The sequence below is a fragment of the Kitasatospora sp. NPDC088264 genome (assembly GCF_040685715.1).
Classification (GTDB): Bacteria; Actinomycetota; Actinomycetes; order Streptomycetales; family Streptomycetaceae; genus Kitasatospora.
Genome location: NZ_JBFBIR010000033.1, coordinates 1 through 56,724, shown reverse-complemented (window position 1 = coordinate 56,724; position 56,724 = coordinate 1). Strand labels below are relative to the sequence as shown.

The following is a 56,724-nucleotide window of genomic DNA, read 5'->3' as shown; positions in this document are numbered from 1 at the left end:
GGCTCCTTCGACCGGGAGGAGCCGCACCCCTTCGTCGAGGCGATGGTCCGCTCCCTGGACTGGGCGATGAACAAGCTCCTGCGCGACCCGGAACTCGACCACAGCGAGCGCGACGAGGCCGCCCAGGGCGACGCCCGGTACCTGGCCTCGGTGGTGGACGAGGTGATCGCCGCCCGCGCCGGCAGCCCCGAGCAGGGCCCGGCCGAGGACCTGCTGGGCCTGATGCTCGACGCCGTGCACCCCGCCGACGGCGGCAGACTGGACGCCGAGAACATCCGCAACCAGGTGATCACCTTCCTGATCGCCGGCCACGAGACCACCTCGGGCGCGCTCTCCTTCGCCCTGTACTACCTCGTCAAGCACCCCGGCGTGCTCCGCGAGGTCCAGCGCGAGGTGGACGCGCTCTGGGGCGACCAGGCCGACCCGGAGCCCTCGTACGAGGACATCGGCCGGCTCCGGTACACCCGGCAGGTGCTCAACGAGGCGCTACGGCTGTGGCCGACGGCCCCCGCGTTCAGCCGGGAGCCCCGCGCGGACACCCTGCTCGGCGGCCGGATCCCGGTCCGCGCCGGGGAGCCGGTCCTGGTGGCCACGATGATGCTGCACCGCGACCCCGTCTGGGGCGACAACCCCGAGCTGTTCGACCCCTCCCGCTTCGACCCCGAGCCGGAGGCGGCCCGCTCACCGCACGCCTTCAAGCCCTTCGGCACCGGCGAACGCGCCTGCATCGGACGGCAGTTCGCGCTGCACGAGGCGACCATGCTGCTCGGCATGCTGGTCCACCGCTACCGGCTGATCGACCACGCCGACTACCGGCTGACCATCAAGCAGACGCTCACCATCAAGCCCGACGACTTCACCCTCGCCCTCGCCCCGCGCACGCCCACGCCCCCGGCGGTGGTCGACGCGCCGGTCCGCGTCGCCGACCTGCCCGGGCGGGTCCGCCAGGGCACCGGCCTGCTGCTCCTGCACGGCTCCAACTACGGCGCCTGCCGCGAGTTCACCCGGCAGCTGGCCGACGTGGCGGCCGCACTCGGCTGCGACACCGCCGTCGCCCCGCTGGACGCCTACGCGGACGGGCTGCCCACCGACCGACCGGTGGTGATCACCGCCGCCTCGTACAACGGCCAGCCGACGGACGACGCGGCGGAGTTCGTCCGCCGGCTCCGGGCGGCGACCGAACAGGCCGAGGGCACCGCCGGGTTCGCGAAGGACGTCCGGTACGCGGTGCTCGGCATCGGCGACCGGACGTACGCCGCCACGTACCAGCGCGTGCCGACGCTGATCGACGAGGGCCTCGCCGCCCTGGGCGGCACCCGGCTGCTCGCCCGGGGCGCGGCCGACGCCTCCGGCGATCTGGCCGGGAAGGTGGCGGAGTTCACCACGGCGCTGAGCCGGGCCCTGCTGGAACGGTACGGCGACGCCGCTGCACCCGTCGTCGCCCCCGGCTCCGGCACCGCTCCCGCTCCCGCTCCCGCCGAGGCCGCCCCCCTGGAGACGTACACCGTGACGGAGCTGGCCGGCGGTCCGCTGGACGCCCTGGCCGCGAAGCGCCGCGTGATCGGGCTGACCGTCACGGCGGTCGGCAGCCTCACCGACCCCGCCTACCCCCGGGTCAAGCGCCTGGTCCGGCTGGCCCTGCCGGAGGGCGTCGACTACCGCACCGCGGACCACGTCTCGGTGCTGCCGGCCAACGACCCGGCCCTGGTCGAGCGCGCCGCCAAGGTGTTCGGCACCGACCCGGACACCCTGCTCGCCATCGTGGCGAACCGGCGCACCATCCTGGCCGTGGACCGGCCGCTGACGGTTCGCGAACTGCTCACCCACCACGTCGAGTTGCAGGACCGACCGAACGCCGCCCAGCGTGCGACGCTGGCCGACCTCAACCCCTGCCCGCCCGAGCGGGCCGCGCTGCGGGCGCTGCCCGAGGACGACCCCCGGACGCTGCTGGACCTGGTCGAGGACCACCCGGCCCTGCGGGAGGTCCTGACCTGGCCGGTGCTGCTGGAACTGCTGCCGCCGATCCGGCCCCGGATGTACTCCATCTCCACGTCGCCGACCAGCGCCCCGCGCCACGTGGACCTGATGGTCTCCGTGCTCGACGCCCCGGCCCGCTCCGGCCGGGGCTCCTTCCGGGGCGTCGGCTCCGGCTACCTCGACCGGGTGGCCGTCGGGGACACCGTACTGGCGCGCCTCCAGCCGTGCCGCGAGACGTTCCGGATCGGCCACCGCGCCCCGGTGATCATGATCGCGGCCGGCACCGGCCTGGCGCCGTTCCGCGGCGCGGTCGCCGACCGCCGCGCCCTGCTCGCCTCCGCCACCGGCGAGGCCACCGCCACTGACGAGGCCACCGCCGCCGAGGCCACCGACAGGGGCACCGAACTCGCCCCGGCCCTGCTCTACTTCGGCTGCGACGCGCCCGACGCCGACTACCTGCACCGCGACGAACTGCTCGCCGCCGAGCAGGCCGGCGCCGTCTCGATGCGCCCGGTCTTCAGCGAACAGCCCGTCGACGGCCGGCGCTTCGTCCAGGACCGCATCGCCGCCGAGGGCGCGGAGGTCTGGAACCTGCTCGCCGCCGGCGCCGAGGTCTACGTGTGCGGCGACGGCGCCCGGATGGCCCCGGGCGTCCGCGCCGCCTTCCGCGAGCTCTACCTGAGCCGGACCCCCGGCGCCGACGAGGGCCAGGCCCAGGCCTGGCTCCAGGGCCTGATCGACGAGCGCCGCTACGTCGAGGACGTCTACGCGGGCCGCTGAGCCCGCCCGACCGGGAGGCCGGCCGCACCCACCCGGGGCGCGGCCGGCCTCCCGTCGCACACATATCTCCCAACTCCCCTTCCATGCAAGCCTCGACACATTGTCGATCAAGGTGTTCTGATGTTCGCACCATACGTATGACTATCCGACCAACACCTGACGGTGGGTCGGAGAAGCGGAGGAACGGTGCGGCCTGCTCGTGGCGTGGCTGTCCTGCTGGCAACGGGGGTCGTCGTGGCCCTCGGCCTGGGCACGGGAGGCCCCGACTCGAAGGGCAGACCGGCCGCCGCCGACGCCGCTCCGGAGAGCACACCCGACCCGAGCGGCACACCCTCCGACAGCCCCAGCAGCCCCGGTGCCACCCCGACCCCCAGCGCCACGCCGACCTGGGACGGCCAGGTCAAGGTGCTCGGCGACGGCTCCACCTCCGACACCGGCCCGCAGCCCAAACAACCGCGGCCCGAGAAGCTGAAGCCCGGCGAGAAGCCGCCGCAGTTCGTGGTGTTCTCCTGGGACGGGGCACTGGAGGGCGACGACGAACAGTTCTCGCGCTTCCGCAAGCTGGGTACGGAGAACAACGCCCAGATGACGTTCTTCCTGAGCGGCATCTACACCCTGCCCAAGTCCAAACGCACGCTCTACCACCCGCCGCAGCACGACGCCGGCGCCGCCGCCATCGACTTCGCCACCGACGCCCACATCAAGGACACCCTGGAACAACTGCGCCTGGCCTGGCAGGACGGGAACGAGATCGGCACCCACTTCAACGGGCACTTCTGCGGCTCCAAGGGCGGCGGCGACTGGAGCACCGAGGAGTGGAAGAGCGAGCTCGACCAGGCGCTCTCCTTCGTCACCAACTGGAAGACCAACACCGGCTTCAAGAACCTCCCGCCGCTGCCCTTCGACTACACCAAGGAGGCGGTCGGCGGCCGCGCCCCCTGCCTGGAGGGCCAGAAGAACCTGCTCGCGGCCGAGAAGGCGGCCGGCTTCCGGTACGACGCCAGTTCACCGGGCGAGTTCCAGGTCTGGCCCGGCAAGAAGGACGGCATCTGGAACTTCCCGCTCCAACTGCTGCCCTACCCGGGCAAATCGACCCAGGTCCTCTCGATGGACTTCAACTTCCTCGCCAACCAGTCCGGGGACACCACCAAGGGTGATCCGAAGAAGTACGACGCGTGGGAGAAGGAGACCCGGAACGGCTACCTCAACGGCTTCGAACGGGTCTACAACGGCAGCCGGGCGCCGCTCTTCATCGGGAACCACTTCGAGAGCTGGAACGGCGGCATCTACATGCAGGCCATCGAGGACGTGATGAAGAGCGTCTGCACCCGGGAGGGCGTCCGCTGCGTGTCCTTCCGCCAGGTCGCCGACTGGCTGGACGCCCAGGACCCCAAGGTCCTCGACCAGTTGCGCGCGCTGGACCCCGGGCAGCCGGCCGACTGGTCCCGTCTGGTCAAGTGACCCGGCCCGGGCGGCCGCGGGGCCGTGACACCGCGCCCCGCGGCCGCCCGGCCCTACCGGCCTCCCGGACCACCGGCCGCCTTCATGTACGAGGTCCAGATCTGGGTGGGCAGCGCGGAGTCCGGGGTGTCCGGGGCGGCGCCGCCCAGCCCCTCCAGCGAGAGCAGCTTCATGTCCTTCAGGTCCGCCCGGAAGACCGTGACGGCCGTGGACATCCGCGCGTCGTAGCCGACGAACCACCCCGCCGTACGGTCCGGGGTCGTCCCCGGCTTCCCCGCCAGGTCCGGCCCGGCCTCCGCCGCCGCCTTGGCGCTCCCGGTGCGGACCGCGCTCTTCAGTGCCGCGTCCACCTCCCCCGCGACCTGCGGGGTCAGCGCCTGTACGGCGGTCGGCAGGCGCAGCGCGAGCGGCTCGCCGTTCCGGGTGATCCTCAGGACGGAGTACGGGTCCGTGTGGCTGCCTCCCGCGGCGAAGGCGGCGTAGGCGTCGGCGGTCCTGATCGCGCTCGGCGTGGAGTTCCCGACACCGAAGGCCGGCACCAACTCCCCCATGCTGCCCGGGAGCAGGCCCAGGTCGGCGGCGGTCTTCTGCACCCGGTCCAGGCCGACGTCCATGGCGAGCTGCATCATCGGCCCGTTGACGGACTGCTCCACCGCGCTCCTCAGGGTGACCGTCCCCCAGCTCCGCTTGCCGTCGTTGGCGGTCTTCGCTATCCGCCCGTTGCGCCCCCAGTACGGCCCCTCCGGGGTCATCACGTTCACGCCGTCGTCGCCGTCGTAGGTGGTGGTGGGCGTCACCGGGGTGCGGCTACCGCCCCGCTGGCGCTGGACGCCCTCGCTCAGGCCCGAGGCGTAGACCAGCGGGGTGAAGGCCGAACCGACCGGCACCGTGGAGGTGTTGGCGTTGTCGAAGCCCTGTTTCAGGTAGTCGGTTCCGCCGTAGAGCGCGACGATCCTCCCGTCCGGGGCCACCGAGGCGGCGCCGACCTTCAGTAACCGGTCGGCCTCGCGGCTGTCGGGGTCGATCCCCTTGGTGGCGTCCCGCACCGCGGCGGCCAGCGCGGTGACCTTCGGCTTCTCGAAGGTGGTGAAGATCTGGTGGCCGCCGAGGTCGAACTGGGCCTGCGTGATGTCGCTGTGGCCCTCCACGTAGGTCCTGGCCATGTCCACCAGGTACCCGACCTGGCCGCTCAGCCCCGCCGCCTTCGGCTGGGTCCTGGGCTCGGGGAACACCGTGTACCTGGCGCGCTCGGCGGCGGAGAGCTTGCCGACCTTCACCATCCGGTCCAGGATCCAGGACCACCGGTCCTCGGCCCGCCGGTGGTTGTTCGCACTGATCCCCGGATCGAACTGCCCGGCCCCCTTCAACAGGGCGGCGAGGAAGGCCCCTTCGCTCGGGTTGAGCTGCGAGACGTCCTTGCCGTAGTACGCCGCCGCGGCCCGTTCGATGCCGTAGCTGCCGCGCCCGAACCAACTGGTGTTCAGATAGCCGGCCAGGATGTCCGGTTTGCTCATCCGCCGGTCCAGTTTGATCGCGATGACGATCTCACTGAGCTTGCGCGAGACGTCCTGACGCTGGTTCAGGTAGCTGTTCTTGACGTACTGCTGGGTGATGGTCGAGCCGCCCTGGGTCTCACCGCCCGTGGCCATCTGGTAGACCGCGCGGCCGATGCCCGTGAAGGAGATCCCCGGGTCCGAGTAGAAGGTCTCGTTCTCGGCGGCCAGGACGGCCCACTGCACCGACTCCGGCACCCGGTCGAGCGGCACCTCCTGCCGGTTGGTCTCACCGATCCGCGCCATCTCGGTGCCGTCCGCCCAGAAGTACACGTTGTTCTGCTGGGTGGCGAAGGCGTTCAGGTCCTCCGGGACCTGGGTGGTGACGTAGAACCAGGTCAGCCACCCCGTCAGCACCGCCGCCCCGGCCCCCGCCACCAGGAGCAGCTGCCGCCAGGACGGGAGCCAGCGGCGGACTCCGCGCCGCCCTCTGCGCGGGTAGTCGATCCACCGCCGCCCTTCGGGCTCCTCCCCTCCGGGCTTCTCCTTCTCGGCCCCGCCACCTTGGTGAGCACGCACAGTCCGGTCTCCGATTCGCTCGTGGGCACAGACCCCCGAACTCAGACGCGATGAGGGTCGGACCACGGCACAACGGAATTGATGTGATCACGGTCATACCGCGCGGACCGGCGGGGCGGCGCAGACCCGCCCGGCCTGGGGTTTCACAGCGCCGGCCGAGGAGGTGGACCACGGGAAACGACGACGCCGGGGTGCCTTGTGGCACCCCGGCGGGTGGTCGAGGGCGAGGAAAGCGAACGGGCTATGTCAGGTGGAGTGAGAAGGAAGCCCGTTCATGGCCTCGCCGGGGCCAACGGTAGCAGTCAGGCGGGGATCAGGTCGCGCAGGTTTTCCGGGGTGATGACGACGGAGTCCGGGTGCAGGCCGTCCAGGCGCTCCAGGCCGATGTACGTGACCGGGCCGGCCGGGAGCGCCGCGCCGTCCCACAGCGTGGTGGCGGTGGCGCGCTCGTCCATCAGCCCGGTCAGGTGGCGGACCGTCAGGTGGTCGCGCTCGACGATGCCGCGCAGCAGCGTGGCGACCGACACCCGGTTCCCCTCGACCCGGTTGGAGTTCGGGTTGCCCTTCAGGTACAGGTGCAGCCACTTGGCGTGCCAGCGGCCGTCGTCCCCGCGCAGGAAGGCCAGTGGCAGGGCGACCCGGCCCGGGCCGCGCAGGTCCGACTTCATGCGGACGGTGCGCGGTTCGAAGGGGCGGCCCTGCTGTTCGGCATCGCGCAGCATGAAGCCGAAGAAGGACTCCTCGACCTCCTCGAAGCCCTCGCCGGAGAAGATGTTGACCTGCGGGACGATGGAGCTGCCGCGTACGGCGCCCAGGCGCAGGTTGATGAACTCGGAGCCGCCGTCGGTGGCGTCGGTGACGTCGCCCGAGTGCTCGCCCTCGAGCTGGGTGAGCGAGGTGTAGGAGAGCCAGCCGAGCGTCTCGTAGGAGTCGTCGAGCAGCAGGGCGGACAGGTCGAAGTCGGTGCTGTGGCTGGTCTGCTTCCAGTAGACGAAGAAGCGCAGCAGTTCGCCGTCGACCGGGGTGAGGGAGCCGCGGGGCAGCACGCCGAGTCCGGCGGCGGTGGCCCTGCCGCTGAGCGGGAGTGCGACGTCGAGCACGTCGGGGTCGATCAGCAGGTGCCCGGGGTCGGGGAGGCGGCGGCTCGTCTCGGCGTCCAGGGCGGCGAGCAGGCGGTCGCGTTCGGGTGCCGTCAGGGGCGGGCGGGTGTCGCCGGTGACCCAGGCGCGGCCGAGGCGGTTGACGAAGAGGCGGCGCCCGTCCGCTTCCCCGGTGCGGTTGTGGAGGTGTTCGCGGACCGACAGCAGGACCCGACCGGAGACCTGCGGGGCGGCCTGCTCGACGGCGGCCACGACGGTGTCGCGCTCCTCCGGGGTGCGGCCCGTGCGCAGCAGCCGGTCCAGGGACCGGAACAGCATGCCCGGGGCGGCGGCCAGCAGCCGTACCGCGCCGGTGACGTCGTCGGCGCCGAGGAGTTCCTCGACGCGGCTGGTGAGGGAGCGGGCCGCCAACTCGCCGCGGGCGACGGCGAACACCTCGGCGGCGTGCGGCCAGCGCGGGTACTCGTGCGGGTGGAGGCGCTCACCGAGGCGCTTGAACGCCTCGCGGTGCGCGGTGACGTCGGCGAGCTTGGCGGGGCTGGCGGCGACGACCGCGTCGAGGCCGGCCAGCAGGGCGCGGCGGGCCGGCCGTGGCAGCGCCCGGAACCGGGTCGGTTCCGCCAGGGTCACGTCGCCGTCGGACAGTGCGCAGGCCAGCCGGAGCACGTCGGTGACGGTGTCCAGGAGGAGGTCGGCACCGGCCCGGAGGCGGGCGAGGTTGACGACGGCGCGGTTCTCCCGGACCGGGATCGCCTCGGGCTGCGGACCGGCGACGCAGTGCCCGGCGAGCACGCCGAGGTCGCGCAGGCCCTCCTCGCCCAGCGGGGTGGTGCTGCCGGCCAGGGCCAGGTAGAGGGCCGTCACCTCCTCGTCCAGGGCGCCGCCCAGGTGCAGGACCGTCATGCGGTCGCCCGCGGCGGCGATCAGCTCGTCGTGGGCGGCGAGCAGTTCGGCGTAGCTGTGCTGGTACCTGCCGTAGGCCGGGAGGGTCAGCAGGTCGACCACGCCGGTGCGCAGTTGGGCGAGCACGCCGTCCCGTGACGCGTCGTCGGCGAGCGCCCCGGCGATGCAGTGCGTCCAGAACTCGAAGGTGTCCGGCACGTTGAGCGGGAAGTCGATGAAGTAGGCGTTGTGCCCGACGTGGTCGCCCACCAGCTCCCGGACGGTGCCCAGGGTGCGGGCGGCGGTGTCGACGACCGTCGCCCCGGGCAGCCCCGACAGGTGCTCCAGCAGGCCCGCCGAGAGCTTGAAACCCACGGACATCAGTGCGGCGTCGAACTGCCGCGCCGCGACGGCGCCTTGCCCCGCCGGACCGCCCGGCCAGGAGGAGGCGGGGAGGTGGTGGGTGTGCCGGACGACGATGGGTTCGAGACGGTGGACCATGCGGTCATGCTCGCAGAACGGCGCGGGGCGACGCATGCGGGTTTCCGGGCCCGCCACCGGTAGGTCCCGGGAAGTTGGCTAGACAGGAATTGGCTGAAAACTCATGCGGCGTTCGCTGGAGGACCTCGTACGGCCCGGCTGCGGCACCTATGTTCGAACCTTCTTGGCACCCCCCTTACCCCGAGAAGGAAGGACACCACGTGGCCTCCATCGACCGGCGCCGATTCCTCCAGCTGAGCGGCGCGTCCGCAGCCGCCGCAGGCCTCGGCGCGTTCCCGCCCGCGGTCAGCAAGGCCCTGGCACTGCCCGCGATCGGCCGGACCCGCTCGATCGAGGACGTCGAACACGTCGTCGTCCTGATGCAGGAGAACCGTTCCTTCGACCACTACTTCGGCACCCTGCGCGGCGTGCGCGGGTTCGACGACCCGCGCCCCACGCTGCTGCCCGACGGCCGGCCGAACTGGCACCAGCCCGCCGCCGCCGTGAGGACCGACCGCTACCACGACCGCGGTCTGCCCGCCTCCGAGCAGGAGGTTCTGCCCTGGTACATCGACCCCAGGAACACCACCGAGTACCAGGCCGGCACCGACCACGGCTGGAGCAGCGGCCACCTCGCCTGGAACGAGGGGCGCCACGACCAGTGGGTGAACCAGAAGCAGGACGTCATGACGATGGGCCACCTCAAGCGCCAGGACCTGGCGTACCACTTCGCCCTGGCCGACGCCTTCACCCTCTGCGACTCGTACTTCTGCTCCGTCCACGCCGACACCGCGCCCAACCGCATCTACCTGTGGACCGGCACCAGCGACCCGCGCAACGTGTACGGCCGCAAGCCCAACGGCCCCGGCCTGGAGGAGCGCAACAACACCAACGGCTACACCTGGACCACCTACCCCGAGCGCCTGGAGAAGGCCGGCGTCAGCTGGAAGCTGTACCAGGGCGGCTCCGGCGAGCCGGGCACCCCCACGGACAACTACACCGACAACTCGCTGATGTTCTTCGAGCGGTACCAGGTCGCCGAGGGCGCGTCGGGCCCCCTGGTGGACAAGGGCGCCACCGACCACACGCTGAAGGAGTTCCGCGCCGACGTCCAGCAGGGCCGGCTGCCGCAGGTCTCCTGGATCGTCCCGCCGTACAAGTACAGCGAGCACCCGTCCGCGACGCCCACCGACGGCGCGTACTACATCAACCTCGTGCTGGACGCGCTCACCTCCAACCCCGAGGTCTGGGGCAGGACGGTCTTCCTCATCAACTACGACGAGAACGACGGCCTGTTCGACCACGTCGTCCCGCCGATGCCGCCGGTCGTCAGCGGCCCGGGCGGCCAGGGCATCGTCTCCGCCGACCTGAGGGCGAGTCTGCGCGACGAACTGCTCGACCTCGGCAAGCACCCGGGCGAGATGAGCCCGCTGGTCCCCGGCGCCGACCCGGGCGGCCTCCAGCCGATCGGCCTCGGCCCGCGCGTGCCGATGCTGGTCATCTCCCCGTGGTCGCGCGGCGGCTGGGTCTGCTCGGAGACCTTCGACCACACCTCCGTCCTGCGGTTCCTGGAGGCCCGGTTCGGCATCGAGGAGCCCAACATCAGCGCCTGGCGCCGGTCGGTCTGCGGCGACCTCACCTCGGCGCTCGACTTCTCCGGCACCGACCCGCGGCCGGTCTCGATCCCGGTGCCCGCGCCGATCGCCTCGCAGGGCAAGCCGTACCAGGTGCCGCTGCCCCAGCGGATGCCCACCCAGGAGCCCGGCGTCCGGCCGGCCCGCGCCCTCCCGTACGACCTGGTGGTCAACGAGGAGGAGACGGACACCCCCGGGCGGTTCCAGCTGGATCTGGAGAACCGGGGCGAAGCGGGCACCTGGCTCTACGTCTACGACCGGACCGCGCCGAAGGCCGCTCCCCGCCGCTACACCATCTCGGGCGGCGACACCCTCGGCGACTTCTGGCCGCACTCCGCCTCCGGCGACTACCACCTCGCCGCCCACGGCCCGAACGGGTCGGTGTACGAGTTCGAGGGCAGTGCCCGGACCGAGCTGGTCGCGCTGTTCGACCCGCAGAAGTCCAAGGTGCGCGTCAAGGTCACCAACAACGGGCCGGTCACCCGGACGGTGACCGTCGCCAACGCCTACGCCAAGGGCTCGCAGCAGAGCCGCAGCCTCCGGCGCGGCGCCTCGGCCCAGTTCACCTTCGACATACGCCCCGACAGCCGCTGGTACGACATCACGGTCGCCGCCACCGACGGCCCGACCTTCCGCCGCCGCTGGGCCGGCCACCTGGAGAACGGCCGCCCCGGCACCAGCGACCCCGGCCCCCGCTGACCGACGGCGCGGCCCTGACCGTCGGCACGGCGCCCGACCGACGGCGCAACGCCTGAACCGGCCCGCCGCACCGGCGTTTCGTCCTACGCCGGTGCGGCGAGCCCCAGCGCCTGGCGGTACCAGGGGGCGGCGGCGGGCAGCCGGGCGAGGGGGCCGGGGCCGGGCGGGCAGGCGGCGAGGCGCCAGACGTCGTCCCCCCGGTACCAGTGGTCGCGGGCGATCAGGGAGAACTGCCGCTCGGAGACGCGGCCCGGCGTGGCGGCGAGCAGACGCCGGCATTCGTCCCACGAGGCGTCCGGGCCGTCCGCGCCGGGCAGCGCGGGCAACAGGCCGAGGCCGGCCAGGGCGGCGAGCAGGTCGCCGGACCGGACCGGGTCGGGGTGGCTCGCGTGCTGGACGCCGGGCGGGACGGCGTGGTCGTCCAGGGCGAGCGCGGTGATCAGCCGGGCCAGGTCGGCGCGGTCCACCACGGAGAGCCTGGCGTTCCCGCCCGCCCAGGGCACCGGCACCCGGCGGACCAGTTCGGCCAGCGCGGGCACCACCCAGCGGTCGCCCGTCCCGGTCACCAGGCCGGGCCGCAGCACGACGGCACCGGCCGCCAGCGCGACGCGTTCGCCGAGCAGCCTGGTCCGGCTGGCCTCGGAGACCGGGGCGGCCGGCACCTCGTCGACCCCGATGCCGGAGTGCGGCCCCTCGCCGTACACCGCGGTCGTCGACAGGTGGACGATCCGGCGTACCCCGGCCCCGGTAGCGGCGGCCGTCACCGCCTCGGTGCCGCGCACGTTCACCGCCGCGCACTCCTCGGCGCCGCCGGAGACCCGGGAGGCCAGGTGGAGCAGGACGTCGGCACCCTCGCAGAGCGCGGCCAGCGCCGCCCCGTCGGCGAGGTCTCCCGGCACCCAGGCGGCCGGGCCGCGCCCGGCCGGCACTTCGCGGGCCAGCGCGCGCACCCGTGCGCCGCGGGCGGTCAGGGCGGCCAGCACCGCGGAGCCTATGAAGCCGGTCGCCCCGGTCAGCGCGACCGTGGTGCGCTCCGGGTGCCGCCGTCCCGCCGCCATGCCGCACCCCTCGCCGTCCCGCCGTCCCGGCGTGTCCCGTGTCGCCGTCCCGGCGTGTCGCCGTCGACCGGCCGGTCAGTCTATCCAGCCGCCACCCGCCCGGCGGCCACCCGTACGGAGGGGGCGGGGCACGGCCCGAGGTAAGGCCCACCTAGGCTGTAGGCCAAGCAAAACGGGCGAACCGGACCCCCTCCAGGGGCCACGAGGACGGAAAGCAGGGCCCCCCGATGGGCGACGGAATGTCAGGCATGCACCACCACGGCGGGATGACCCAGCTAGGCCCGTTCACCTTGTCCAACGTCTGGACCTGGTCCCCCGACTGGGTGTTCCTGCTGGGAGGCCTGGCCGCCCTGGCGCTGTACGCGGCGGGCGTGGTCCGGCTCCACCGGCGCGGCGACCGCTGGCCGATCGGCCGGATGGTCGGCTGGGCGGCCGGTGTCGGCAGCTTGATCCTGGTCACCTGCACCGGGCTGAACGACTACGGCATGGTGCTGTTCAGCGCGCACATGATCCAGCACATGGTGCTGTCCATGCTGACGCCGATCCTGCTGCTGCTGGGCGCCCCGATCACGCTGGCGCTGCGCGCGCTGCGGCCGACCGGCAAGGGCCGCCCGCGCGGGCCGCGCGAGCTGCTGGTGGCGCTGCTGCACAGCCGGTACGTCCGGGTGATCTCGCACCCGGCCTTCACCATCCCGATGTTCATCGCGAGCCTGTACGGGGTCTACTTCACCCCGTTGTTCGACTTCCTGATGCAGTACCGCGCCGGGCACATCTTCATGATGGTGCACTTCCTCCTCACCGGTCTGGCCTTCTTCTGGCCGATCATGGGCGTGGACCCGGGCCCGCACCGCCCCGGCCATGTGATGCGGATCATCGAGCTGTTCATGGGCATGCCGTTCCACGCCTTCTTCGGCGTGGCCGTGATGATGGCCAGCCACCCGCTGGTCACCACCTTCACCGTGGAGGGCGCGCCACCGGGCACCAACCTCCTGGAGGACCAGAAGCTGGCCGGCGGCATCACCTGGGCGTTCGGCGAGATCCCGACCGCGATCGTGCTGATCGCGCTGGTGTACCAGTGGATGCGTTCCGAACAGCGGCAGGCCCGCCGCTCCGACCGCGCCGAGGAGCGCAGCGGCGACGCCGAGCTGGAGGCGTACAACGCCTATCTGGCCTCACTGCACAAGCGCGGCCCGCGCCCGGCGGCCCCGGCCGCCCCCGCCGCCGCTGTCACCCCCGTCACCCCGGCGGCCGACGCCGGCTGAGCCCACTGCCGCCTGTACCACGGAACCCCCTGTGGAACGGGGGTTCCGCCGTATACGTTCGGACGGTATGCACGCTCTGCTGATCGTCGCCGTCCTGCTCGGCGGGTACGTCCTGCTCTGGCTGCTCGGCTTCCTCGGCTGCGCGCTGCGACAGGGGCGCCGCCCCGCCCCCGTCGGGGCGGACTACCTGGTCGTCCTCGGCGCCGCCCTGGACGGCTGCGAGCCCGCCCCGCCGCTGGCGGCCCGGCTGGACGCCGCGCTGGAACGTTTCGCCGCCGAGGAGGCCGCCGGGCACACGCCGCTGCTCCTGGTCACCGGCGGGAAGGGCCCGCACGAGGAGTGCACCGAGGCCGCCGCGATGGCCCGCTACCTGACCGCCCGGGGCGCCCCGGCCGACCGGATCCGGCGCGAGGAACGGGCCGTGAACACCGTCGAGAACCTGCGTTTCAGCGCGGCGCTGATGGCCGCCGAACGGCCCGGCTACCGGTGCACGGTCGTCACCAGCGGCTTCCACACCGCCCGCACCGCGCTCGCCGCCCGCCGGGCCGGCGCCCCCGGCCGGGTGGTCGCCGCGGACGGACTGCTCGCCCACGGCCCGTACGCACTGCTGCGGGAGGCGGTCGGCACGGCACTCGCCTACCCGCGCGCCAACGCCGCCGCCCTCCTGCTCCTCGCGGGCACCGGGGTCCTCCTCGGCTAGGCGGACCTATGCCCCGGGCCCGGCGGCTGCTACTGGAGCCTCCACTGCTGGTTCCAGCCGCTGTTGCAGGTCCAGACGCCCAGGGCCTTGGCGTCCTCGTCGTAGGTCAGGCAGTCCTGGTCGGTGATCCGGATCTGGTACTGGCCGTCGCCCTGCGCGACGAGCTGCCACTTCTGCTCGTCGGCGCCGGTCCACGGCTTGGCGTCGGCGACGTAGCCCTTGGTGTTCTCGGTCAGCACGAGGCCGGACACGGCGCTGGTGATCTTGTAGCGGCCGTTGCCCAGTGCGGTGAACTGCCAGCCGGTGTTCTTGGGGCCGCTGGTGCCGGCGAGGATCGAGGGGCCGGAGGCAGCCCCGGTGGCCACCGGGCCCCGGCCGGTCTTCACCTTGGGGTACAGCAGCCCGGTCACGGCGTCACCGCCGCCACCGCCGCCCTGGTGCGCGGGCACGCCGGGAGTGGCGGTGCCGCCGGTGCTGACGCCCGGCACCGTACCGGGATTGGCCGGGACACCCGGGGTGGCGGTACCACCGGTGCCGACGCCAGGCACCGTACCGGGCTTGGCCGGGACACCCGGGGTGGCGGTACCACCCGTGCCGACGCCCGGCACCGTGCCGGGGATGCCGGGGGTGACGGGGACGCCCGGGGTGCCGGGGGTCCCCGCGATGTCGGCCGGGATCTCGCGGGCCGGGAAGTGGATGATCCGCTTGCTGTCGTAGCACCGGATCAGCACGCAGGACCGGGAGGTGGTCACGGTCCGGTCCGAGTCGCTGCCGACGAAGGCCCAGTTCCCGTAGCCGCCGTCGCCCTTGTTGGTGAAGGTCGACTCGCCCGCGAAGACCCAGATCCGGAAGTCGTCGTAGCCGGTCGGGCCGCCCTCGCTGTCGTGGTGCTCCAGCTTGACGGTCTGGTCGATCAGCACCCCGCGCATGTCCGCCTCGTAGACGTTGCGGAACCAGAGGGTGTCGTACAGGTCGGTGCCGTCGTACTTGAACACCATCACGTTGAACCCCGGTGCGGCGGCGCTCAGTTGGCCGGCCATCCCCTGGGTGAACGCCGCGTTGTCGGCCTGCGCGGTGAGGGCCGCGCTGCGGAAGCCCCCGATCATGGCGCCGATGGAGCTGATCAGCGCGCTGTAGCAGTTGCCGTTGCCGATGTTGGCGGGCCCGCCGACGCCCGGCTCGATGCCCGGGCAGTCGGTCGCCGCCGAGGCCTGCTGCGGCACGGCCATCAGGCCGGTCGAGGCCAGGGCCGCCAACAGGGTGCCGGCGACGGCCCGTTGGGTGGCCCTGGTCGTCCGGCGGGAGGAAGCGCGCATGCTGAAGTGCCCCGATCATTCGGCGAGGTGGCGTCCGTCTGCGGATCCGCAGCGGAGAGCGGTCCTCCGGATGCTAGGGCCGCTCACCGGCACCACCCGCGATCTTGACGGCACCCTGACGAACCGTTGATGATCTTCCTCCGCGCTGGCCCCGCAGCGGCCGCGGAGGCCGCCCGGAAAGCCCGGAGGCTCCCGGGTCCGGTACCGGACCCGGGAGCCTCCCGGTGCTTCGACTCCCCTGGGATCAGGCGAGGTTGGCGAGCGCCTCGTTGAAGGTCTTGGACGGGCGCATCACCGCCGCGGCCTTGGCCGGGTCCGGCTGGTAGTAGCCGCCGAGGTCGACCGGCGAGCCCTGCACGGCGATCAGCTCGTCGACGATGGTCGTCTCCTGCTCGCCGAGCGCCTTGGCCAGGCCCTCGAACGCCTGGGCCAGCTCGGCGTCGGCGGTCTGCTGGGCCAGCTCCTGGGCCCAGTACAGGGCCAGGTAGAAGTGGCTGCCGCGGTTGTCGATGCCGCCGAGGCGGCGGCTCGGCGACTTGTCCTCGTTGAGGAAGGTGCCGGTGGCGCGGTCCAGGGTGTCGGCCAGCACCTGGGCGCGGGCGTTGCCGGTGCTGGTGGCCAGGTGCTCGAAGCTGGCGGCCAGGGCGAAGAACTCGCCGAGGCTGTCCCAGCGCAGGTAGTTCTCCTTGACCAGCTGCTGGACGTGCTTCGGGGCGGAGCCGCCGGCGCCGGTCTCGAACAGGCCGCCGCCCGCCATCAGCGGGACGACCGACAGCATCTTGGCGCTGGTGCCCAGCTCCAGGATCGGGAACAGGTCGGTCAGGTAGTCGCGCAGCACGTTGCCGGTCACCGAGATGGTGTTCTCGCCGCGGCGGATGCGCTCCAGCGAGAACGTGGTGGCCTCGACCGGGGACTTGATCTCGATCTGCAGGCCGGTGGTGTCGTGCTCCGGCAGGTACTTCTTGACCTTCTCGATCAGGACGGCGTCGTGGGCGCGGTTCTCGTCCAGCCAGAACACCGCCGGGTCGCCGGTGGCGCGGGCGCGGGTGACGGCCAGCTTGACCCAGTCCTGGATCGGCAGGTCCTTGGTCTGGCAGGCGCGGAAGATGTCGCCCGGCTGGACGGCCTGCTCCAGCACCACGTTGCCCTCGGCGTCGACGAGGCGGACGGTGCCGGCCGCGGCGATCTCGAAGGTCTTGTCGTGGCTGCCGTACTCCTCGGCCTTCTGGGCCATCAGACCGACGTTCGGCACGGAGCCGATGGTGGCCGGGTCCAGGGCGCCGTGGGCGCGGCAGTCGTCGATGACGGCCTGGTACACGCCGGAGTAGCTGCTGTCGGGCAGCACGGCGAGGGTGTCGGCCTCCTGGCCGTCCGGGCCCCACATGTGGCCGGAGGTGCGGATCATGGCCGGCATCGAGGCGTCGACGATGACGTCGCTCGGGACGTGCAGGTTGGTGATGCCCTTGTCCGAGTCGACCATCGCCAGGGCCGGGCCCTCGGCGAGCTCGGCCTCGAACGAGGCCTTGATCTCCGCGCCCAGGTGCGGCACGCCGTCCAGGCCGTTGAGGATGCCGCCGAGGCCGTTGTTCGGGTCCAGACCGGCGGCGACCAGCACCTCGCCGTACTTGGCGAAGGTCTTCGGGAAGAAGGCGCGGACCACGTGGCCGAAGATGATCGGGTCGGAGACCTTCATCATGGTGGCCTTGAGGTGGACCGAGAACAGCACGCCCTCGGCCTTGGCGCGCTCGACCTGGGCGGTCAGGAACTCGCGCAGGGCGGCGACGCGCATCACCGAGGCGTCGACGACCTCGCCGGCCAGCACCGGGACGCGCTCGCGCAGCACGGTGGCGCTGCCGTCCTCGGCGACCAGCTCGATGCGCAGCGCGCCGTCGGCGGCGATCACGGCGGACTTCTCGGTGGAGCGGAAGTCGTTCTGGCCCATGGTGGCGACGTTGGTCTCGGAGTCGGCCGACCAGGCGCCCATGCGGTGCGGGTGGGTCTTGGCGTAGTTCTTCACCGAGCCCGGGGCGCGGCGGTCCGAGTTGCCCTCGCGCAGGACGGGGTTGACGGCGCTGCCCTTGACCTTGTCGTAACGGGCGCGGACGTCCTTGTCCTCGTCGGTCTGCGGGTCGTCCGGGTAGTCCGGGAGCGCGTAGCCCTGCGCCTGCAGCTCGGCGACGGCGGCCTTCAGCTGCGGGATGGACGCCGAGATGTTCGGCAGCTTGATGATGTTGGCGCCCGGGGTCTTGGCGAGGTCGCCCAGCTCGGCGAGGGCGTCCTCGATCCGCTGGCCCTCGGCGAGACGCTCCGGGAAGCTCGCGATGATCCGCCCGGCCAGGGAGATGTCGCGGGTCTCCACGCGCACACCCGCCGTCGAGGCGTATGCCTGGACAACCGGCAGGAACGAGTAGGTCGCCAGGGCCGGAGCCTCGTCGGTGTGCGTATAGATGATGGTCGAGTCAGTCATCGGTACTCCGCTTCACGTCTCCAACGTCTTGACGTCAAGATATCTCGTCACGGCCCCCTAGCTCCACCTCCCCCCGCCCCGGAGCGCGCGCCGGGCGCCCCGGGGGCGCGCCGACGGTCAGCTCCACCGTGGTCCCGGGGCGGGTGCGGGGCAAGCGGAGAACGCTCAGACCTCGGTGAACCGGGCCGCCAGCTCCGTCTCGTCGGCGAGGAACCAGAGCTGCCGGCCGCGGTTGCTCTCCCGGACGAAGTCGCGCAGCGGGTCGCTCGCCGCGACGTGGTCGGCGATGTCGCCGAGGACCACGAGGCCGACGCGGTAGTTGACGAACTTCTGCACGATGCCGCCGGCGACCCGGGTGCGCAGCGTGAAGAAGTCCGGGTGCAGCCGGGCGACGGGGACGACCACCCAGGAGGCACCGCGGCCGAACGCGTCGCCGATCACGTCCATGGCGTCCTGCTCCTCGCGGATCGGCGCGCCCTCGGCGGGCAGCCGCAGGACCGTCGTGCCGTACTGCTCGGACATTGCCGTTCTCCCTGGTCGATGTGGATCCGATATGGACCCGATGCGGATCCCGATGCGGATTCGGTGTGACCGACGCCATCCGACGCGGTCGGCGTCAGTGCATGGACGAGGTCATCGTGTGGACGATGCCGAGCAGCGCGGCGGTGTCGGCCGGATCGCCGAGGACGACGAGCCGCAGGGTCTCCCGCTCCTCGTCGTGGATGGTCTCGACGTGCAGCGGCCGGCCGCCCTCGCGCGGGCCGGCGATCGCGGCCATAACGGCGGTGGACAGCCGGTCGGCGGCGGCCCGGTCGACGTTCTCGATCCGGACGACGGCGGACACCTCGGCCCGCCGCGCGCCGGCGCCGGGCGCGGGCGGGGCGGCCGGGGCGCCGGTGAAGGCCTCCAGGTCCGCACGGGCGATCCGGTACTGCTTGCCGATCCTGGCCGCGACGAGCCGGCCGTCGCGGATGTAACCGCGGACGGTGCGCACGTGCAGGCCGAGCAGTTCGGCCACCTGTTCCACCGAGTAGTACTGCGCCACCTGCGACCATCCTCTCGAACGCCCTCATCCGCAGGAAACATACCATCCGATAGGGATGTTTACGTAATGATAGGGAGTGGTTTAGTCCACTCGGGTGAACCGACCGTCAGGGGTGCGTCAACGCACCCACCCATTCGGTCAACGCCGCGTCAGGACCGGCGACGCCCGGCGGAACCCGGCCTAGCGTCGAAGCAGCAGTTCCGGCAGGCACCACCACCCCACCCGGGAGCACTCGCATGGCCCGCGTCGTCTGGCACGTTCCGGTCACCGTCTCCGGTACCGGCACCACCACCGCCCTCCGCCTCTTCCGCCTGCGCGACGGCCGCCGCTGCGCCGTCGGCTTCTCCAGCCCCGAGTCGCTCGCCGCCCTCTTCGGGCCGGACCAGGCCTTCACCGAACTCGGTGAACCCGCCCTTCGCGCGCTCACCGCCCCGCTCGGCATCGACACCCTCGTCCTCGACCCGCGCCTGGTCGCCCCGCCCGTCACCGCACCCGCCGCCCCGCTCGCCCCCGTCCCGACCGCACAGCTCCAGCACCGGTGACCGCCCTCCAGCTGGTCCCCGAGGACCCGGACCCCGAACCGGAACCACCTGAGCCGGCCCGGGCGCTGCACGCGCTCGCCCGGGTCAGCTACGGGCCGGTCCCGCTCGACTTCGACCGGCTGGCGGCCGAGCACCCGGCCGTCCAGGGCGGACTCTCCCTCGCCGGCGACGCCGACCTGGAGCTCCGCCTCGCCTGCACCGGCCCCGAGGAACTGCGGGCGGTCGCCACCGCCCTCCAGCGCGCCGGGGCCGCCAAGGTCAGGATCGACCTGGTGCTGCGCGCCCTCACCCCCAGACCCGTCACCCTCCGCCCGGTCCCCTAGGCCTCCTCCTCGCTCCCCGGTCGGACGGCGCCAGGGCCCCGCCCCGGTGCCGTCCGACCGTGATCATTTCCTCGTCCCGCGCCCGCGACGTACCGTCAAGCCCAGAGGCGACGCACCCGGCTTGAGGAGCAGGCACGATGGACCGATTGACGTACGACGAGGTCAAGGCCGCCGGCGAGCGGATCGCCGGGAGGGTGCGGCCGGTCGCGGTCGCCCCCGGGGACGACCGCGGGCGGACCTGGCTGGCGCTGGAGTTCCTTCAGCACACCGGCAGCTTCAAGGCGCGCGGTGCGCAGAACTTCCTGCTCGCGCACGCCGAGGCGGGCACCCTGCCGGAGGCCGGGGTCACCATCGCCTCGGGCGGCAACGCCGGGCTGGCCTGCGCCTGGGCCGCGCGCGAGCTCGGCGTGCGCGCCACGGTGTTCCTGCCCGAGACGGCCTCCCCGGTGAAGCTGGCGCGGCTGCGCTCGTACGGCGCCGACGTGCGGCTGGTCGGCCGGGAGTACGCGGAGGCGCTGGCGGCCTGCGAGGAGTTCGCGGCGGGCAGCGGGGCGCTGGCCTCGCACGCCTACGACCACCCGCTGATCGCCGCCGGCGCGGGCACCGTGCTGGAGGAGATCCGCGCCCGGGTCCCCGGGCTGGACACGGTGGTGGTGTCGGTCGGCGGCGGCGGGCTGTTCGCCGGGGTGGCCGTCGCGGCCCGCGAGCACGGCGTCCGGGTGGTCGCGGTGGAGCCGGAGGGCAGCCGGGCCCTGCACGCCGCCCTCGCCGCCGGCCACCCCGTCGACGTCCCGGTGTCCTCCGTGGCCCAGGACGCCCTCGGCGCCCGCCGCGCCACCGCCCTCGCCGTCCACGCCGCCCGCCACGAGGGCGTCCGGTCCGTCCTGGTCGACGACGAGGCCATCGTGCGTGCCCGCCGCCGGCTCTGGGAGGACCGCCGCATCGCCGTCGAGTACGCGGCCTCCACCGCCCTGGCGGCCCTCGACCACGCGGAGGGCGAGCGGGTCGCCGTCCTCCTGTGCGGCGCCAACACCGACCCGTCCGACCTCGCCACCCCCTGACCGACGGCCCCCGGACAGCGGCTTTGGCCGGATCCGTCGTCAAGCACGAAGACCTGCCCGCCGGTTGGGAAACCGGCGGGCAGGTCCCGTTGTCGGCCGGGTGCTACAGGCTCAGCACCGCCCGCAGGGCCCCGGCGACCTCCGCCTCCGGGTCGTCCGCCGCGCCCGTCGAGCGCCAGGCGACGAAGCCGTCCGGCCGGACCAGCACGGCGCCGGCCGGGCCGATCCCGTGCAGCTCCGCGAAGTCCGCGCCCGGCTCCGGCGCCAGGTCGTCCTCGGCGCCGCCGCCGATCCGGTAGGCGTCCAACGGGACGGCCAGCCGGTCGGCCGCCCGCCGCGCCCCGGCCTGCCAGGCCGCGCCCTCGGGGCCGGTGAGCAGCACCATCGCCTGCTCGTACAGGTCCAGCGTGGACAGGCGCACGCCCGCCCGCAGCAGCCACTGGTGCGGGGCCCGGCTGCCCGGCTCCCCGGCCGACTCGAACTTCTCGGGGACGACCGCGCCCGCCGGGTCCGTCCCGATCACCGCGCCCACCGGGTAGCGGTAGCCGAGCGCCACCCCGAGCACCCCGGTCTGCCGCCCGGCACCCGGCACCACCGCGTACCCGGGGTGGCTGTGCTCGGCCGAGCGGACCGAGGCGCGCTCGCTGGTCACCTGCGCGACCGGGCGGCGCTCCTGCCCGTACGTCTCCAGCAGCTCCGGCCCGGCCCACCCGCAGAGCACCGCGGCGAGCTTCCAGGCCAGGTTGTGCGCGTCCTGGATGCCGGTGTTCGAGCCGAACGCGCCGGTCGGCGACATCTCGTGCGCGGAGTCCCCGGCGAGGAAGACCCGCCCGGCGCCGTACCGCTCGGCCACCCGCTCGGCGGCGTGCCAGGGCGCCCGGCCGGTCACCTCGACGTCGAGCTCCGGCAGGCCGACGGCGGTGCGGATGTGCCGCTCGCAGCGCTCGTCGGTGAACGCCTCCAGCGGCTCACCGTGCTCGGGGTGCCAGGGCGCGTGGAAGACCCACTCCTCCTGGTTGTCCACCGGCAGCAGCGCGCCGTCCGCCTCCGGGTTGGTCAGGTAGCAGGCGATGAAGTGCCGGTCCCCGACCACGTCGGCCAGCCGCTTGGCGCGGAAGGTGATGCTGACGTTGTGGAACAGCTCGCCCTGGCCGCTCTGGCCGATGCCCAGGCGCTCGCGGGCCGGGCTGCGCGGGCCGTCCGCGGCGATCAGGTAGTCCGAGCGCACCCGGCGCTCCTCGCCGGTCTCCCGGCTGCGCAGCACCGAGGTGACGCCCTCGGCGTCCTGCTCGAAGGAGACCAGCTCGGTGTTGAAGCGGACGTCGCCGCCGAGGTCGCGGGTGGCGCGCAGCAGCACCGGCTCCAGGTCGTTCTGGCTGCACAGGCACCACGAGCTGGGGCTGAACCGGGCGAGCCGCCCGCCGGGGTCGATCTCCCGGAACAGCCACTCCTGCTCGGTGCCGGTCAGCGAGGGCGCCTGGAGGATGCCGTGGTTCGGGGCGAGGACCGACGCCGCCTCGCGGATCGCCGGCTCGATCCCGGCCACCCGGTACAGCTCCATCGTGCGGACGTTGTTGCCTCGGCCACGCGGGTGATGCGAGGTGTCGGCGTGCTTCTCGACCAGCAGGTGCCTGACACCCAGTCGGCCGAGGAAGAGCGAGGCCGACAGCCCGACCAGCGACCCTCCCACGATCAGGACCGGCACCCGGTCGTCAACCTTCGGATTCATCAATTGCTCCACCCTGTCAGGGGATTCAGCGGACCGGCGCCTAGGATCGGGGCCGCCGTCGAGGGGGCCGCACGGCCGGGGGCCCCGCTCTTCCATCCCCCGCCCGAGGGTGCTTGTGCCGCCTCTTCCCCCGGATGGCCCGCAAATATCGCGGCACCCCGGTACGCCGCTCACGATCGACTTCAGGCCTGGCGCCGACCGACCGGGCCGATCGCCGTCGCACCGCCCTCCCAAGCCGGGAGCACCCCCCGGACGCGGCCCACCGCGGCCCGCAACGTGCGGCCCAGAGCAGAAAGTGGATCATGACAACTCTGTCCGAACCGCAGCGGAAGCAGCAGGCCGACTCCGACACCCGGCTCCGGGTGGTACTGATGCTGGAGATCCAGGACGGCGCCCAGCAGCGCTTCCTCGACGTCTACGAGCAGCTGCGCCACCAGGTGGCCTCGGTGCCCGGCCATGTCAGCGACCAGCTGTGCCAGTCGATCAACGACCCCCGCCAGTGGCTGATCACCAGCGAGTGGGAGGACCAGGACACCTTCCTGGAGTGGGTGGACAGCCCCGCCCACCGCGAGATGGTCAAGCCGATGCACGGCTGCGTCAGCGACAACTTCCGCTCGCTGCGCTACGGCATCCTGCGCGAGACCTCGGCGGCCGGCTCCACCGGCACCCGGGCCCCCCTGGAGGTGCCGCCCGGCCTGCCGCGCACCGAGCCCGCCGGGCACGTCGGCCCGCCGAAGGCCGAGCCCGGCCCGGACGGCGTGGTCCGGCACGCGCTCACCTTCACGGTCAAGCCCGGCAGCGAGCACGAGGTGGCCCGGATCCTGTCCGGCTACGCCTCGCCCCGGGCCGAGGTGGACGAGCACACCCGGCTGCACCGCACCTCGCTGTTCATGCACGGCAACCGGGTGGTCCGGGCCGTCGAGGTGGTCGGCAACCTCGGCGACGCGCTGCGCCACGTGGCGATGCAGCCGGAGGTGCGGGCCGTCGAGGAGGCGATCAACCCGTACCTGGAGGAGGCCCGCCAGCTGGGCGACCCGCAGGCCGCGCGCGCCTTCTTCGCCCGGGCCGCGCTGCCGGCGAAGCACCAGGCGATCGCCAGCTCCCCGACCTCCGCCCGGCTGCACCGGCACGCCGTGCTGTACCCCGTCCGCCCGGGCGAGGGGCAGGCCGTCGCCGAGCTGCTCGCCGACTACGACAACCTCGCCACCGCCGACCCGACCGGCCCGGTCGCGGCCAGCACCGTGTTCCACCGGGCGGACGTGGTGGTGCGCCTGGTCGACCTGCGGGTGCCGGCCGAGGCCGACCCGGCGGCCGCCCTCGGCGTGGCGGGCGACCAGGAGGCCGCCGCACTCGGCCGACTGCTCGACCTCGGCCCGCAGGGCGACCTGCGCACCTCCACCGGACTCGCCGCCGCCCTGGCCGCCCGCGCCATGAGCCCGGTCACCGACCGCAGCTCGCAGGACAACTGAAGAACCAGCCGCATCTCTCGGAGGAAGACACCATGACCACGCAGTACCCACGGATCGTGCACGTCGACGAGGCACCGGAGAACCGTCGGCGCGGCGGCGACCTGCGCGCCATGCTCACCCCGACCACCTGCGGGGCGACCAGCGGGTTCATGGGGCTGGCGATCGTCCAGCCCGGCGAGCGGATCGGCGAGCACTACCACCCGTACTCCGAGGAGTTCGTGTTCGTGGTCAGCGGCGACCTGGAGGTGGACCTGGACGGCGAGAGCCGTCCGATCAGGCCCAACCAGGGCCTGATGATCCCGATCAACATGCGCCACCGCTTCCGCAACGTCGGCGACACCGAGGCCCGGATGGTGTTCCACCTCGGCCCGCTCGCCCCCCGCCCCGAACTCGGCCACGTGGACACCGAGGAGACCGGCGCCGCCGGGCCGCCGGAACACGCCAAGGTGGCCTCGTGACCCGGCGCGTCGCCGTCACCGGGATCGGCGTCGTCGCGCCCGGCGGGGTCGGGGTCCCGGCGTTCTGGGAGCTCCTCACCTCCGGCCGCACCGCCACCCGGGGCATCACGCTCTTCGACCCCACCGGGTTCCGCTCCCGGATCGCCGCCGAGGTCGACTTCGACCCGGCGGCCCACGGGCTGGGCCCGGCGGACGTCCAGCGGGCCGACCGCTACGTGCAGTTCGCGATGGTCGCGGCGGACGAGGCGATCGCCGACGCGGGCCTGGACCTGGCCGCCGAGGACCCGTGGCGGATCGCCGTCTCGCTCGGCACCGCCGTCGGCGGCACCACCCGGCTGGAGCACGACTACGCCCTGGTCAGCGCCGGCGGCGCCCGCTGGGACGTCGACCACCAGCGGGCCGATCCGCAGCTGCACCGGGCCTTCGCGCCCAGCACGCTGGCCTCCACGGTCGCCGAGCGCACCGGCGCGCACGGCCCGGTGCAGACCGTCTCCACCGGCTGCACCTCCGGCCTCGACGCGATCGGCTACGGCTTCCAGGCCGTCGAGGAGGGGCGCGCCGACATCTGCATCGCCGGCGCCTCCGACTCGCCGATCTCGCCGATCACCGTCGCCTGCTTCGACGCCATCAAGGCCACCAGCGAGCGCAACGACGACCCGGAGCACGCCTCCCGGCCCTTCGACGCCCACCGGGACGGCTTCGTCCTCGGCGAGGGCGGCGCCGTCCTGGTGCTGGAGGAACTGGAGCACGCCCGCCGCCGCGGCGCCCGGATCTACGGCGAGATCGGCGGCTTCGCCACCTTCGGCAACGCCTACCACATGACCGGCCTCACCCAGGAGGGGCTGGAGATGTCCCGGGCGATCGACGACGCGCTCGCCCACGCCCGGGTGGACCGCACCGACGTCGGCTACGTCAACGCGCACGGTTCGGGCACCAAGCAGAACGACCGGCACGAGACCGCCGCCGTCAAGCGCTCGCTCGGCGCCCACGCCTACCGGACGCCGATGAGCTCCATCAAGTCGATGGTCGGGCACTCGCTCGGCGCGATCGGCGCCATCGAGGTGGTCGCCTGCACCCTGGCGCTGGCCCACGGCGTGGTGCCGCCGACCGCCAACTACGAGACTCCGGACCCGGAGTGCGACCTCGACTACGTGCCGCGCACCGCGCGCGAGCTGCCGCTGAGCCACATCCTCTCGGTCGGCAGCGGATTCGGCGGATTCCAGTCCGCCGTCGTGCTCAACAGAACGGGGTGAGTGTCATGACGTCACGTCAGCAGGGCCGCCGGGCGGTGGTCACCGGCCTCGGCGTGGTGGCGCCGAACGGCGTTGGGGCCGACGCCTTCTGGAAGGCCACCAGGCAGGGCGTGAGCGTCCTCGACCGGATCACCCGCGAGGGCTGCGACGGGCTGCCGCTGCGCGTCGCCGGCCAGGTGCGGGACTTCGACCCGCGGGCCGCGATCGACAGCCGGTACCTGGTGCAGACCGACCGGTTCACGCACTACGCGATGGCCGCCGCCGACCTGGCGGTGGCGGACGCCGGATTCCACCCCGACCCCGAGCATCCCTTCGCGGTCGGGGTGGTGACCGCGGCCGGCTCCGGCGGCGGCGAGTTCGGCCAGCGCGAGCTCCAGCAGCTCTGGGGCAAGGGGCCGCAGTTCGTCGGCCCGTACCAGTCCATCGCCTGGTTCTACGCCGCCAGCACCGGCCAGATCTCGATCCGCGGCGGCTACAAGGGTCCGTGCGGGGTGGTCGCCAGCGACGAGGCCGGCGGCCTGGACGCGCTCGCGCACGCGGCCCGCACGATCGAGCGCGGCACCGACGCGGTGGTGGCCGGCGCCGCCGAGGCACCGCTGGCGCCGTACTCGATGGTCTGCCAGCTCGGCTACCCGGAGGTCAGCCTTGCCGGGCAGCCCGACCGGGCCTATCTGCCGTTCACCGCGCAGGCCTGCGGCTTCGCCCCCGCCGAGGGCGGCGCGATGCTGCTGCTGGAGGACGAGCAGGCGGCCCGGCTGCGCGGCGCCGCCGTCCGGGCCCACCTGGCCGGACACGGCTCCACCTTCACCGGGGCCTCCCGCTGGGAGGAGTCCCGCGAGGGGCTGGCCGCCGCGATCCGCATCGCCCTGGACGAGGCCAGGATCGCGCCCGAGGAGATCGACGTGGTCTTCGCGGACGCGCTCGGCGTTCCGGCCGCCGACCGGGCCGAGGCGCTCGCACTGGCCGACGCGCTCGGCCCGGCGGCCGAACGCGTCCCGGTCACCGCCCCCAAGTCCGGCACCGGACGGGCCTACTGCGGCGCGCCGATGCTGGACGTGGCGGCCGCCGTCCTGGCCATGGAGGACGGCGTGCTGCCGCCCACCCCGAACGTCACCGAGGTCAGCCACGACCTCGCCCTGGTGACCGGCCGCGCCCGTCCGGCCGAACTGCGCACCGCACTGGTGCTCAGCCGCGGGCTGATGGGTTCCAACTCCGCACTGGTGCTCCGGTGCGGAGACCGGCCCTGAATCCGCACCCGCAACTCCACCGAAGGGACATCCCGTGAGCAACACCCTCAGCTATCACGAGCTGGCCGCCCTGATCCAGGCCCGGGCCGGCGTCACCGTCGACCCGCTGCACCTGGAGCGCCCGGGCGCGCAGTTCGACGAGTTCGGCGTCGACTCGCTCGGCCTGCTCGGCGTCGTCGGCGAACTGGAGAACCGGCACGGCCTCAAGGTCACCTCGGGCGCCGAGTCCGCCAAGACCCCGGCCGAGTTCCTGCAGCTCGTCAACACCTCCTTCCTCTCCCCGAAAGCTGGTGCCTGAGATGCCCGGACACACCGACAACGAGATCGTCATCGCCGCCCCCCTCGACCTGGTCTGGGAGATCACCAACGACCTGGAGAACTGGCCGGACCTCTTCAGCGAGTACGCCTCGGTGGACGTGCTGGAGCGCGACGGCGACAGCGTCCGCTTCCGGCTCACCATGCACCCGGACGAGAACGGCCAGGTGTGGAGCTGGGTCTCCGAGCGCACCACCGACAAGTCCTCGCTCGCGGTGCGCGCCCGCCGCGTCGAGCCCGGCCCGTTCGAGTTCATGGACATCCGTTGGGAGTACGCCGAGGTCCCGGCCGGGACGAGGATGCGCTGGATCCAGGACTTCGCGATGAAGCCCACCGCCCCGGTCGACGACCACGGCATGGTCAACCACATCAACCGCAACTCCCGGATCCAACTGGAGCTGATCCGCGAGAAGGTCGAGAAGCGGGCGGCGGAGCGGTGACCGGAATGCACCGCGCCCTGATCGTCGCCCGGATGAAGCCCGAGGCCGCACCGGACATCGCCGAGGTGTTCGCCACGTCCGACCAGGGCGAACTGCCGCACCTGATCGGCGTCACCGGCCGCAGCCTGTTCCAGTTCGGCGACGTCTACCTGCACCTCATCGAGGCCGACCGCCCGCCGGGCCCGGCCGTCGCCAAGGTCATCGGCCACCCGGAGTTCCGGTCCGTCAGTGACCAGTTGACCGCCTTCGTCCAGGCCTACGACCCGGCCACCTGGCGCGAGCCGAAGGACGCCATGGCGCACGAGTTCTACCGCTGGGACCGCTGACCCCGTCCCACCCGTCCCGCTCGTCCTGGGCCCGCCCCCGGCCATCCGCCGGGGGCGGGCCCACGTGCGCGTCCGGCTCGACCGGACGTGGCGTCAGCGCCGTCCGAGCCGGCCCGACGCGGCGTCAGTGCCGCCCACGTCCGCCCGACGGCACGTCAGCACCATCCGAGCCCGCCCGACGCGGTGTCAGTGCCATCCCGGGCCTGCCCGACGTCGCGTCAGCACCATCCGGGCTTGTCCGACGCGGCGTCAGTGCCTTCTGGGCGGGCCCGACACGCCGTCAGCACAGGACCGACTCGGCCCGGACCGCCGCGAATCCTTTTCACCCGTCTCACTGGGGCACCCGGGTGAACCGGGCCGGGACTCCACTCGAATCGAGCACAGTCCGTACCCAAGTCGCCACTCTCCGGTGGCGGCGGACGTCGCGGTGGTTGACGGTGAATCAGACGCAGTTCCCACGAATTCCCTTGTCCGGCGCCGTGCCGGCGATCGCGGGCCTGTGTATCGGAAGGATCAACCTCATGCGTTCTGCACGCACTCTGCTCGCCGGGGCGGCTGTCGCCGCCGTTCTCACCGTCGGCACCCCCATGGCCTTCGCCGACGGCTCCGCCGACCAGGCGAAGAGCCTCACCTCGCAGGACCAGTCCGACCGCGGCGACGAGCACGGCCGTGGCGACGACCGTGGCGACGAGCACGGCCGCGGCGAAGGCCGTGGCGACGAGCACGGCCGTGGCGAAGGCCGTGGCGACGAGCACGGCCGCGGCGAGGGTCGTGGCGACGAGCACGGCCGTGGCGAAGGCCGCGGCGACGAGCACGGCCGCGGCGAGGGCCGTGGCGACGAGCACGGCCGCGGCGGCGACAAGGGCGGCGAGGGCCGCGGCGGCGACAAGGGCGGCGAGGGCCGGGGCGGCGAGCACGGCCGCGGTGGCGAGCACGGCCGCAAGGGCCCGCACGGCGGCGTGCACGCCGGCGGTGGCGGCCTGGCCGTGGCCGAGACCGGCACCACGCTGTCCGGTGGCGGCCTCGCCTCCGGTGCCGTCCTGCTGATCGGCGGCCTCGGGGCCGGCGCGTACGCGCTGCGCCGCAACCGCCGCAACACCGGCGCCACCATCTGACGTCCGGCATCTGACGCCGCCCCCACGCGCCTCCCCACCAGGGCGGCGCGCACGGGGGCGGCGGGTCGTTTTGGACCTTCTGGACCTTTCGGACTTTTTCGGGCCGCCACCGGCCCGGCTGCGCATGGGAATGGAGAAAGAGGAGCGATGGGCGGTCCCGTCCCTGGAATGTCCCGACTGCTGCGCACCGGCATCGGTGCGGCGGCGGTCGGCCTGCTGCTGATGTACAACTCGGTCGACACCACGCCGAGAGCCAACTCGGCGTCCCGCATGACCCGTCCCCCGGCGATCGTCGCGCCGGCCACCCCCCGCCCGTCCGCACCGGCCACCACCCCCGCGGACGCCCCCGCGGAGGCCCCTGCGGAGGCCGCCGAGGACCCGGCCCCCGCGCCACCGTCGCTGGGCCGCGCCAATCCGACCCGGCTGCGGATCCCGCAGATCGGCGTCGACGCCCCGTTCACCGAGCTGACGCTCGATCCGGAGGGCCAGCTCACCGCGCCGCCGCCGGACGACGACAACCTGGTCGGCTGGTACCGGGACGGCGTCTCCCCGGGCGAGCTCGGTAGCTCGGTGGTCGCCGGGCACGTGGACACCACCACGGGCCCGGCGGTGTTCGTGATGCTGAGCCAGATGCAACCGGACCAGCAGATCGAGGTGGAGCGCGCGGACGGCACGGTCGCGGTGTTCTCGGTGGACTCGGTGGAGGCCTTCCCCAAGAACGCCTTCCCGGACGACAAGGTGTACGGCCAGACGCCCGACGCCCAGCTGCGGCTGATCACCTGCGGCGGTGCGTACGACAAGGGCCAGAAGGACTACTCGGACAACGTGGTGGTCTTCGCGCACCTGGACTCCTCGCACCCGGCCTGACCGGCAACGCGAACGACCGCCGCCCCCAACTCCCGGGGGGACGGCGGTCGTTCGCGTGGGGGCCGGTGCTCAGCCGCGCACGGTGGCCTCGAAGGCGTGCAGGTAGGGGTTGACCGGGTGGACGTCCGCGACGTCCAGTCCGGCGTCCTCCATCAGCCGCACCATGCTCTCCTTGGAGTGCTTGGCGCCGCCGACGTTGAGCAGCAGCATCAGGTCCATCGCGGTGGTGAAGCGCATCGACGGGCTGTCGTCGACCAGGTTCTCCACCACCACGACGCGGGCGCCGGGCCGGGCCGCGGCGACCACGTTGGCGAGGGTGCGGCGGGTGCTCTCGTCGTCCCACTCCAGGATGTTCTTGATGATGTAGAGGTCGGCGCGGACCGGGATCTCCACCCGGCAGTCACCGGGCACCAGTCGGGCGCGGGCCGAGAAGGCGCCGCCGTCCTGGAGCCGGGGTTCGGCGCCGGCGACCACCTTGGGCAGGTCGAGCAGGGTGCCGTGCAGCGCCGGGTGCTTCTCCAGCAGGCTGGCCAGCACGTGCCCCTGGCCGCCGCCGATGTCCGCCACCGAGTCGACGCCGGTGAGGTCCAGGTACTCGGCGAGGTCGTGGGCGGACTGCCGGCTGGAGGTGGTCATCGCCTTGTCGAAGACCTTCGCGGAGTCGCCCGCGTCGCTGTGCAGGTAGTCGAAGAACTCCTTGCCGAACAGTTCGGGGAAGACGTTGCGGCCGGAGCGGACCGCCTCGTCCAGCTTGGGCCAGGCCTCCCAGGTCCACGGCTCGGTGCACCAGAGGGAGATGTAGCGCAGCGAGTTGGGGGCGTCCTCGCGCAGCAGGCGGGACATCTCGGTGTGCTCGAAGCGGTCGTCGGAGGTCTCGGAGAAGATGCCGTAGCAGGTGAGCGCGCGCAGCAGGCGGCGCAGCGGCAGGGGCTCGGTGTCGAGGGCGGCGGCGAGATCGGTGAGGCTGGTCGGGGTGTCGCCGAGCACGTCGGCGACACCGAGCCGGGCGGCCGCGCGGACGGCGGCGGCGCAGGCGGCGCCGAAGACGAGCTCGCGCAGGCGCATCGCGGCCTGGGGAGTCGGGGGCGGTGCGATCGTCATGGGAGGTCTTCCTTGTCGACGGGGGCGGGGGTGCCGGGGGCGCGTGCCGGGGGCGGGTCGTACCGGATGCGGGTCGTACCGGGAGCGGGTGCCGCGGCTCAGCAGCGGCCGAACGGCTCGGACCGCGCGCAGGTGTTTCGGGCGAACGCGTTCTCGCCGGTGTCGCGGTCGGCGATGTCGGCCGGGCTGTTGCCGCTCAGGTGGTTGTCGGCGACGGTGTTGCGGGCGTTGGCGACGCCGACGACGCTCTTGAAGAGGACGATCCCGCCGGAGAAGTCCGAGCTGCCGACGTTGTCGTGGACCTCGTTGTCGGTGACCCGGGCGTCCTCGACCCCGGTGAGCACGATGCCCGCGCCCTGGATGGCGCCCAGCCGCGGGTTGGCCGGGCAGAACATGTTGTTGGCGACGACCTCGTTGCGGCGCACGTCGAGGTCCCCGGCCCGGGGCACGCCCTCGTCGCCGACCACGAAGACGCCGGCGCAGTTGCCGCGGAGCTCGTTGTCCTGGACGGCCAGCCCGCGCAGTCGGCGGACGGTGACGCCGACCCGGTTCTCGGTCAGCTCGTTGCCCTCCACGACGGTGCCCCCGGTGTCGGGCGCGCCGCCCTCGCGGTAGGCGTAGTTGGCGAGGAAGACACCGGACTGGCCGTTGTGGGTCGCGCGGTTGCCGACGATCCGGGCCCGGGTGGAGATCTCCTGGCTGATGCCCTGCTGGGCGTTGTCGTGGACGTAGGTGTCGCGCACGGTCAGGCCGGTGGTGCCGCTGGCGTCGATGCCGTTCTTGCGGAAGCCGGTGACGGTGAGGGTCTCGATGGTGACGTCCGGCAGCGGGGCCGCCTCGGTGCCGTCGACGCACAGGCCGTGTCCGGCGGTGGCGCAGGCGTTCTCGGTACCGTCCCCGGGGGTGATCACGCTGTCCGCGCCGGCGCCGCGCAGGGTGAGGCCCGGGGTGGTGATGCGGACGCTGCCGGGGTAGGTGCCGGCGAGCAGTTGGACGGTGTCGCCGGGGAGGGCGGCGTCGACGGCCTGCTGAATCGATTCGCCCGGCTGGACGACGTGCAGCCCGTCGGCGGCGTGCGCCGCGGGCACGGTGGCCAGGCCGGCGAGGACGGTGGTCAGGGCGGTGGCGGCGGCGGTGGCCGCGGCGAAGTGGTGGACCCGTCGCGTGGGCATGAGTGGTGACCTGTTCTTTCCGGCGCGCTCGCCGGTGTGCGGCCGGAGCCTGCCGGGCGGCGCGCTAGGTACGCGGTGTCTGTTGTTACACGGTGTGCGGGGGTGGTGACGGCCGGTGGGTGCGGCCGACTCGACGCTATGGGCCGCCGGGTGGGCCCGCCACCAGGGCTGGGCTGCGGGACTGACGGGGCGTCGGCCGGTGGTGGGACGGCCCGGCGTGGCGCGTACGGCGCGGCGCGCTCCGGACCACGCCGCACGGCACGCCCTCGGACCGCCCCGGCACCGCCGACCGGGCCGCGTGCCACCGCCGGCCGGCGGCGTGACATCCTCGGGGCCATGACCACCGCACCCGCAGCGCCCCTCGGCACCCTCCGCAACCCGGTCGGCGCCCACGTTCCGGTGGCCGCCCGCGGGCTGGCCGGAACGGGGCTGGCGTACGCGCGCCGGGTCGGCGCCGAGACCGTGCAGGTGTTCGTGGCCAACCCGCGTGGCTGGGCCACCCCGCCGGGCAACCCCGCGCAGGACGAGGAGTTCCGGGCGGCCTGCGCCGAGCAGGCACTCCCCGCCTGGGTGCACGCCCCGTACCTGATCAATTTCGGCTCGGACAACCCGGCCACCCGCGAGCGCTCGGCCGACTCGCTGCGGCACTCGCTGCGCCGCGGCCACGCGATCGGCGCGCTGGGCGTCGTCCTGCACACCGGGTCGGCGGTCGGCACGGCGCCCGGCGGCGGCTCCCGGCGGGCCGAGGCGATGGCACAGGTCCGGGCCGACGTGCGGCCGCTGCTGGACGAACTGGACGCCCTCGGCGAGGACGCGCCCTGGCTGCTGCTGGAGCCGACGGCGGGCCAGGGCAGCTCGCTCTGCTCCCGGCTGGAGGAGCTCGCCGAGTACGTCGAGGCGCTGGACGGGCACCCGAAGGTCGGCGTCTGCCTGGACACCTGCCACGCCTTCGCCGCCGGGCACGACCTGGCCGTACCGGGCGGGGTGACGGCCGCGCTGGACGCCCTGGCGTCGGCGGCCGGGCCGGGCCGGCTGCGGCTGATCCACGCCAACGACTCCGAGGACGTCGTCGGCGCGCGCAAGGACCGGCACGCCAACATCGGCGCCGGGATGATCGGCGCGGAACCGTTCCGCGAGCTGTTCGAGCACCCGGAGACGGCCGGTGTCCCGCTGCTGGTGGAGACCCCGGACCGCAAGCACGGCGGGGACGGCACCGGGCACGCGATGGACATCGCCGTGCTGAAGGAACTGCGCGAGCGGGCTGCCGCCCCCGCCCGGCCGGCCTGACCTGCTCGGCCCGCCGCTCGGACAGCCGTGAGCCCGGGGGCCCACAGCGGCCCCCGGGCTCACCGGTCGGTCAGCAGTCGCCGATGCAGTCGTCCTCGGTGTGCTCGTGGACGTTCAGCCAGTTGGCGTGCGGGCCGAACAGGCCGACACCAGCCGAACCCGACTCCAGGCTCTGCCCGGTCGACGAGTGCGACCCGTGCCAGGCCGCCATCGCCGGCGCCGGCGCCGCGAAGGCAGCGGCGCCCGCCACGGCCGCGATCACGGCGAGCTTGCGGATCTTCCCACGAAGCGACATCTGATGTCCTCTGGTTCGATTCTGGTCCTCGATCCGCCTCCCGGAACGGCCGGTGCGGCCACCGGACGGGGCGGACGGCGCCCCACCGGGGGAAGCGCCGGGCCAACGTTTGCACACGAACGCGCACGCGCCGCGGCGCGCCGCAAACCGGCTGAGGCATTCGGGTGACGACATCCCTCCCCCGGGTGAACGCCCTCGGACACCCGGCCGCACACCGAACGGCCGGTCCGGACCGGCGCAGGACGAGTGCCCGTCCGACCGGTGCGGGACCGCAAGTCTTGCGGTGACATGCCAGGCCGACTGAACAAATCCCATCGATTTGGTACAGAGCGCCACCCGGTTCGAGCATGAACGGTGGCTCCACCGAGCACGCGCAGGACCACGAAAGGCGCACCACCCTCATGCAGACCAGCCCGGCCGCACCCCGGCAGGCGACCCGACCGAGCCCGCCGGAGACCCCGGAAGCGGTCACCGCGACGCCCCGCAAGGGCGGCCGCTTCGGCCTGCCGACCGCCACCGCCCTGGTGATGGGCAACATCATCGGCGGCGGCATCTTCATGATCCCCGCCGCCGTGGCCCCCTACGGGACGGTCAGCCTGGTCTCCTTCGTCGTCCTGACCGTGGGCGCGATCGCACTCGCGCTCGTCTTCGGGCAGCTCGCGCGCCGCAACCCGCGCACCGGCGGGCCGTACGTCTACGCCCGGGAGGCCTTCGGGGACTTCGCCGGGTTCCTGTCGGCCTGGTCGTACTGGATCACCACCTGGGTCAGCAACGCCGCGCTCGCGGTCGCCGCCGTCGGCTACCTCGACGTGCTGCTGCCCGTCGGCCACTCCATCGGGCTCAGCATCGCCGCCGCGATGGCCTTCCAGTGGCTGCCCGCGCTGGCGAACCTGGCCGGCACCCGCTACGTCGGCGCCGTCCAACTCGTCTCCACCGTCCTCAAGTTCATCCCGCTGCTGCTGGTCGCGGTGGGCGGCCTGGGCTTCTTCGACGCGCGCAACCTGGGCCCCTTCGACGCCACCGGGCACGGCTGGGCCGGCGGGATGACGGCGGCCGCGGCCATCCTGCTCTTCAGCTACCTGGGCGTGGAGTCGGCCGCGATGAGCGCCGGCCAGGTCCGCGATCCGGAGCGCAACGTCGGGCGGGCCAGCGTGCTCGGCACGGCCGGTGCGGCGGTGGTCTACCTGTTGGGCACGCTCGCGGTCTTCGGCACCGTCGCCCACGACCGGCTGATCCACTCCACCGCGCCGTTCTCGGACGCCGTGGACGCCATGTTCGGCGGCACGTGGGGCGGCACGGCCATCGCCGTCGCCGCACTCGTCTCGATGACCGGCGCGCTCAACGGCTGGACGCTGCTGGCCGCCCAGGCGCCGTACGCGGCCGCCAAGGACGGGCTGTTCCCGGCCGCCTTCGCCAAGGAGCGGCGCGGCGTCCCGGTGTTCGGCGTCGTGACCAGCGTCGCGCTGGCCTCGGTGCTGACCATCCTCAACTTCGCCACCGGCGCCAAGGGCGCGTTCGACATCCTGGTGCTGGTCACCACCTTCACCGCGACCGTCCCGTACCTGCTCTCCACCGCCGCGCAGCTGTACTGGCTGGTGCGCGGCATGCCCGACAAGGTCTCCGGGGGCCGGCTCGCCCGGGACGCGGTGCTGGGCCTGGGCGCCTTCGGCTTCTCCCTGTGGCTGGTGGCCGGCGCCGGTTACGCGGCCGTCTACCAGGGCGTGCTGTTCCTGTTCGCCGGGATCCTGGTCTACGTCTGGATGGCGGCCCGCCGCCGGGACTGACGGCCCGGGGCCGGGGCCGCGGCGGCTCGGAGTGACGGGCTCCTGACGGATCGTCACGCACCTTGCCCGGAGCGGCGGATGTGGACATCCTTGGCCGGAGGTTTCCCTCCCGGGCGGCTCCTCGCCATCGGCCGGCCCGCCCGCGCCGGATAGACGGGAGACCGGAACCTCCGCACCCTGCACCGCCGTTCTGCGCGAACCTCCGTTTCCGTGAACCTTCGAGTACCGGGAGTGCCATGAAGATCCTGAGGCTGTTGACAGCCCCCGCCGCCGTCCTCGCCCTGACCGCCGGCACCGTCACCACCGCCGCCGCGGCCCCGGCGCGACCGGCCCTGAACGACGTCGTGGTCCTCGGCGCCGCCTCCAACGGCCAGACCGTGCAGGTTCACCCGGGTGACGTGGTCCAGATCGACCTGCCGCCCTACCGCGACAGCACCGTCACCTGGCTGTCCTCCGTCCCGGCGACGACCGCGCCCTCGGTGCTGCCGCAGACCTCGGGCAGCACCGACCCCGACAACACCACGCACGCGACCTTCAACGCGGCCACCGCCGGGACGAGCGACATCACCTGGATCTGGCGGTGCGCCTTCCCGGATCGCGGCTCGGCCTGCCCGCCGTTCGTCTACTACCCGCGGACCACCATCGTCGTTTCCTGACCGCACGCACTCGAACGGCCGGGATCCGCAGCCTGCGGATCCCGGCCGTTCGAGTGGGGGCGAAGGTCACCCCGGCCCGTGGCCCCGCTCACCGGGAAGCCGCGCCTCGGACACGTTCACCGCGACGGCCTCCGGGCGCCCGGCGGCCGATTCCGCGAAGCGGGCGCGGGGCCGCGGGGCGTCCGGCGGCTGGAGGGTGAGGACGTGGTCGGCCAGCGGGAGGAAGGCCGGGTCGTGGGTGATCAGGATCGTGGTGCGGCCCGCCATCAGGCGGCGCAGCGGGGGGATCAGCTGCTGGACGGTCTTCGGGTCCAGGCCGGTGGTGGGTTCGTCCAGGACGAGGACCGGCGCGCCGCGCAGGAAGGCCCGGGCGATGGCGACGCGCTGGGCCTGCCCGCCGGAGAGCTGGAAGCCCTCGTCGCCGATGACCGTGCCGTACCCCTGCGGCAGCGCGGTGATGAAGCCGTGGGCGCCCGCGCTGCGGGCCGCGCGTTCGATGTCGCCCTGCGGGGCGTCGGGCCTGCCGTAGGCGATGTTGTCCCGGATGGTCGCGTGGAAGAGCTGCGCCTGCTGGGGCAGGAAGCTGATCGCCGCACGCAGCGAGGCGATGGTCAGGTCCTGGATGTCGGTGCCGTCGAGGCGGACGGTACCGGACTGCGGGTCCAGGAAGCGGACCAGGAGCTTGGCGAGCGTGGACTTGCCGCTGCCGCTGGGGCCGATGACGGCCAGGACCTTGCCGGGACTGACGTCGAAGCTGACGTCGGACAGCACCGGGGCGTCGTGGCTGCCGGCGTAGGCGACGTGGACACCCTCGAAGGAGACCCGGCCGCGGACCGCGCCGGCGTCCCGCGCGGCGGGGCTCTCCCGGACCGGACTGGACAGGTCGTGGATCTCCAGTAGGCGCTCGCCCGAGGCGCAGGCCGCGCCCGCGAGCGGGACGAGCCCGGCGAGTTGCTGGATCGGCTCGAACAGCTGCGCCATGAAGGCGGCGAAGGCGAGCAGACCACCCAGGCTCAGCCCGCCGTGGATCACCTGGAGGGCGCCGACGCCCACCACGACCAGACCGGCGAGCATCTGGAGGACGTTGAGGAGGGGCTGGTAGAGGTCGGACATCCGGGCGGCGGAGAGCTCGGCGTCCAGCAGGGCCTTTCCCTCGCGGTGCACCCGCTCGACCTCGCGCTCCTCCTGGCCGCAGGTGCGGGTGACCACCACGTTGCGCAGCGTCTCCTCCAGCAGCGCGGTGACGCCGCCGGCGCGGCGCTGGACCTGCCGCTCCCGGATGCGGATGCGGCGCCCGAAGAAACCGGTGGTGAGGATGAACAGCGGCGCGACGATCAGCGCCGCCAGGGTGAGGGGCCAGCTCAGGTAGAACGCCGCGCCGGCGAACAGCACCAGGCTGACCGAGGCCACCGCGCCCTCGACCAGGCCGGTCGCGACCATCTGCTCGATCGTCGCGATGTCGGCGGTCATCCGGGCCACCAGGTCGCCGCGCCAGCGGGTCTCCAGGGTGTCGGGCGGCAGGGTGTGCAGATGGGCCAGTGTGCCGGTACGGAGCCGGAGCAGGTACCGCTCCGCGATCCAGGTGCCGGTGTAGGTGCCCGCGAAGGTGAACAGCGCCGCCGCCGCGGCCGCGGCGAGCATCGTGCCGCCGAGCGGCCAGAACTCGGCGAAGTGCCGAGGCACCAGGACCTCGTCGATCAGGTCCTTGAACATCCAGACCGAGACGACCTCGCCGAAGGCTCCGAGAACGAGCAGCACCGCGCTCAGCGGCAGCCAGCGCAAGTCCGGTCTGACCCACGGCCAGAACCGCCGGAACAGCTCGCGCAGCGAGATGGCGGGCGAGTCCGCCACCGGCCCCTGGTCGATGGCCCGGTCGGCTGCCCGGTCCTCCGGACCCCCCATGGGCGTCGCACCGTGCATGGAGGAACCCCACTCAGGATGAGGGGCCGGCGGTGATACCGCCGGCCCCAGGGATGGGTGTCATGCCGGGCTGTTAAGCACAGCCCGGACCGCCCTTATCTGTCACCAGAAGCCAAACCGACGACGGCGGCCGTGGCGACGGCGGCGACGGTCACGTTCACGTCCGCGACCGCGGTCCCTGCGGTTGAAGTAACTCATCACGACTCCATTTCTTCCCTTGCATTGGCACGCCGCACGTCCACGGCCGACGCCGACGGCGCGGACCCGGGGAGCACGACAGAGACTGCCGTTGCCGTGAGACAGCCCTAAGCGGCGGGCACGTCAGGGATGTGCCTGCCAGAGCCGTTCTCACATCTCCAGTATCCGCCTGGCGCCCCCGCTCGCAGCTTCTGGACCGCAACCGCGACCGGTCCTCGGCATGCGAAGGGACCCCGGACTCGGCCGCCCGACCCCCGCCCCGGCGGCCGGATCCGGCCCTCCCGACCGGCCCCCCGACGAGCCGGGTCGGGCGAGGAGCCGCCCGGTCGGCTCGGCGACTGACCCACCGTCAAGTGCCGTTCGTCCGGCGTCTCGAAACAGCCGCGCCCGCGCACCGGGCGCCGCCGCCCACCGGTCGACCGCAGGCCCCCGCGACGACGGCGTCGGCGCGAGCCCCCGGCCCTCGCGCCCCCTCCCCGAAGACCCCCGCCCGGGCCGCCGACCCCGCCCGCCGACGCCTACCCGGATGGCGCAGCCGACCGACGGGGCGGGGGTGCGCACCCCCGCGCGGCGAGAGGCGAGACCCCGCGTCGAGCCCCGCGGGAACCACCGGAACGAGGCCCCGGCACCGCCTGCGCCACGGCGAGTCCGCCCTGAGGAGGCGCCCCGCAGCCGCCTTCCGGGCGACTCCGGGGCCCACGAGAACCCGAAGCGACTGCGTTCGGGTGACGGCGCCACCATCGGCGGCACCCTCGCCCCACTCCCCGGCCCGCCCGCCGGCTGCCCGTGCTGCCCGTGCTGCTCGGCCCCTCGGTGGCCCCGCCGGTATCGCGGCTACGGGGCGGCATTCCTCCTCGCAGGAGTCCTCGTCACAGGAGTCCTCGTCCGGGATGCCTCATTCCCTGGAGGATGCTCCGAAGGAGACGCCGGTGTGGTGGGGGTGGTCGTCGGCTCGGGCAGCTGGGTGGGTGAGGCCGAGAGCGGGCAACTCGGCGACGGCACCGCGGCGGGCGAGGAGGCCTCAGGGGTCGGGGCCGGTTGTACCGGCACCGGCGTCGCCGGGTACGAGGCGCCTCCGCCCTCGTTCGTCGAGGGGCCGCCGAGATGGCCCGCCACCTCGACCACGCCGCCGCAGGCGAGCAGCACCGCGGCCAGCACTGACAGCCCGGCGGAGGCCCGCAGCGCCCGGGGCGCCGTGGTTCGCGGGTCGGTGTCCACGCTCAGTCCACGTATTCCTGGGCGACCTGCACGTACTCGAAGCCCTTGACGTCGGTGGCGATGTGCATCTGACCGGTTTGCGAGGAGGCGATCAGGGTGTTGAGCAGGCCGGTGATCGCCCCGCTCAGCGCCGACTCGGTGTCCGAACCGTCGGCGATGAACAGCGCCTTGGTCGCCACCTCCTTCAGCACGTCGCGCCTGGCGGCGCCGAAGCCGTAGGCGATCACGTGCGGGTGGCGCGGCCAGTTCCGGTCCACCAGCGCGCGGAAGGAGTCCCGCCACTTCGCGTCGGTCGGAGCGCCGTCGGTCAGGAAGAAGATCGCCGGCCGCAGCACGCTGTACTGCTGCGCCCGCAGGCTGCTCACGTCCTGTTCGATGCTCTGCCGCAACTGGTCGAAGGCCTTGCCGTACTCGGTGCCCCCGCCGCAGATCACTTCGGGCATGCTCGGGACCTGCTCCATGTCCGACATCGGGATCACCACGTGCACGTCGGTGGAGAAGGCGACCACGCTGACCCTGGCGAACTCCGAGACGCGCGGATTCGTCGCCAGGTTGTAGTGCAGACGCGAGAGGGTCGCGTTGAGCACCGCCTCGTGCGGCTTCATCGACGAGGAGGCGTCGATCACCACGTAGGTGGGCAGGCAGAGTGACATTGTGTGCACCTCTGAGCTAGTGGTTGGAGGCGATGATGATGACCAGGATCACGACGAAGGCGAGCACCCAGATCCACTTGGCGGACGGGCCGGTCGCGGGCTTCTTCTTCTCCTCGACCGTGCTGACGCGGGTGGCGGTGACGGTGGGGGGCTCCGGGATCGCGTGCGGCGCGGGCCGCGGAAGCACCACCGCCGGCTGCTTCGGGGGCAGTTGGGGCAGCGGCGTACGTGTCGGACGCGGCACGGCCCTGAGGTAGGGCCCGTTGTTCAGCGCCTGGTTCAACTGGGCGGCTGCGGGCCGTCGCTCCCGGTCGGTCGCGAGCAGCATGTCCAGCAGGACCTCGGACACGGCGGGCTGGTTCAGCCAGTGGGACGCGGCGACGCCGTGGAAGGTGCTCGCGTCGCGCCGGCCGGTCAGGCACTTGGCGACGAGCAGGGCGAGCCGGTAGCGGTCGGTGTACTGGTCCGCGTCGGAGCCCGGCGGCGTGAGCGGGTCGGCCCAGTTCGGCTGGTGGATGTCGGGCATCTTCTTCGGCTGGCAGCCGTCGACGTCGATCAGGTAGACGGAACGCCCCTCCGGGCTCCAGAAGGCGTTGGAGAACGACCAGTCCGAGTAGACCAGGCCCAGGCCCTCCAGGATCGCGGCGAGCGCCGTCAGTTGACGGCAGGCAGTCAGTCGGCCCTCGAATCCGGGACAGGGCAGGCCGACGCCCCGGATCGACTCGTCGGACTTCGCCAGCCAGTCGATCTCCAGGAACCGGCGCTCGCTGAACTTGCCGCGCCGCAGCTCGGAACGGTACTGCTCGGGCGCCATCGGGATCACGCACCCGACGGCCGGGTTGCCGGGCTCGCGGATCCGGGCCGCGGGCCAGCACGTCCCGGCGTACAGGGTCGCCCGCTCCGCCTCCGGCAGCGTGTCCGGAGCCGAGATCAGCAGGTCGATCCGGCGGCCGTCCTCCTGGTGGAGGCCGGGCCGGTAGAGCTTGGCCAGCCAGCCCGGATGGCCCGTCAGCGGCCGTACGGCAACGGCCTGGCCGTTGTGTTCGGAGATCGGCTCGGCGAGCGGTCCGAGATCGCCGAGGCCCACGGTCCTCGGCAACGCCCAGCCCCGCGGGTCCACCGCCGGGGCGCCGTCGCCGACGACGGGATCGGAGTCGGTCATGTCCCGCTGCCGTTCCACACCACGACGGCGGTGCGGTCGTCGAGGCACTGCGGTGCGTCGAAGCCCACGTCGGCGGTGAACCGGGTGGCCGGGACCGGCGAGCGCCAGGCGTTCGCGAAGTACTCGTTGACGTTGCCCGCCCGGTCCGCCCACGCGTCGCCGATCCCGTCCGTGACCAGGGCGAGGGCGGCACCGGACGCCAGGGTGACGTAACCGTCCACGGCCAGGTGCGGCGTGTCCGGCAGTCGGCCGGCGACCTCGTTCGAGACCACCACGGCCGCGCGGTCCTTGGCTTCGCCGGCGGAGAACCGCCACAGCGGGACGCGCGGGTCGAGTGTCCAGGCCGAACTGTCACCGAGCCAGCCGACCCATGCCCGCGCCACGCCGTTCGCGTCCGGCTCGGCGATCACCGCGGTGATCAGCACGGTCGCCAGGTGCGAGGTGCCGACGCCGCGTCCGGCCGCGTGCGCGGCGATCGATTCCGCGACCCGCCCGTACAGCGCCTTGACGTCGAGCCGGTCGAAGCCGACCGCCTCGATCTGCTCGCGCAGCAGGGTGACGGCCTGGCTGGAGGCCGCCGTGGCCCCGACGTCGGACCAGGCCGCGCTGGACAGGCCGTCGGCCACGGCCACGATCGCGTACCGGCTGTCCGGGCTCCGCCCGATCCGGTACGAGTCCTGTCGCGGCTCGGCGGGCCGGCCGCAGCGGTGGCCGGGCCCGACGACGGAGGCGGCGCGGATGGTGAGGGCACCGACCGTGGCTTCGTCGGCGGCGATGCCGTTCTGCACCGTGCGCTCCGGCAGCAGCCAGGGATAGCCCTGTGCCCGCGCGCCTTCGCCGAAGCGGGGCACGCTCAGGTCGGTCGGCCTCTCGCGCAGGAACGGCCGGGGCCTGCCGGGCTGGGCCGTCGACACCGCCGGTGCCGCGACAAAGCGGCAGACCGGCGCCGTCGCGTCGGGCCGGGGCCCCCGTTCAGGCCGGTCCCGCTGCCGGGCGGGCGTCGCGGCGGCCTCGGACCCCAGTGCGGCCGCCGCGCCGACGACACCCACCGCCGCGAGGGCGAACGCGTCCACCAGCCAGCCGTAGTGCCGGTGCGGCGTGCCGACCTCGGCGAAGGCCCCGATGACGACGGCTGCGAGCAGCCCCGCCCGCACCCAGCCGTCCGTCAGGCCGTCCCGCCGACCGCCGCCCCCGCTCACGGCCGTTCCCCACGATCGCGGGACCTCGACCCGGAGGCGAAGTGCTGGTCACCGTGCTGCACCGCGAACACCTCGCCGGAACCGGTGGCGGAGTTGACCTGGACCACGACGTCCGGCCGTTGCTCGGTCCGCAGCGTCGCCAGAGCTATGACGTCCTGGGCCAGAGCCGGGTTCCGGTCCAGCAACTGGAACAGGGCCTCGGTCCAGAAGTCCACGGCCACGGCGTCGACCGCTCCCCTCGTGGCGGTCGACCCCCGCTCCAACGCGGCGGACAGTTCCCTGCGGCGGCTGCCGTGGGCCCGGGCGATGACGCCGCTCATCAGTCGCCTCGCCTCGTTCCACAGATCGGTGCCCATCGCGGACACCAGAGCGGTGGCTCCGCTCGCGGCCAGCTCGGCGAGTTCCTGGTTCATCGGCGCTTCAGCCCCGTTCGTTGTAGTGGATGTACTGGCCACCTTGGCCGACGGCGAAGACCGTGCCGTTCCCCGTGGCTCGGACGGGTTGCTCCACGGACCGCGGCTCGGCTTCCGCAGGCCGCTCGCGGGAGCCGGACTCCGGGCCGGGACCGCCGTGCGGCCCGACCGGGCTGCCCGGGTACCAGAGCCAGGCCCGTGCGGCGTACTCCTTGACCCGGACCTCGGCCGCGGTGAAGGCGCCGGCTTCGAGCCCCTCGTAGCCGTGCCCGACCGTCTCCTCGTAGTAGTGCTGCGAAAGCATCGCGGCCACCGGGGTGCCGTCCGGACCGTCCAGGGCCGCATGCCGCAGCGGGGGCGAGTCGAGCAGCCGGGCGAGCGCCTCGAACGGGGTGCCGGAGACGGTGCCGTCCGGATCGACCCGGACCTCCCCCGCGTGCGCGGCGGCCCGTACCCGCAGCCGGGCGTCCGGACCGGTGTGCCGGTTGTGCTCGCGGATCCGCGAGCCCAGCTCCGGCAGCAGCGGGACCAGCAGTCCGGCCTTGGGCAACCCGGCCGGGGCGACGAGCCGGCAGCCGTCGCCGGTGTCCACGTACGCGAAGTCCCGCCGGTCCAACTCCGCGACGCCGAGGGCGCCGAACAACGCGGACCGCAGCACGCCGCGGATCTCCTGCAGCCGCTGCTGACCGCGGCCCGCGGAACCCGCGATGTCGCACGCCAGCAGAGCTCGGTACTCGTACCTCGGATTCACATTCCCTCCGCGATCACGACGAGGGCCGGCAGTTCGAAGATCGATCTGCCGTCGGCGCCGAATTCCCGGTGCCGACACGATGGTTAACCAGAACGTAGAGGAGGGGTCCTCGGGTAGACCGGCTACTAATACGGCTTGTCCGGCTTCGGCCGGACGAGGAGGAGGAGTGACCGATGAGCAACACACGGATGCGCGGAGCCGGGGCCTACTGGCCGACGACCGGGCTGCTCGGCCGGGTCGGCGAGGCCGATCGCCGAGTCCTGCTGGGGCTCGGCCACGGCGTGGTCTACCCGGCCGGTCAGATCACCATCCGCGAGGCCGACACCTCGGACTTCTCGCTGCTCCTGATCGGCGGCACGGTGAAGGTCACCGCCCACGCGCAGGACGGTCGGGACGCGCTGCTGGCCGTACGGATGGCCGGGGACCTCGTCGGGGAGTTCGCCGGGATCGACGGCCAGCCGCGCATCGGCACCGTGACCGCCTGCGGCCGGGTGCTGGCCCGCTACATCCTGCCCACCGAACTGCTGGCGTGCACGAAGCAGCACCCCGCCATCGGGCTCGCACTCAACGCGAGCGTGGTCGCCAAGCTGCGCACGGCGACCAGCCGGATCGTCGACTTCACCGGTTGCGACGTGCTCGGGCGGCTGGCCAGGATCCTGCACCACCTCGCCGTCACCTACGGGCGCCCCGGCCGCAAGGAAGCCCATCTCCCGCTGTCGCAGCCGGAGATGGCCACGCTGGTCGGCGCCGCGGAGTCGTCGATCCACAAGGCCCTGCGGGCCCTGCGGGAGTCGGGCGCGGTCGTCACGGGCTACCGCAGGATCACGATCCTCGACCTGGATCACCTCGCCCGGATCGCCGCCGCGACCGAACCGGCCGATTCGCGGGCGATCTCACCAAACAGGTAAAAGCGCCGGGTTCCGACGACGGGTCGGCGTCAGCATGACCGAGTGCCGGGACCCGAGCGTTGGAGAGGACCGGAGAAACAGATGCCAGAGAACAACGGTGCTCCGGACGGCTCCGCGCGCATCCGGGCGGGCGACGTGTCCGGAACGATGATCGTCGGCAACCGGAACACCGTGACCAACCTGAACATCACCACCGGACACGGTTCGGCCATCACCGTGAACGCGGGGCCTCCGCCGAACCCGGTCAAGCGTCAGCCGATCTCCCACCTGCCGCGTTCCGCCGCCGATCCGCTGATCGGCCGGGAACGGGAGCTCCAGGCACTGCAACAGGCCATCGGAGCACGCCAGTTGGTGCAGATCTGGGGCGCCTCCGGGGTCGGCAAGAGTGCCCTGCTGCGCCACCTCGCCCGCACCTTGCCGCGCGGGCCCGAAGGCGCGGCCTACATCGAAGCCGGCGGACGGACGGCCGACGACCTCGCGCAGGCGATCTTCGACATCAGCTTCGACGCGCCGAACTACAAGCCGTCACTGGAGGTGCTGAAGGAGCACCTGAAGACCCTGCGGCTGCGGATCTACCTGGACGACGCGGGGCTCGACGAGAAGGACCTGCACCGGCTCTTCGACCTGGCCGAGCACTCCACGTTCGTCTTCACCTCGCAGCGCCGGTCGTCGGTCACCGGCGTCCACCCGATCCGACTCGACGGACTGACGGCCCCGGCAGGGGTGGTCCTGGTGCAGACGGTCCTGGCCCGCGCGCTGCGGCCGGACGAAGCGCGGACCGTGACGGCGCTGTGCGACGCCCTGCACGGCAATCCGCTCCGCCTGCGGCGCATCGCCCTGTCGGCCGCGACCGGCAAGGGCCTGCCGGGCATCGCCGACCTCCCCGCGCTCCTTCCCGCGCTGCTCAACAGGCTCCGGCCGGAGGAGCGCGACCTGCTGTACCTGCTCGGCTCGCTGTCGGGCGCCGAATTGGCCGCCCGGCAGCTCGACGCCCTGCTCGGTCGGACGGACAGCGACGCGCTCGCCGGCGAACTGGTGCGGCACGGCCTGCTGGTCGCCTCGGAAACCGGCTACGGATGTCCGCCGGACGTCGCCGAGTGCGTGCTCAAGAGCCGGATGACGCAGTTCCCCGCCGCGCCGCTCTGCCGGGCGCTCACCACGTGGGTCGAGTCGCGGGAGACCACCCCGGACGAGGTCGCGGCCCACTTCCAGGCCCTGGACGTCGCGGTGCTGGGAGCGGAAAGGAGCGGACAGGCGCAGCTCGGCGTGGAGTTGGCCCGTGCCGCCTCGCCGAAACTGGCGCTCTCCCGGCAGTTCGACGCGTGGGGCAGCCTCCTCGGAGCCGGCTGGGCCGCCGCGAAGAGCGCGGGAGACCGCGCGGGCGAGGAGTTCTTCCTGGGGGAGGCGCGCACCCGCCGCAAGGCGATCGGCCGGGCGGCACTGACGACGGCCCTGGTGCTGGAGGCGGGGGTGCTCTGGCAGGAACTCGCCGCCCTGCAAGCGCACTCGGTGGCCCACCAGGCCGCCACGACGGCGATCACCGCCGTACCGCCGATCGATCCGGTCACCACGGCACACGCCGTCGGCCAGTCCCCGCTGATCACGCACCCGGCGGTCAGCCCGCCGACGGTCACCCACCCGGTCGTCCAGCCACCGGCCGTCACCCACCCCCTCCCCGCCTCCGGCGCTCCGGCGCCCGTGCACCCGCCGGGTACACCGCAGGTGATCGACCTGTCCCACTCCGCTCCGCAGCCCCCGGCCGGGGGCCATGTGGCCGGCGCACACTCCCCCTCGCAGGCGGCGCCGCAGCGAATCGACCTCTCGGGAGCGCACCACTCCGCCGCCCAGCCGGCGCACGCCGCGAGCGCCACCACCACGTCCAGCACGGGCCACGCGGTCACCACCGCCGGCGCAGCGGCCGCCAAGGGCGGAGCAGCCCTCGCCGTCGCCTGCGTGGTCGGTGCCGCAGCCGTACTCGGTGTGGGCGCCATGGTCTACACCCAGAACCAGTCGAACCTGGCTAAGCCGGCCCAGCCCACCTACTCGCCGGCCCCGCCTCCGAGGGTCTACACCCCCGCCCCGCCGGTCTACACTCCCGCCCCGCCGGCCCCGTCTCCGAAGGTCTACACCCCCAAGCCGCCGGTCCCTGCCCCCGTCGTCACGCCGGACCCCGTCGATCCCGTGTGCGCAACGGTGGTACCGGAATTGGGAAAAGAGACCCGGCAGCACAACGCCGACCTGACCGCCGTTCACAGCGCCTTCGACTCGTACAACAACGCCGTAGCCGCGTACAACTCTCGACGGACCTCCACCGTTCCCGACGACAGCACGGTGAAATCCCGTATCGACATCATCCTCAAAGACCTGCGCGCCAGCGAGTCCACGTTGCGAGGAGCCCTATCGCAAGCGCGGGACGGATCCGTGGTATCCGACCTCAAGGGCCTTCTGACCGCTAGCCAGCAGGAGGAGAACCAGTTCCGCGCAGCTCGGAACGATCTCACCACCGGCTACAACACGGCCAGCCAGGCTTCGGCATACAACTCGGCCTGGCAAAGTCTGGCGATCCACTGCATCGCCTGGTAATCCGCCACAAGACCGACCAGGAAAGGCCGACCATGTCTACGGAATCCACCCCCGGCACCATCCACGCCGGAGACGTCTCCGGCACCTTCATCGTGGGCGACAACAACCACGTGACGAACACGAAGCATCACCCCGAGCAGCCGCAGCCCCAACCGCGCCAGCAGAACTCGGCCGAGGACCAGTCAGCCGTCTTCGCCGTGGAACACGGCACCATGCACGTCACCTACAACCACAACGCCGAAGCCGCGCCCGAGACGGAGGCCCGAGAAACGCGTCAGCCCTGATCGGCCAGCAACTCCAGGTCCTGGGCGTTCAGCGTCGCCGTCTTGAGCAGTTCCCTGATCAGGTTGACGCTGAGCGTCGAGCCGACCGGCTCGCCGACCTCGTCGCGCGTCAGTCCGCGCACGCCCCGCCGGCGCAGCCGTTCGCGCACGTCCTCGACCGTGTTGGCGACCGACTTGTGGGTCCAGGACTTGGTCGCGTGGGGCGAGGCGTTGACCAGCCGGGCGGTCTCCTCCCAGGCCGACGGGAGCGGGAAGGCGTCCTGGCCCTCCAGGTAGCGCCGGGCGAGCGCGGTGAGCACCAGCCGCTCCTGTAGGGAGAGCAGGTAGACCGTCTCGGGGGCCGCGGTATCGGCGCCGCTCGTGGAACGGGGGTGCAGGTCATCCCCGTCCACGACGCGGACCTCCACCAGGTGGGACCGCCGCTTGGACGAGTTGATCACCAGCGGGGTGTACCCGGGCCCGATGATCCGCTTGTGGCTGGTGAGCATCAGCACGCCGTCGGGCAATTCGATCGGCAGACTGCCGGTGTTGACCAGCCACCAGTCGCCATCGGTGCCGGCGCAGGTGAAGACGCCGTGCCGACGGCTGACGGTCGGGTCGTCGACACCGACCGGTACGTGCACGTCCTCGCGGTCGCGCCCGAACAGCAGGGTGTACCGGCGCGACGGCACGGCGTACCCGCCCTCCGGGCCGAGCACGAAGATCGTCCCCGGTGGCGCCGAGGGCACCCTGCCGGAAGGACTGCCCGGCGGCAGCATCTGAGGTGGGAAGTTTTCGTACGCCATCTCACATACCTCCGCTTCGGCTCGCGCCAGTGTATGAGCGCACCGAGAGGACCAGTCCTCCTGCGGGCACGCGGCGTGTCGAGCCCGCGGAACCGCCAACTCCGCTTGTCCGGAGTGGACTTGCTCGATAGCCTGCCCGCCGTGAGCGAGATCAGCCGGCGAGCTGCCGCGATCGACGGCATGGTCGCCGAACCACTCGGTCCGGGCGATCCGCAGGAGATCGGCCGTTTCAGCATCATCGGCCTGCTCGGCACCGGCGGCATGGGCGAGGTCTACCTCGGGGTCTCGGACAGGGGCTACGCCGCTGTCAAGCTCGTCCGGCCGCGGCTGGTCCCCAGCGAGCGCTTCGACCGAGAGGTCGGCATCCTCTACCGTGTGCCGCTCGGAGTCGGACCGCGGGTGCTGGCGAGCGACGCCACTCCGGAACGCCCGTGGTTCGCCACCGAGTACGTCCCCGGGCTCACGGTGGACGAGGCGGTCCGGCTGCACGGCCCGCTGCCCGCCGAGGCGCTGTGGCTGCTGCTGGCCGAGACAGCCGCTCAACTGCGGGCCGTACACGCGTCCGAGATCGCGCACCGCGACATCAAGCCCGCCAACGTCATGCTGGTGCGCGACGGCGTGAAGCTGATCGACTTCGGCATCGCGCGCGCCGCGGACCAGGCGAGGCTCACCGGGATCGGCGGCAGCTACGGAACACAGGGCTTCTCGGCACCGGAACAGCAGGCCGGGGACGAGGACGTGGCAGCGCCCGCGGACGTCTACTCGCTCGCGGCGCTCCTGCTCTACGCCGCCTCGGGTCGCACACCCGGCGCCGCCTCCGACGTGGAGCCGCTGCGCGCCGTGGACGCCGACCTCGCCGCCCTCCTCGGGCCCTGTCTCGCCACCGACCCCGGAGCACGCCCCACCGCCGACGAGATCGTCCTGGCGACGCGCACGCACCGGCTCGCCCCTCCCCCGTCCTGGCCGCCCGAGGTCATGTCACGCATCGACGCTCGACGTGCCTTCGCCGAAACGCCGGTCGGCAAGCTGGAGACCGTCCCGCCACCGGATACGAGCACGGACCCGAAGCCTGACGTCGGGCCCGCACCCCTGGCATCACCTCACCGCCCGCGCAAGCACCTGTTCCTGTTGCCGATCGCCGCGGCGACCGCCCTCGGCGCGGTCGCGGTGTTCGCCCTCAGCCCGTCCACCTCCCCGCAGCACCACAACGCGCAGGAGTCCAGCGGCGTGCCGGTCGCCGTCGAGCCCTTGGCCGGGGCGACGCCCGGGCCCTCCGCGAGCCCGAGCACCTCGATCTCCGCCACCGCCACCGCCGAACCCTCTCCCCCGCCTTCAACCGCCCCGGCCGGCACCACGCGGACACCCTCCCCGAGCCTGCGGCCCTCGACCTTCGCCACCGCCAAACCCGCTACCCAGCCCCCGACCACCCCACCTGGCACGGCCACCCCACCGAGCACGGCCCCCGCCGCACCCTCAGCGGCTGCCCCCAGCCCCACCTCGTCATCGATCAGCGGCATCAACGGCAGCGACGACCCGGCACAGGTCAAGGGCTCCGAGGCGGACACCAGTTGGTTCGGCCCCGACGCCGCCTGTTCCGCCTGGCTGGACGACAACGGCTCCGGCTCGCTCGCGGGCGTGCTCAACACCTCCCTGGCCCAAACCTGCGTCGCCGAGCTCGCCCGCAGCGACGGCATCACGTACACCTTCCGCGCCTCCTGGGGCGCCGCGAAGACGAGCTTCGTCCCAGACATCGGCTACACGATGTGGATCTGCGTCTGGAACGCGAACAACCGGTCCGGCGAGCAGTGCTCCGCTCGCTTCGGCATGAACGGCACCACCCCGGTCCGCCGGTGAAACGAGGCTGCCGGAACGACTGCGGCCCGGGTCGGGATCATGCTCCTGACCTGGGCCGCAGTACGCGTTTCAGCTGTTCACGGGGTGGGCGCGGACGCTTTCGAACCGCCGACATCTGCTTCGTAAGTTCTCGCCGGCATCCGCAGATGCCGTCGGGGTCACCCCGACGACCGGCATACGGCCGAACGACGCACCAACGGTGATCCCACTGTCCGAAGAGGCTTCACCGGACGGTCGGAACTCCAGCTGTAGAGGCCACCACCCGTGCAGGGCCGTCAGCAGATCATCGTCGGTCGTATCGTCCCCGTCGGCCGACCTGAGCCTCGTGGTCCAGCGACCTGCCGGCTCGCCTGGAGACCGGTGGCGTCGGCGGTCACCGGCCGGGCGGGGGCGGCCACCTGATCAGGGGGCGCGCGCGGCACCGCGACCGACGGGAAGCCGTGGGCGGTCACTGGGCGCTCGCCGCGGGGCGGACGACGAGCTCGTTGACGTCGACCTGCCGGGACTGGGACACGGCGTAGGCGATGGCCTCCGCGACGGCGGAGGCGGGCAGTGCCACTGCGCGGTACGCCCTCATGGCCTCCCTGGCGGTGGGGTCGGAGATGCCTTCGGCGAGTTCGGACTCGGTCACGCCTGGAGAGACGAGGGTGACCCGGATGTCTCCGGTGGACTCCTGGCGCAGCCCTTCGGAGATCGCGCGGACGGCGAACTTGGTGGCGCAGTAGACGGCGGCGGTGGGAGAGACCTCGTACGCGCCGACGGACGCGATGTTCACGAAGTGCCCGCCGCCCTGGGCCCGCATCACGGGCAGTGCGGCGGCGATGCCGTGCAGGACTCCCCGCAGGTTCACGTCGATCATGCGGTCCCACTCGTCCGTTCTCAGGGCCTCCAGGGGCGAGAGCGGCATGACTCCGGCGTTGTTGACCAGGACGTCGACCCGGCCGTAGCGCTCACGGGCGGCGGACACGAAGGCCTGGACGTCGGCGGCGTCCGTGACGTCGAGACGCCGGAACGCCGCGGTGCCGCCTGCGGCGGTGAGCTCCGCGGTGAGCGCGTCGAGGCGGTCGGTGCGCCGTGCGCCGAGGAACAGGCGGTGGCCGTCGGCGGCGAGGCTGCGCGCGGTGGCCTCGCCGATCCCGCTGCTTGCTCCGGTGACCAGTACGACCTTGGGTGTCTGCGTCATGCCTGCTTCTCCTCCCGGTGGAGCACGAGGTGTTCGTGGTGGAGGACTCCGTCTCGGATGTCACCCGTGGCGGTGAACCCGGTGTCGTCGACGTAGTCGATGTGATGGCCGGTGACCGTGTAGCGGCCCGTGTAGGCGCTGCGGCGGTGGCCGCGGGCCTCGTCGTATCGGCCGTCCGCCCGTAGTTCCTGACGGATGTGGCCGTCCGCCGTCACCCACAAGCCGACCACGTCGGCTCGGCCCTCCTCGGTGCTGCCCGTCAAGGACGGACTCCCTTCGTCGATGGATGCGGATCCGTTCCGCCCGACCGAGTCTGGGCGGGGCGCGGGTGACCGGCCAGGACGTGCCTTGCCTGGGTGCGGTGCACCCAGGCAAGGCACCGCCGGCGCGGCCTAGGGTGAGGGCGTGACCGACAACCACCTGGGAGAGTTCCTGCGCGCACGCCGTGCGGCCCTGCTGCCGCAGGACGCCGGCGTGGCGAGCCACGGGGTACGCAGGGTCGCCGGACTGCGCCGGGAGGAGGTCGCCGTCCTGGCCGGGGTGAACGCGGACTACTACACCCGCCTGGAACAGGGGCGAGAACGCCACCCATCGGCCCAGGTCCTCGACGCGCTCGGCCGCGCCCTGCGGCTTGACTCGGATGGGCACGCGCACCTGCACCAGCTGGCGGGGACGGTGCCGAGCAGCCGGTTCGCCCACACCACGGACCGGGTCGGCCCCGCCCTGCGCCAGTTGCTGGACGGCTACCCGGCCGCCCCGGCGTTCGTCATCAACCGGACTTTGGACGTCCTGGCGGCCAATGCCCTGGCCGAGGCCCTGCACTCACCCTTCGAGCGGATGGACAACCTCGCCCGGATGGCCTTCCTCGACCCGGCGGGCCGGCAGTTCCACGAACGGTGGGGCCACACGGCCCAGGCCGTCGTGGGCCACCTGCGGCAGGCGGCCGGGCTCGACCCGGACAGCCCCCGGCTGCGGGACCTCGTCCGCACCCTCACCGGTCACAGCACGGACTTCACCCGTCTGTGGAACGCCCACGCGGTGCGCGGCAAGACCCAGGAGGCCAAGCACCTCCTCCACCCGGACGTCGGCCCACTGACCCTCACCTACCAGGCCTTCGACGTGCGCGATGCTCCCGGCCAGCAGCTGATCGTCTACCAGGCGGAGCCCGGCAGTTCCAGCGCGCAGGCCCTCAGCCTGCTTGGGTCCCTGCGCGCCACCTTGAACCGGGGCGCCGGGTAAACGGTGAGGACGGTCAGCTGCGTTGAGCGCGCAGTGATCAACTCGCCTGATGTCCACGGCGCCACACTTCACTCTCCGTGACTCCGCGACTGGCTGTACGGGACCGGACACCCGCCCAAAAGGAAACCACCAGCCGCCGTCAGTCCCGAAGCCCACTCCCACAGAAAACTCGCCGTGTGCACCGGCTTCTCTCACCGCGGCCAAGCAGCACACGACTCCGTAACTCGAATGGTCGCCACCAGACTGGGTCAACTAGCGAGCATCACAGAGGATTTGGCCCTACGGTGCGGTGCCAGGGGGCCATCGAGCGAAAGGCTGTCACTGGCATGGCCGGGAAATTCGAGCTGTACAAGGACGAGAGCGGGATGCACCGCTTCCGGCTCAAGGCGAGCAACGGGACGGTCATCGTCACCGGGGACCCGCACGAGAGCAAGGACGAGTGCCTCAGGAGCATCGAGTCGCTCCGCAAGCTCGCGCCGTACGCGGAGCTCAAGGAGGCGGCCGGGTCGCACTGAGGCGGCGCGGTGCGGGAGCGGGTCGGCGATGCAAATCGCCGACCCGCGTTCGCTTCTACGACAGATCCCTTTGGCCGGGTGCACGCCGGGCGCGGACAGAACACCGACATGCGCGTCGTCATCGTCACCGAATCCTTTCCGCCCGAGGTCAACGGAGTCGCCCACAGCGTGCTGCGGACGGCCGAGCATCTGGTCCGCCGGGGCCACCAGCCACTCGTCGTCACCCCCGCACCCGCGCGGGGCGCCGCGTGCCCGCCGCACACCTTCGGCGGCTCCGAAGCGGTGGAGCTGCCGGTGGTGCGCATTCCGTCGGTGCCGCTGCCCGGGTACCCGCAGGTGCGGATCGCGCTGCCGAGCCGGCAGTTGGCGGCCGCCGTCGCCGGGCACCGGCCGGACATCGTGCACCTGGCCAGCCCGTTCGTGCTCGGCGCGCGCGGGGTGCAGGTCGCGGCCCGCCTCGGCGTCCCCGCCGTGGCCGTCTACCAGACCGACCTCGCCGGGTACGCGCACGCCTACCGGGCCGGGCGGGGCCTCGGGGAGGCAGCCGCCTGGCGGCGGATCCGGGCCGTGCACCGGGCCGCGGCCCGGACGCTGGCGCCGTCCACCCCCGCCGCCCAGGACCTCACCGCGCACGGAGTACCCAGGGTGCAGCTGTGGCCGCGCGGGGTGGACTCGGCGCGGTTCCACCCCCGGCACCGGGACGAGGCGCTGCACCGGGCGCTCGCCCCGGGCGGGGAGGTGCTGGTCGGGTACGTCGGGCGGCTGGCGCCCGAGAAGCGGGTCGACCTGCTGGCCGCCGCGTCGGCCCTGCCCGGGGTGCGGGTGGTGGTGATCGGGGACGGGCCGTCCGGGCCCGGGCTGCGGGCCTCGATGCCCGGCGCGGTGTTCCTCGGCCGCCGGACCGGCGAGGAACTGGCCCGCTGTTTCGCGACCCTGGACGTGTTCGTGCACACCGGCCCGCTGGAGACCTTCTGCCAGACCATCCAGGAGGCGATGGCGAGCGGCGTGCCGGTGATCGGCCCGGCCGCCGGCGGCCCGCTGGACCTGGTCGCGCACCACCGGACGGGCCTGCTGGTGCCGCCCCGGGACGGCGCCGCGGTGGCCCGGGCGGTGGCGGAACTGGCCGCCGACCCCGGGCGGCGGGCCGCGTACGGGCGCGCCGGACGGGCCGAGGTGACCGCGCGGACCTGGGAGGCGGTCGGCGACCTGCTGCTGCGGCACTACTCGGAGGTCCTCGCCGAGCACCGCGGCACACCGGTGGCTCCCCCTTCCGCTCCCCCGGCGGTCGTCGAGCCGGTCGCCGTCGTGGAGGAGCTGCCGGCATGACGGACACCGCCGACCGCGAACCGCTGACCATCGTGCGGCTCGCGAACTTCGTCACCCCGGTCTCCGGGGGCCTGCGCACCGCGCTGCGCCACCTCGGTGCCGGCTATCTGGCCGCCGGGCACCGGCCGGTGCTGATCGTGCCCGGGGAGCGGCGCAGCGAGGAGGAGGGCGAGCAGGGCCTGGTGGTCACCCTGCCCGGGCCGGTGCTGCCGGCCAGCGGCGGCTACCGGGTGCTCACCGACCGGCGGGCGGTGGCCGCCGAACTGACCCGGCTGAAACCCGACCGGCTGGAGGTGTCCGACCGCACCACGCTGCGCTGGACCGGCAGTTGGGCCCGGCGGCACGGCGTCCGCTCGGTGATGGTGTCGCACGAGAGCGCCGTCGGGGTGCTGCGCACCTGGGGGCTGCCCCGCCCGCTCGCCGACGCGGCCGCCGACCGGCTCAACGCGGCGACGGCCCGTACGTACGACGCGGTGCTCTGCACCACCGACTGGGCGGCGGCGGAGTTCCGGCGGATCGGCGCGCCCAACCTGGCCCGGGCCCCGCTCGGCGTGGACCTGGACGCGATGCGCCCGCTGCCGCCGGCCGCGCGGGCCCGGGAGCGGGCGCGGTACTGCGGGCCGGACGACGTGCTGCTGGTGCTCTGCTCCCGGCTCTCGGCCGAGAAGCGGCCCGAGCGGGCGGTCGAGGCGCTGGCCGCACTGCGGGCCCGGGGGCTGCCGGCCGTCCTGGTGGTGGCCGGGACCGGACCGCTGCGGGACCGGCTGGCGGCCCGGGCGGAGCGGCTGCGGCTGCCGGTGCGCCTCCTCGGGCACCTGGGCCGGCGGGAGGAACTGGCCCGGCTGCTGGGCTGCGCGGACGTGGTGCTCGCGCCCGGGCCGGTGGAGACCTTCGGGCTCGCCGCGCTGGAGGCGCTGGCCTGCGGGACACCGGTGGCGGTCAGCCGCTCCTCCGCGCTGCCCGGGCTGATCGGCCTGGCCGGGGTGGCCGCCGCCGACACCGGCGCCGGATTCGCCGCGGCGGTACGGGAGTTGCTGGCGCGCCCGGAGCAGGCGCGGCGGGCCGGCGCCCGGGCCCGGGCCGAGCGGTACGGCTGGCCGGCCGCGGTGGCCGCGTTCCTCGCGGCCCACGGCGTGCGGAACCCCGGCGCGGTGGAGGAGGGTTGGGATGAGCGTGCTCGGCACCGGGCGTGACCGGTCCGCGGACGGCCGGCCGGTCACCGGCGGGCCGGTGCGGTTCGTCGCGCTCGGGGACTCGCTGACCGAAGGGGTCGGGGACCCGGTCGGTGAGGGATGGCGCGGCTGGGCCGCCGTCCTGGCCCGGTCGCTGGCACCCGAGGGCGGCGTCGAGTTCACCAACCTGGCGTGCAGCGGCGCCCTGACCACCGACCTGACGAATCGTCAACTCCCTTCCGCGTTGGCGCTACGGCCACGGTTCGCGGCCGTGGTGGTCGGCGGCAACGACACCCTGCGGGCGGGCTTCGACATCCGGCGCACCACCCTGGATCTGGACGCCACCCTGGGCGAACTCTCCAGCCACGGCGCCGTCCTGCTGACCGCCTGCCTACCCGATCCGGGCACCCTGCTCCGCCTGCCCGCGCCGCTGGCCCGACCGCTGGCGCGGCGGATGCAGGCCGTCAACACCGTCGTGCACGCCCTCGCCGCCCGGCACCGGGCGGTGCACCTGCACATCGCCGAGCTGCCCTGGTGCGCGCAGCGTCGGCTGCTCAGTGTCGACCGGCTGCACCCCAGCGCCGAGGGCCACCACCTGATCGCCCGCGGGTTCCACGAGCTGCTCGCCGCCGCCGGCCACCCCCTCGGCCCGCCGCCCGTCGACACCCCCGCCGAGGCCCCACCCGGCCGGGCCGCCGACCTGTGGTGGATGGCCACCCAGGGCACCCGCTGGGTGGCCGCCCGCAGCACCGACCTGCTGCCCGGACTGCTCGCCCTGGCGGCGGCCGAAGGCATCGCCCGGCTGCGCGGGTCCAACGGGCGGCACGACGAGCAGATGGCCCGCGCGGCGGCGCAGGCCCTCGCGTCACTGGGGTGAGGCGGCGAGGGCTCGGCTAGGCAGTGTCGTCAAAGTGATCTTGGCTAGTGGATCATGGTGTGGTGATACGTCGCCATGAACTCTCCGATGCCGAGTGGGGCTTGGTGGAGC

General features: G+C 73.2%; 49 protein-coding genes (1 of these 49 only partly in view). 29 read left to right on the top strand and 20 right to left on the bottom strand.

Annotated elements, in window-relative coordinates; translation table 11 throughout:
• Together AB0O82_RS24105 and AB0O82_RS24100 are read left to right on the top strand one after the other, a co-directional pair.
• On the top strand, positions 1–2,757 hold the 3' portion of the coding sequence (locus AB0O82_RS24105) for a cytochrome P450 (protein ID WP_363586010.1). The gene continues 558 nt to the left of window position 1, outside the view; only the last 2,757 of its 3,315 coding nucleotides appear in the window; the start codon falls outside the window, past its left edge; it ends in the stop codon at positions 2,755–2,757.
• A gap of 204 nt (positions 2,758–2,961) precedes the next feature.
• Positions 2,962–4,218, top strand: a complete 1,257-nt coding sequence (locus AB0O82_RS24100) for a hypothetical protein (protein WP_363586009.1) — start codon at positions 2,962–2,964, stop codon at positions 4,216–4,218.
• Positions 4,219–4,271: 53 nt separating this feature from the next.
• Here AB0O82_RS24100 and AB0O82_RS24095 read toward each other — a convergent pair whose 3' ends face one another.
• Positions 4,272–6,290 (bottom strand): transglycosylase domain-containing protein, encoded by a 2,019-nt coding sequence (locus tag AB0O82_RS24095; RefSeq protein WP_363586008.1) that lies wholly within the window; start codon positions 6,288–6,290, stop codon positions 4,272–4,274.
• A 302-nt stretch (positions 6,291–6,592) separates the two neighbouring features.
• On the bottom strand, positions 6,593–8,773 hold the full coding sequence (locus AB0O82_RS24090) for a hypothetical protein (RefSeq protein WP_363586007.1): 2,181 nt from the start codon (positions 8,771–8,773) through the stop codon (positions 6,593–6,595).
• Between the two features lie 200 nt (positions 8,774–8,973).
• On the opposite strand from AB0O82_RS24090, the gene AB0O82_RS24085 reads away from it, so the two are divergent.
• Positions 8,974–11,085 (top strand): phosphocholine-specific phospholipase C, encoded by a 2,112-nt coding sequence (locus AB0O82_RS24085; RefSeq protein ID WP_363586006.1) that lies wholly within the window; start codon positions 8,974–8,976, stop codon positions 11,083–11,085.
• Positions 11,086–11,168: 83 nt separating this feature from the next.
• Here AB0O82_RS24085 and AB0O82_RS24080 read toward each other — a convergent pair whose 3' ends face one another.
• A complete protein-coding gene (locus AB0O82_RS24080; protein ID WP_363586005.1) occupies positions 11,169–12,143 on the bottom strand; it encodes an NAD(P)-dependent oxidoreductase in 975 nt (324 codons plus the stop codon).
• A gap of 248 nt (positions 12,144–12,391) precedes the next feature.
• Here AB0O82_RS24080 and AB0O82_RS24075 point away from each other — a divergent pair, with 248 nt between their 5' ends.
• Both AB0O82_RS24075 and AB0O82_RS24070 read left to right on the top strand, forming a co-directional pair.
• A complete protein-coding gene (locus AB0O82_RS24075) occupies positions 12,392–13,405 on the top strand; it encodes a cytochrome c oxidase assembly protein (protein ID WP_363586004.1) in 1,014 nt (337 codons plus the stop codon).
• Positions 13,406–13,472: 67 nt separating this feature from the next.
• A complete protein-coding gene (locus AB0O82_RS24070) occupies positions 13,473–14,105 on the top strand; it encodes a YdcF family protein (RefSeq protein ID WP_363586003.1) in 633 nt (210 codons plus the stop codon).
• A 29-nt stretch (positions 14,106–14,134) separates the two neighbouring features.
• On the opposite strand, the gene AB0O82_RS24065 is transcribed toward AB0O82_RS24070, so the two are convergent.
• The 4 genes from AB0O82_RS24065 to AB0O82_RS24050 all read right to left on the bottom strand — a co-directional run bounded on the left by AB0O82_RS24065 (position 14,135) and on the right by AB0O82_RS24050 (position 18,933).
• On the bottom strand, positions 14,135–15,421 hold the full coding sequence (locus AB0O82_RS24065; RefSeq protein WP_363586002.1) for an RICIN domain-containing protein: 1,287 nt from the start codon (positions 15,419–15,421) through the stop codon (positions 14,135–14,137).
• A gap of 244 nt (positions 15,422–15,665) precedes the next feature.
• Positions 15,666–17,888 (bottom strand): NADP-dependent isocitrate dehydrogenase, encoded by a 2,223-nt coding sequence (locus tag AB0O82_RS24060; RefSeq protein WP_363586001.1) that lies wholly within the window; start codon positions 17,886–17,888, stop codon positions 15,666–15,668.
• Positions 17,889–18,053: 165 nt separating this feature from the next.
• Positions 18,054–18,410, bottom strand: a complete 357-nt coding sequence (locus AB0O82_RS24055) for a DUF4180 domain-containing protein (protein ID WP_363586000.1) — start codon at positions 18,408–18,410, stop codon at positions 18,054–18,056.
• Between the two features lie 94 nt (positions 18,411–18,504).
• Positions 18,505–18,933, bottom strand: coding sequence for a helix-turn-helix domain-containing protein (locus AB0O82_RS24050; RefSeq protein WP_363585999.1), 429 nt, complete (start codon positions 18,931–18,933; stop codon positions 18,505–18,507).
• A 236-nt stretch (positions 18,934–19,169) separates the two neighbouring features.
• Here AB0O82_RS24050 and AB0O82_RS24045 point away from each other — a divergent pair, with 236 nt between their 5' ends.
• The 3 genes from AB0O82_RS24045 to AB0O82_RS24035 all read left to right on the top strand — a co-directional run bounded on the left by AB0O82_RS24045 (position 19,170) and on the right by AB0O82_RS24035 (position 20,859).
• A complete protein-coding gene (locus AB0O82_RS24045) occupies positions 19,170–19,475 on the top strand; it encodes an SAV_915 family protein (protein ID WP_363585998.1) in 306 nt (101 codons plus the stop codon).
• Positions 19,472–19,798 (top strand): hypothetical protein, encoded by a 327-nt coding sequence (locus tag AB0O82_RS24040; protein ID WP_363585997.1) that lies wholly within the window; start codon positions 19,472–19,474, stop codon positions 19,796–19,798. The genes AB0O82_RS24045 and AB0O82_RS24040 overlap by 4 nt, the downstream gene beginning before the upstream one ends.
• A gap of 137 nt (positions 19,799–19,935) precedes the next feature.
• The gene (locus AB0O82_RS24035; RefSeq protein WP_363585996.1) at positions 19,936–20,859 is read left to right on the top strand and encodes a serine/threonine dehydratase; all 924 of its coding nucleotides are present in this window, start codon (positions 19,936–19,938) and stop codon (positions 20,857–20,859) included.
• 103 nt (positions 20,860–20,962) lie between these two features.
• Here AB0O82_RS24035 and AB0O82_RS24030 read toward each other — a convergent pair whose 3' ends face one another.
• On the bottom strand, positions 20,963–22,588 hold the full coding sequence (locus AB0O82_RS24030) for an FAD-dependent monooxygenase (RefSeq protein ID WP_363585995.1): 1,626 nt from the start codon (positions 22,586–22,588) through the stop codon (positions 20,963–20,965).
• A gap of 302 nt (positions 22,589–22,890) precedes the next feature.
• On the opposite strand from AB0O82_RS24030, the gene AB0O82_RS24025 reads away from it, so the two are divergent.
• The 9 genes from AB0O82_RS24025 (at position 22,891) to AB0O82_RS23985 (ending at position 30,078) form a co-directional block, all read left to right on the top strand.
• Positions 22,891–24,057 carry a SchA/CurD-like domain-containing protein gene (locus AB0O82_RS24025; RefSeq protein ID WP_363585994.1) on the top strand — a complete coding sequence of 389 codons (1,167 nt, stop codon included), beginning with the start codon at positions 22,891–22,893 and terminating at the stop codon, positions 24,055–24,057.
• Positions 24,058–24,089: 32 nt separating this feature from the next.
• Positions 24,090–24,515 (top strand): cupin domain-containing protein, encoded by a 426-nt coding sequence (locus tag AB0O82_RS24020; protein ID WP_350879141.1) that lies wholly within the window; start codon positions 24,090–24,092, stop codon positions 24,513–24,515.
• Entirely contained in the window at positions 24,512–25,768 is a 1,257-nt protein-coding gene (locus AB0O82_RS24015; protein ID WP_363585993.1) for a beta-ketoacyl-[acyl-carrier-protein] synthase family protein, read from the top strand. The genes AB0O82_RS24020 and AB0O82_RS24015 overlap by 4 nt, the downstream gene beginning before the upstream one ends.
• A gap of 5 nt (positions 25,769–25,773) precedes the next feature.
• Positions 25,774–27,015, top strand: a complete 1,242-nt coding sequence (locus AB0O82_RS24010; protein ID WP_363585992.1) for a beta-ketoacyl synthase N-terminal-like domain-containing protein — start codon at positions 25,774–25,776, stop codon at positions 27,013–27,015.
• A gap of 34 nt (positions 27,016–27,049) precedes the next feature.
• The gene (locus AB0O82_RS24005) at positions 27,050–27,313 is read left to right on the top strand and encodes an acyl carrier protein (RefSeq protein ID WP_363585991.1); all 264 of its coding nucleotides are present in this window, start codon (positions 27,050–27,052) and stop codon (positions 27,311–27,313) included.
• A 1-nt stretch (position 27,314) separates the two neighbouring features.
• Positions 27,315–27,770: an SRPBCC family protein gene (locus tag AB0O82_RS24000; RefSeq protein ID WP_363585990.1), complete on the top strand. Its 456-nt coding sequence runs from the start codon at positions 27,315–27,317 to the stop codon at positions 27,768–27,770.
• A gap of 5 nt (positions 27,771–27,775) precedes the next feature.
• Positions 27,776–28,096, top strand: coding sequence for a TcmI family type II polyketide cyclase (locus AB0O82_RS23995; protein ID WP_063351612.1), 321 nt, complete (start codon positions 27,776–27,778; stop codon positions 28,094–28,096).
• 521 nt (positions 28,097–28,617) lie between these two features.
• Positions 28,618–29,211, top strand: a complete 594-nt coding sequence (locus AB0O82_RS23990) for a hypothetical protein (RefSeq protein WP_363585989.1) — start codon at positions 28,618–28,620, stop codon at positions 29,209–29,211.
• 168 nt (positions 29,212–29,379) lie between these two features.
• Positions 29,380–30,078, top strand: a complete 699-nt coding sequence (locus tag AB0O82_RS23985) for a class F sortase (protein ID WP_363585988.1) — start codon at positions 29,380–29,382, stop codon at positions 30,076–30,078.
• A gap of 69 nt (positions 30,079–30,147) precedes the next feature.
• Here the strand turns inward: AB0O82_RS23985 and AB0O82_RS23980 are convergent, their stop codons facing one another.
• Both AB0O82_RS23980 and AB0O82_RS23975 read right to left on the bottom strand, forming a co-directional pair.
• A complete protein-coding gene (locus AB0O82_RS23980) occupies positions 30,148–31,179 on the bottom strand; it encodes a methyltransferase (RefSeq protein WP_363585987.1) in 1,032 nt (343 codons plus the stop codon).
• Positions 31,180–31,277: 98 nt separating this feature from the next.
• Positions 31,278–32,351: a right-handed parallel beta-helix repeat-containing protein gene (locus tag AB0O82_RS23975; RefSeq protein WP_363585986.1), complete on the bottom strand. Its 1,074-nt coding sequence runs from the start codon at positions 32,349–32,351 to the stop codon at positions 31,278–31,280.
• 336 nt (positions 32,352–32,687) lie between these two features.
• On the opposite strand from AB0O82_RS23975, the gene AB0O82_RS23970 reads away from it, so the two are divergent.
• Entirely contained in the window at positions 32,688–33,638 is a 951-nt protein-coding gene (locus AB0O82_RS23970; RefSeq protein WP_363585985.1) for a deoxyribonuclease IV, read from the top strand.
• Positions 33,639–33,708: 70 nt separating this feature from the next.
• On the opposite strand, the gene AB0O82_RS23965 is transcribed toward AB0O82_RS23970, so the two are convergent.
• Entirely contained in the window at positions 33,709–33,933 is a 225-nt protein-coding gene (locus tag AB0O82_RS23965) for a hypothetical protein (RefSeq protein ID WP_363585984.1), read from the bottom strand.
• Between the two features lie 401 nt (positions 33,934–34,334).
• Between AB0O82_RS23965 and AB0O82_RS23960 the strand changes: the two genes are divergently transcribed.
• Both AB0O82_RS23960 and AB0O82_RS23955 read left to right on the top strand, forming a co-directional pair.
• Positions 34,335–35,717 carry an amino acid permease gene (locus tag AB0O82_RS23960; RefSeq protein WP_363586029.1) on the top strand — a complete coding sequence of 461 codons (1,383 nt, stop codon included), beginning with the start codon at positions 34,335–34,337 and terminating at the stop codon, positions 35,715–35,717.
• A 236-nt stretch (positions 35,718–35,953) separates the two neighbouring features.
• Positions 35,954–36,373, top strand: a complete 420-nt coding sequence (locus AB0O82_RS23955; protein WP_363585983.1) for a hypothetical protein — start codon at positions 35,954–35,956, stop codon at positions 36,371–36,373.
• A gap of 66 nt (positions 36,374–36,439) precedes the next feature.
• Here the strand turns inward: AB0O82_RS23955 and AB0O82_RS23950 are convergent, their stop codons facing one another.
• From AB0O82_RS23950 to AB0O82_RS23925, 6 genes are all read right to left on the bottom strand, one after another.
• Complete coding sequence (locus AB0O82_RS23950) at positions 36,440–38,275, bottom strand: ABC transporter ATP-binding protein (RefSeq protein ID WP_363585982.1); 1,836 nt, start codon at positions 38,273–38,275, stop codon at positions 36,440–36,442.
• A 1,436-nt stretch (positions 38,276–39,711) separates the two neighbouring features.
• Positions 39,712–40,362: a VWA domain-containing protein gene (locus tag AB0O82_RS23945; RefSeq protein WP_363585981.1), complete on the bottom strand. Its 651-nt coding sequence runs from the start codon at positions 40,360–40,362 to the stop codon at positions 39,712–39,714.
• Positions 40,363–40,378: 16 nt separating this feature from the next.
• On the bottom strand, positions 40,379–41,524 hold the full coding sequence (locus tag AB0O82_RS23940; protein WP_363585980.1) for a hypothetical protein: 1,146 nt from the start codon (positions 41,522–41,524) through the stop codon (positions 40,379–40,381).
• On the bottom strand, positions 41,521–42,723 hold the full coding sequence (locus AB0O82_RS23935) for a protein phosphatase 2C domain-containing protein (protein WP_363585979.1): 1,203 nt from the start codon (positions 42,721–42,723) through the stop codon (positions 41,521–41,523). The genes AB0O82_RS23940 and AB0O82_RS23935 overlap by 4 nt, the downstream gene beginning before the upstream one ends.
• Positions 42,720–43,136: a hypothetical protein gene (locus AB0O82_RS23930; RefSeq protein WP_363585978.1), complete on the bottom strand. Its 417-nt coding sequence runs from the start codon at positions 43,134–43,136 to the stop codon at positions 42,720–42,722. The genes AB0O82_RS23935 and AB0O82_RS23930 overlap by 4 nt, the downstream gene beginning before the upstream one ends.
• Before the next feature lie 7 nt (positions 43,137–43,143).
• Positions 43,144–43,887, bottom strand: a complete 744-nt coding sequence (locus AB0O82_RS23925; RefSeq protein ID WP_363585977.1) for a hypothetical protein — start codon at positions 43,885–43,887, stop codon at positions 43,144–43,146.
• A 173-nt stretch (positions 43,888–44,060) separates the two neighbouring features.
• Here AB0O82_RS23925 and AB0O82_RS23920 point away from each other — a divergent pair, with 173 nt between their 5' ends.
• The 3 genes from AB0O82_RS23920 (at position 44,061) to AB0O82_RS23910 (ending at position 47,662) form a co-directional block, all read left to right on the top strand.
• Positions 44,061–44,795: a Crp/Fnr family transcriptional regulator gene (locus tag AB0O82_RS23920; RefSeq protein WP_363585976.1), complete on the top strand. Its 735-nt coding sequence runs from the start codon at positions 44,061–44,063 to the stop codon at positions 44,793–44,795.
• Positions 44,796–44,876: 81 nt separating this feature from the next.
• Positions 44,877–47,378 carry an AAA family ATPase gene (locus tag AB0O82_RS23915; protein WP_363585975.1) on the top strand — a complete coding sequence of 834 codons (2,502 nt, stop codon included), beginning with the start codon at positions 44,877–44,879 and terminating at the stop codon, positions 47,376–47,378.
• A gap of 32 nt (positions 47,379–47,410) precedes the next feature.
• Positions 47,411–47,662 carry a hypothetical protein gene (locus AB0O82_RS23910; RefSeq protein ID WP_363585974.1) on the top strand — a complete coding sequence of 84 codons (252 nt, stop codon included), beginning with the start codon at positions 47,411–47,413 and terminating at the stop codon, positions 47,660–47,662.
• Here AB0O82_RS23910 and AB0O82_RS23905 read toward each other — a convergent pair.
• Positions 47,653–48,447, bottom strand: coding sequence for an FHA domain-containing protein (locus AB0O82_RS23905; RefSeq protein ID WP_363585973.1), 795 nt, complete (start codon positions 48,445–48,447; stop codon positions 47,653–47,655). The genes AB0O82_RS23910 and AB0O82_RS23905 overlap by 10 nt on opposite strands.
• A gap of 141 nt (positions 48,448–48,588) precedes the next feature.
• Between AB0O82_RS23905 and AB0O82_RS23900 the strand changes: the two genes are divergently transcribed.
• Positions 48,589–50,301 (top strand): serine/threonine-protein kinase, encoded by a 1,713-nt coding sequence (locus AB0O82_RS23900; protein ID WP_363585972.1) that lies wholly within the window; start codon positions 48,589–48,591, stop codon positions 50,299–50,301.
• Positions 50,302–50,749: 448 nt separating this feature from the next.
• On the opposite strand, the gene AB0O82_RS23895 is transcribed toward AB0O82_RS23900, so the two are convergent.
• Both AB0O82_RS23895 and AB0O82_RS23890 read right to left on the bottom strand, forming a co-directional pair.
• Positions 50,750–51,484, bottom strand: a complete 735-nt coding sequence (locus AB0O82_RS23895; RefSeq protein ID WP_363585971.1) for an SDR family oxidoreductase — start codon at positions 51,482–51,484, stop codon at positions 50,750–50,752.
• Positions 51,481–51,747 carry an Atu4866 domain-containing protein gene (locus AB0O82_RS23890; RefSeq protein WP_363585970.1) on the bottom strand — a complete coding sequence of 89 codons (267 nt, stop codon included), beginning with the start codon at positions 51,745–51,747 and terminating at the stop codon, positions 51,481–51,483. Before AB0O82_RS23890 ends, AB0O82_RS23895 begins: the two co-directional genes overlap by 4 nt.
• Before the next feature lie 142 nt (positions 51,748–51,889).
• Here AB0O82_RS23890 and AB0O82_RS23885 point away from each other — a divergent pair, with 142 nt between their 5' ends.
• The 5 genes from AB0O82_RS23885 (at position 51,890) to AB0O82_RS23865 (ending at position 56,613) form a co-directional block, all read left to right on the top strand.
• Positions 51,890–52,723, top strand: a complete 834-nt coding sequence (locus tag AB0O82_RS23885) for a helix-turn-helix transcriptional regulator (RefSeq protein ID WP_363585969.1) — start codon at positions 51,890–51,892, stop codon at positions 52,721–52,723.
• A gap of 326 nt (positions 52,724–53,049) precedes the next feature.
• Complete coding sequence (locus tag AB0O82_RS23880) at positions 53,050–53,238, top strand: DUF1508 domain-containing protein (protein ID WP_063350276.1); 189 nt, start codon at positions 53,050–53,052, stop codon at positions 53,236–53,238.
• Positions 53,239–53,346: 108 nt separating this feature from the next.
• A complete protein-coding gene (locus tag AB0O82_RS23875; protein WP_363585968.1) occupies positions 53,347–54,564 on the top strand; it encodes a glycosyltransferase family 1 protein in 1,218 nt (405 codons plus the stop codon).
• Complete coding sequence (locus tag AB0O82_RS23870; protein WP_363585967.1) at positions 54,561–55,757, top strand: glycosyltransferase; 1,197 nt, start codon at positions 54,561–54,563, stop codon at positions 55,755–55,757. Before AB0O82_RS23875 ends, AB0O82_RS23870 begins: the two co-directional genes overlap by 4 nt.
• Entirely contained in the window at positions 55,732–56,613 is an 882-nt protein-coding gene (locus AB0O82_RS23865) for an SGNH/GDSL hydrolase family protein (RefSeq protein ID WP_363585966.1), read from the top strand. The genes AB0O82_RS23870 and AB0O82_RS23865 overlap by 26 nt, the downstream gene beginning before the upstream one ends.
• Positions 56,614–56,724: the final 111 nt, after the last annotated feature.

Excerpts from the sequence above, each read along its gene's own strand:
- AB0O82_RS24090 (WP_363586007.1), bottom strand. The coding sequence starts at position 8,773 with ATGGTCCACCGTCTCGAACCCATCGTCGTCCGGCACACCCACCACCTC.
- AB0O82_RS24080 (WP_363586005.1), bottom strand. The coding sequence starts at position 12,143 with ATGGCGGCGGGACGGCGGCACCCGGAGCGCACCACGGTCGCGCTGACC.
- AB0O82_RS24075 (WP_363586004.1), top strand. The coding sequence starts at position 12,392 with ATGCACCACCACGGCGGGATGACCCAGCTAGGCCCGTTCACCTTGTCC.
- AB0O82_RS24070 (WP_363586003.1), top strand. The coding sequence starts at position 13,473 with ATGCACGCTCTGCTGATCGTCGCCGTCCTGCTCGGCGGGTACGTCCTG.
- AB0O82_RS24065 (WP_363586002.1), bottom strand. The coding sequence starts at position 15,421 with ATGCGCGCTTCCTCCCGCCGGACGACCAGGGCCACCCAACGGGCCGTC.
- AB0O82_RS24060 (WP_363586001.1), bottom strand. The coding sequence starts at position 17,888 with ATGACTGACTCGACCATCATCTATACGCACACCGACGAGGCTCCGGCC.
- AB0O82_RS24055 (WP_363586000.1), bottom strand. The coding sequence starts at position 18,410 with ATGTCCGAGCAGTACGGCACGACGGTCCTGCGGCTGCCCGCCGAGGGC.
- AB0O82_RS24045 (WP_363585998.1), top strand. The coding sequence starts at position 19,170 with ATGGCCCGCGTCGTCTGGCACGTTCCGGTCACCGTCTCCGGTACCGGC.
- AB0O82_RS24035 (WP_363585996.1), top strand. The coding sequence starts at position 19,936 with ATGGACCGATTGACGTACGACGAGGTCAAGGCCGCCGGCGAGCGGATC.
- AB0O82_RS24030 (WP_363585995.1), bottom strand. The coding sequence starts at position 22,588 with ATGAATCCGAAGGTTGACGACCGGGTGCCGGTCCTGATCGTGGGAGGG.
- AB0O82_RS24025 (WP_363585994.1), top strand. The coding sequence starts at position 22,891 with ATGACAACTCTGTCCGAACCGCAGCGGAAGCAGCAGGCCGACTCCGAC.
- AB0O82_RS24020 (WP_350879141.1), top strand. The coding sequence starts at position 24,090 with ATGACCACGCAGTACCCACGGATCGTGCACGTCGACGAGGCACCGGAG.
- AB0O82_RS24010 (WP_363585992.1), top strand. The coding sequence starts at position 25,774 with ATGACGTCACGTCAGCAGGGCCGCCGGGCGGTGGTCACCGGCCTCGGC.
- AB0O82_RS24000 (WP_363585990.1), top strand. The coding sequence starts at position 27,315 with ATGCCCGGACACACCGACAACGAGATCGTCATCGCCGCCCCCCTCGAC.
- AB0O82_RS23995 (WP_063351612.1), top strand. The coding sequence starts at position 27,776 with ATGCACCGCGCCCTGATCGTCGCCCGGATGAAGCCCGAGGCCGCACCG.
- AB0O82_RS23990 (WP_363585989.1), top strand. The coding sequence starts at position 28,618 with ATGCGTTCTGCACGCACTCTGCTCGCCGGGGCGGCTGTCGCCGCCGTT.
- AB0O82_RS23985 (WP_363585988.1), top strand. The coding sequence starts at position 29,380 with ATGTCCCGACTGCTGCGCACCGGCATCGGTGCGGCGGCGGTCGGCCTG.
- AB0O82_RS23980 (WP_363585987.1), bottom strand. The coding sequence starts at position 31,179 with ATGACGATCGCACCGCCCCCGACTCCCCAGGCCGCGATGCGCCTGCGC.
- AB0O82_RS23975 (WP_363585986.1), bottom strand. The coding sequence starts at position 32,351 with ATGCCCACGCGACGGGTCCACCACTTCGCCGCGGCCACCGCCGCCGCC.
- AB0O82_RS23970 (WP_363585985.1), top strand. The coding sequence starts at position 32,688 with ATGACCACCGCACCCGCAGCGCCCCTCGGCACCCTCCGCAACCCGGTC.
- AB0O82_RS23965 (WP_363585984.1), bottom strand. The coding sequence starts at position 33,933 with ATGTCGCTTCGTGGGAAGATCCGCAAGCTCGCCGTGATCGCGGCCGTG.
- AB0O82_RS23960 (WP_363586029.1), top strand. The coding sequence starts at position 34,335 with ATGCAGACCAGCCCGGCCGCACCCCGGCAGGCGACCCGACCGAGCCCG.
- AB0O82_RS23955 (WP_363585983.1), top strand. The coding sequence starts at position 35,954 with ATGAAGATCCTGAGGCTGTTGACAGCCCCCGCCGCCGTCCTCGCCCTG.
- AB0O82_RS23950 (WP_363585982.1), bottom strand. The coding sequence starts at position 38,275 with ATGGGGGGTCCGGAGGACCGGGCAGCCGACCGGGCCATCGACCAGGGG.
- AB0O82_RS23945 (WP_363585981.1), bottom strand. The coding sequence starts at position 40,362 with ATGTCACTCTGCCTGCCCACCTACGTGGTGATCGACGCCTCCTCGTCG.
- AB0O82_RS23940 (WP_363585980.1), bottom strand. The coding sequence starts at position 41,524 with ATGACCGACTCCGATCCCGTCGTCGGCGACGGCGCCCCGGCGGTGGAC.
- AB0O82_RS23930 (WP_363585978.1), bottom strand. The coding sequence starts at position 43,136 with ATGAACCAGGAACTCGCCGAGCTGGCCGCGAGCGGAGCCACCGCTCTG.
- AB0O82_RS23920 (WP_363585976.1), top strand. The coding sequence starts at position 44,061 with ATGAGCAACACACGGATGCGCGGAGCCGGGGCCTACTGGCCGACGACC.
- AB0O82_RS23915 (WP_363585975.1), top strand. The coding sequence starts at position 44,877 with ATGCCAGAGAACAACGGTGCTCCGGACGGCTCCGCGCGCATCCGGGCG.
- AB0O82_RS23910 (WP_363585974.1), top strand. The coding sequence starts at position 47,411 with ATGTCTACGGAATCCACCCCCGGCACCATCCACGCCGGAGACGTCTCC.
- AB0O82_RS23905 (WP_363585973.1), bottom strand. The coding sequence starts at position 48,447 with ATGGCGTACGAAAACTTCCCACCTCAGATGCTGCCGCCGGGCAGTCCT.
- AB0O82_RS23895 (WP_363585971.1), bottom strand. The coding sequence starts at position 51,484 with ATGACGCAGACACCCAAGGTCGTACTGGTCACCGGAGCAAGCAGCGGG.
- AB0O82_RS23880 (WP_063350276.1), top strand. The coding sequence starts at position 53,050 with ATGGCCGGGAAATTCGAGCTGTACAAGGACGAGAGCGGGATGCACCGC.
- AB0O82_RS23875 (WP_363585968.1), top strand. The coding sequence starts at position 53,347 with ATGCGCGTCGTCATCGTCACCGAATCCTTTCCGCCCGAGGTCAACGGA.
- AB0O82_RS23870 (WP_363585967.1), top strand. The coding sequence starts at position 54,561 with ATGACGGACACCGCCGACCGCGAACCGCTGACCATCGTGCGGCTCGCG.
- AB0O82_RS23865 (WP_363585966.1), top strand. The coding sequence starts at position 55,732 with ATGAGCGTGCTCGGCACCGGGCGTGACCGGTCCGCGGACGGCCGGCCG.